The organism is Asticcacaulis sp. (assembly GCF_051956075.1).
Taxonomy (GTDB): Bacteria; Pseudomonadota; Alphaproteobacteria; order Caulobacterales; family Caulobacteraceae; genus Asticcacaulis.
In genome coordinates, this window is sequence record NZ_JBQCGA010000060.1 from 111287 (window position 1) to 168957 (window position 57671).

Annotated in this window: 46 protein-coding genes and 1 pseudogene (2 of these 47 running past the window's edge); 31 read left to right on the top strand and 16 right to left on the bottom strand. The window is 63.7% G+C overall.

Going from position 1 to position 57671, the window contains the following annotated elements:
- The 6 genes from ACTHLA_RS15870 to ACTHLA_RS15895 form a co-directional block, all read left to right on the top strand.
- Positions 1 to 666, top strand: the 3' portion of a protein-coding gene (locus ACTHLA_RS15870) for an intermembrane phospholipid transport protein YdbH family protein (protein WP_440191575.1). 2889 nt of this gene lie to the left of the window's left edge; only the last 666 of its 3555 coding nucleotides appear in the window; its start codon lies off the left edge, out of view; the stop codon is at positions 664 to 666.
- A 78-nt stretch (positions 667 to 744) separates the two neighbouring features.
- Positions 745 to 942 (top strand): YnbE family lipoprotein, encoded by a 198-nt coding sequence (locus tag ACTHLA_RS15875; RefSeq protein ID WP_440191578.1) that lies wholly within the window; start codon positions 745 to 747, stop codon positions 940 to 942.
- 16 nt (positions 943 to 958) lie between these two features.
- Positions 959 to 1342: a YdbL family protein gene (locus tag ACTHLA_RS15880; RefSeq protein ID WP_440191581.1), complete on the top strand. Its 384-nt coding sequence runs from the start codon at positions 959 to 961 to the stop codon at positions 1340 to 1342.
- Between the two features lie 136 nt (positions 1343 to 1478).
- Positions 1479 to 2651, top strand: a complete 1173-nt coding sequence (locus ACTHLA_RS15885; RefSeq protein ID WP_440191583.1) for an acyltransferase family protein — start codon at positions 1479 to 1481, stop codon at positions 2649 to 2651.
- Positions 2652 to 2821: 170 nt separating this feature from the next.
- Positions 2822 to 3559 carry a CHAP domain-containing protein gene (locus ACTHLA_RS15890; RefSeq protein WP_440192009.1) on the top strand — a complete coding sequence of 246 codons (738 nt, stop codon included), beginning with the start codon at positions 2822 to 2824 and terminating at the stop codon, positions 3557 to 3559.
- A 26-nt stretch (positions 3560 to 3585) separates the two neighbouring features.
- Positions 3586 to 4539, top strand: a complete 954-nt coding sequence (locus ACTHLA_RS15895; protein WP_440191586.1) for a magnesium transporter CorA family protein — start codon at positions 3586 to 3588, stop codon at positions 4537 to 4539.
- Between the two features lie 306 nt (positions 4540 to 4845).
- Here the strand turns inward: ACTHLA_RS15895 and ACTHLA_RS15900 are convergent, their stop codons facing one another.
- Positions 4846 to 5328, bottom strand: coding sequence for a Fur family transcriptional regulator (locus tag ACTHLA_RS15900; protein WP_440191589.1), 483 nt, complete (start codon positions 5326 to 5328; stop codon positions 4846 to 4848).
- Positions 5329 to 5499: 171 nt separating this feature from the next.
- Between ACTHLA_RS15900 and ACTHLA_RS15905 the strand changes: the two genes are divergently transcribed.
- Both ACTHLA_RS15905 and ACTHLA_RS15910 read left to right on the top strand, forming a co-directional pair.
- Positions 5500 to 7614 (top strand): TonB-dependent receptor, encoded by a 2115-nt coding sequence (locus ACTHLA_RS15905; protein WP_440191592.1) that lies wholly within the window; start codon positions 5500 to 5502, stop codon positions 7612 to 7614.
- 112 nt (positions 7615 to 7726) lie between these two features.
- Positions 7727 to 8515, top strand: a complete 789-nt coding sequence (locus ACTHLA_RS15910; protein ID WP_440191595.1) for a SapC family protein — start codon at positions 7727 to 7729, stop codon at positions 8513 to 8515.
- Between the two features lie 72 nt (positions 8516 to 8587).
- Here ACTHLA_RS15910 and ACTHLA_RS15915 read toward each other — a convergent pair whose 3' ends face one another.
- On the bottom strand, positions 8588 to 9010 hold the full coding sequence (locus ACTHLA_RS15915) for an acyl dehydratase (RefSeq protein WP_440191598.1): 423 nt from the start codon (positions 9008 to 9010) through the stop codon (positions 8588 to 8590).
- A 162-nt stretch (positions 9011 to 9172) separates the two neighbouring features.
- On the opposite strand from ACTHLA_RS15915, the gene ACTHLA_RS15920 reads away from it, so the two are divergent.
- Together ACTHLA_RS15920 and ispG are read left to right on the top strand one after the other, a co-directional pair.
- Positions 9173 to 10456 (top strand): helix-turn-helix domain-containing protein, encoded by a 1284-nt coding sequence (locus ACTHLA_RS15920; RefSeq protein ID WP_440191601.1) that lies wholly within the window; start codon positions 9173 to 9175, stop codon positions 10454 to 10456.
- Positions 10457 to 10545: 89 nt separating this feature from the next.
- Positions 10546 to 11664 (top strand): flavodoxin-dependent (E)-4-hydroxy-3-methylbut-2-enyl-diphosphate synthase, encoded by a 1119-nt coding sequence (ispG, locus tag ACTHLA_RS15925; protein ID WP_440191604.1) that lies wholly within the window; start codon positions 10546 to 10548, stop codon positions 11662 to 11664.
- Positions 11665 to 11672: 8 nt separating this feature from the next.
- On the opposite strand, the gene ACTHLA_RS15930 is transcribed toward ispG, so the two are convergent.
- On the bottom strand, positions 11673 to 13931 hold the full coding sequence (locus tag ACTHLA_RS15930) for a putative bifunctional diguanylate cyclase/phosphodiesterase (RefSeq protein ID WP_440191607.1): 2259 nt from the start codon (positions 13929 to 13931) through the stop codon (positions 11673 to 11675).
- A 198-nt stretch (positions 13932 to 14129) separates the two neighbouring features.
- Between ACTHLA_RS15930 and ACTHLA_RS15935 the strand changes: the two genes are divergently transcribed.
- From ACTHLA_RS15935 to ACTHLA_RS15965, 7 genes and pseudogenes are all read left to right on the top strand, one after another.
- The gene (locus ACTHLA_RS15935) at positions 14130 to 14732 is read left to right on the top strand and encodes a glutathione S-transferase N-terminal domain-containing protein (protein ID WP_440191610.1); all 603 of its coding nucleotides are present in this window, start codon (positions 14130 to 14132) and stop codon (positions 14730 to 14732) included.
- A gap of 160 nt (positions 14733 to 14892) precedes the next feature.
- On the top strand, positions 14893 to 15966 hold the full coding sequence (gene prfA, locus ACTHLA_RS15940; RefSeq protein WP_440192012.1) for a peptide chain release factor 1: 1074 nt from the start codon (positions 14893 to 14895) through the stop codon (positions 15964 to 15966).
- On the top strand, positions 15963 to 16772 hold the full coding sequence (locus ACTHLA_RS15945; protein ID WP_440191613.1) for an MOSC domain-containing protein: 810 nt from the start codon (positions 15963 to 15965) through the stop codon (positions 16770 to 16772). Before prfA ends, ACTHLA_RS15945 begins: the two co-directional genes overlap by 4 nt.
- Before the next feature lie 39 nt (positions 16773 to 16811).
- Positions 16812 to 17528 carry a 2,3-diphosphoglycerate-dependent phosphoglycerate mutase gene (gene gpmA / locus ACTHLA_RS15950; RefSeq protein WP_440191616.1) on the top strand — a complete coding sequence of 239 codons (717 nt, stop codon included), beginning with the start codon at positions 16812 to 16814 and terminating at the stop codon, positions 17526 to 17528.
- 112 nt (positions 17529 to 17640) lie between these two features.
- The gene (locus ACTHLA_RS15955) at positions 17641 to 18702 is read left to right on the top strand and encodes a DUF559 domain-containing protein (protein WP_440191619.1); all 1062 of its coding nucleotides are present in this window, start codon (positions 17641 to 17643) and stop codon (positions 18700 to 18702) included.
- 51 nt (positions 18703 to 18753) lie between these two features.
- Positions 18754 to 20007: pseudogene (locus tag ACTHLA_RS15960) on the top strand (pentapeptide repeat-containing protein).
- A gap of 52 nt (positions 20008 to 20059) precedes the next feature.
- Positions 20060 to 20479 (top strand): EVE domain-containing protein, encoded by a 420-nt coding sequence (locus ACTHLA_RS15965; RefSeq protein ID WP_440191622.1) that lies wholly within the window; start codon positions 20060 to 20062, stop codon positions 20477 to 20479.
- Positions 20480 to 20595: 116 nt separating this feature from the next.
- Here ACTHLA_RS15965 and ACTHLA_RS15970 read toward each other — a convergent pair whose 3' ends face one another.
- Together ACTHLA_RS15970 and ACTHLA_RS15975 are read right to left on the bottom strand one after the other, a co-directional pair.
- A complete protein-coding gene (locus tag ACTHLA_RS15970; RefSeq protein ID WP_440191625.1) occupies positions 20596 to 21078 on the bottom strand; it encodes an Hsp20 family protein in 483 nt (160 codons plus the stop codon).
- Positions 21079 to 21272: 194 nt separating this feature from the next.
- A complete protein-coding gene (locus ACTHLA_RS15975) occupies positions 21273 to 22106 on the bottom strand; it encodes a DUF2306 domain-containing protein (protein WP_440191628.1) in 834 nt (277 codons plus the stop codon).
- 122 nt (positions 22107 to 22228) lie between these two features.
- On the opposite strand from ACTHLA_RS15975, the gene ACTHLA_RS15980 reads away from it, so the two are divergent.
- The gene (locus ACTHLA_RS15980) at positions 22229 to 23194 is read left to right on the top strand and encodes a helix-turn-helix domain-containing protein (RefSeq protein WP_440191631.1); all 966 of its coding nucleotides are present in this window, start codon (positions 22229 to 22231) and stop codon (positions 23192 to 23194) included.
- On the opposite strand, the gene trxB is transcribed toward ACTHLA_RS15980, so the two are convergent.
- From trxB to carB, 5 genes are all read right to left on the bottom strand, one after another.
- Positions 23185 to 24225: a thioredoxin-disulfide reductase gene (gene trxB / locus ACTHLA_RS15985; protein ID WP_440191634.1), complete on the bottom strand. Its 1041-nt coding sequence runs from the start codon at positions 24223 to 24225 to the stop codon at positions 23185 to 23187. The genes ACTHLA_RS15980 and trxB overlap by 10 nt on opposite strands.
- Positions 24226 to 24287: 62 nt before the next feature.
- Entirely contained in the window at positions 24288 to 25277 is a 990-nt protein-coding gene (locus ACTHLA_RS15990; protein WP_440191637.1) for a mitochondrial fission ELM1 family protein, read from the bottom strand.
- A gap of 17 nt (positions 25278 to 25294) precedes the next feature.
- Positions 25295 to 25768 (bottom strand): transcription elongation factor GreA, encoded by a 474-nt coding sequence (gene greA, locus ACTHLA_RS15995; protein WP_440191640.1) that lies wholly within the window; start codon positions 25766 to 25768, stop codon positions 25295 to 25297.
- A 210-nt stretch (positions 25769 to 25978) separates the two neighbouring features.
- Entirely contained in the window at positions 25979 to 28321 is a 2343-nt protein-coding gene (locus ACTHLA_RS16000) for a DUF6311 domain-containing protein (protein ID WP_440191643.1), read from the bottom strand.
- A 205-nt stretch (positions 28322 to 28526) separates the two neighbouring features.
- Positions 28527 to 31835, bottom strand: coding sequence for a carbamoyl-phosphate synthase large subunit (gene carB / locus ACTHLA_RS16005; protein ID WP_440191645.1), 3309 nt, complete (start codon positions 31833 to 31835; stop codon positions 28527 to 28529).
- 339 nt (positions 31836 to 32174) lie between these two features.
- Here carB and ACTHLA_RS16010 point away from each other — a divergent pair, with 339 nt between their 5' ends.
- Entirely contained in the window at positions 32175 to 32756 is a 582-nt protein-coding gene (locus ACTHLA_RS16010; protein WP_440191648.1) for an NAD(P)H-dependent oxidoreductase, read from the top strand.
- A 13-nt stretch (positions 32757 to 32769) separates the two neighbouring features.
- Here the strand turns inward: ACTHLA_RS16010 and carA are convergent, their stop codons facing one another.
- Positions 32770 to 33945 (bottom strand): glutamine-hydrolyzing carbamoyl-phosphate synthase small subunit, encoded by a 1176-nt coding sequence (gene carA, locus ACTHLA_RS16015; protein WP_440191650.1) that lies wholly within the window; start codon positions 33943 to 33945, stop codon positions 32770 to 32772.
- 197 nt (positions 33946 to 34142) lie between these two features.
- Here carA and ACTHLA_RS16020 point away from each other — a divergent pair, with 197 nt between their 5' ends.
- On the top strand, positions 34143 to 36161 hold the full coding sequence (locus ACTHLA_RS16020) for a M3 family metallopeptidase (protein ID WP_440191653.1): 2019 nt from the start codon (positions 34143 to 34145) through the stop codon (positions 36159 to 36161).
- Between the two features lie 196 nt (positions 36162 to 36357).
- The gene (locus tag ACTHLA_RS16025; protein ID WP_440191656.1) at positions 36358 to 37074 is read left to right on the top strand and encodes an SURF1 family protein; all 717 of its coding nucleotides are present in this window, start codon (positions 36358 to 36360) and stop codon (positions 37072 to 37074) included.
- A gap of 100 nt (positions 37075 to 37174) precedes the next feature.
- Here the strand turns inward: ACTHLA_RS16025 and ACTHLA_RS16030 are convergent, their stop codons facing one another.
- A complete protein-coding gene (locus ACTHLA_RS16030; RefSeq protein ID WP_440191659.1) occupies positions 37175 to 38203 on the bottom strand; it encodes a cellulase family glycosylhydrolase in 1029 nt (342 codons plus the stop codon).
- 81 nt (positions 38204 to 38284) lie between these two features.
- Here ACTHLA_RS16030 and dnaG point away from each other — a divergent pair, with 81 nt between their 5' ends.
- The 5 genes from dnaG to ACTHLA_RS16055 all read left to right on the top strand — a co-directional run bounded on the left by dnaG (position 38285) and on the right by ACTHLA_RS16055 (position 47745).
- Complete coding sequence (gene dnaG, locus ACTHLA_RS16035; RefSeq protein WP_440191662.1) at positions 38285 to 40168, top strand: DNA primase; 1884 nt, start codon at positions 38285 to 38287, stop codon at positions 40166 to 40168.
- Between the two features lie 130 nt (positions 40169 to 40298).
- Positions 40299 to 42395, top strand: coding sequence for an RNA polymerase sigma factor RpoD (gene rpoD / locus ACTHLA_RS16040; protein WP_440191665.1), 2097 nt, complete (start codon positions 40299 to 40301; stop codon positions 42393 to 42395).
- A 122-nt stretch (positions 42396 to 42517) separates the two neighbouring features.
- Positions 42518 to 45634 carry a PAS domain S-box protein gene (locus ACTHLA_RS16045; RefSeq protein ID WP_440191668.1) on the top strand — a complete coding sequence of 1039 codons (3117 nt, stop codon included), beginning with the start codon at positions 42518 to 42520 and terminating at the stop codon, positions 45632 to 45634.
- Positions 45635 to 45689: 55 nt separating this feature from the next.
- Positions 45690 to 46808 carry an N-acetyltransferase gene (locus ACTHLA_RS16050; RefSeq protein ID WP_440191671.1) on the top strand — a complete coding sequence of 373 codons (1119 nt, stop codon included), beginning with the start codon at positions 45690 to 45692 and terminating at the stop codon, positions 46806 to 46808.
- Positions 46809 to 46893: 85 nt separating this feature from the next.
- Positions 46894 to 47745 (top strand): sulfite exporter TauE/SafE family protein, encoded by an 852-nt coding sequence (locus ACTHLA_RS16055; protein WP_440191673.1) that lies wholly within the window; start codon positions 46894 to 46896, stop codon positions 47743 to 47745.
- Here the strand turns inward: ACTHLA_RS16055 and ACTHLA_RS16060 are convergent, their stop codons facing one another.
- The 4 genes from ACTHLA_RS16060 to ACTHLA_RS16075 all read right to left on the bottom strand — a co-directional run bounded on the left by ACTHLA_RS16060 (position 47746) and on the right by ACTHLA_RS16075 (position 51884).
- Positions 47746 to 48231, bottom strand: a complete 486-nt coding sequence (locus tag ACTHLA_RS16060) for a hypothetical protein (RefSeq protein ID WP_440191676.1) — start codon at positions 48229 to 48231, stop codon at positions 47746 to 47748.
- A 93-nt stretch (positions 48232 to 48324) separates the two neighbouring features.
- The gene (locus ACTHLA_RS16065) at positions 48325 to 48831 is read right to left on the bottom strand and encodes a hypothetical protein (protein WP_440191679.1); all 507 of its coding nucleotides are present in this window, start codon (positions 48829 to 48831) and stop codon (positions 48325 to 48327) included.
- Positions 48832 to 48843: 12 nt separating this feature from the next.
- Positions 48844 to 50472, bottom strand: a complete 1629-nt coding sequence (locus tag ACTHLA_RS16070; RefSeq protein WP_440191682.1) for an alpha-L-fucosidase — start codon at positions 50470 to 50472, stop codon at positions 48844 to 48846.
- A complete protein-coding gene (locus tag ACTHLA_RS16075; RefSeq protein ID WP_440191685.1) occupies positions 50469 to 51884 on the bottom strand; it encodes a sialate O-acetylesterase in 1416 nt (471 codons plus the stop codon). The genes ACTHLA_RS16070 and ACTHLA_RS16075 overlap by 4 nt, the downstream gene beginning before the upstream one ends.
- 353 nt (positions 51885 to 52237) lie before the next feature.
- Between ACTHLA_RS16075 and ACTHLA_RS16080 the strand changes: the two genes are divergently transcribed.
- From ACTHLA_RS16080 to ACTHLA_RS16100, 5 genes are all read left to right on the top strand, one after another.
- Positions 52238 to 53293 carry a LacI family DNA-binding transcriptional regulator gene (locus ACTHLA_RS16080; RefSeq protein WP_440191688.1) on the top strand — a complete coding sequence of 352 codons (1056 nt, stop codon included), beginning with the start codon at positions 52238 to 52240 and terminating at the stop codon, positions 53291 to 53293.
- Positions 53294 to 53468: 175 nt separating this feature from the next.
- Complete coding sequence (locus tag ACTHLA_RS16085) at positions 53469 to 54650, top strand: fumarylacetoacetate hydrolase family protein (protein ID WP_440191691.1); 1182 nt, start codon at positions 53469 to 53471, stop codon at positions 54648 to 54650.
- Positions 54651 to 54688: 38 nt separating this feature from the next.
- Entirely contained in the window at positions 54689 to 55426 is a 738-nt protein-coding gene (locus ACTHLA_RS16090) for an SDR family NAD(P)-dependent oxidoreductase (protein ID WP_440191694.1), read from the top strand.
- A gap of 60 nt (positions 55427 to 55486) precedes the next feature.
- A complete protein-coding gene (locus ACTHLA_RS16095) occupies positions 55487 to 56431 on the top strand; it encodes an SMP-30/gluconolactonase/LRE family protein (protein ID WP_440191697.1) in 945 nt (314 codons plus the stop codon).
- A protein-coding gene (locus tag ACTHLA_RS16100) for an IlvD/Edd family dehydratase (protein ID WP_440191700.1) crosses the window boundary here: on the top strand, positions 56424 to 57671 show its 5' portion. Its footprint extends 543 nt past the window's final position; only the first 1248 of its 1791 coding nucleotides appear in the window; its start codon is at positions 56424 to 56426; the stop codon falls past the right edge of the window. The genes ACTHLA_RS16095 and ACTHLA_RS16100 overlap by 8 nt, the downstream gene beginning before the upstream one ends.

Below are 57671 nucleotides of genomic sequence, written 5' to 3' on the forward strand. Positions count from 1 at the left end.
CCGATGGACGCCAAAACCGCAATCAGCGGCGTCGTCAGCTTCGACGGGCTTGATTTCGGCAAGATCATCGCCGCCACCAGTCTGGCGGACAGTATGAGCTTTGACGGGACTCTGACCGGCAAATTGCCCTTCACCATCAAGGATGGCCATATCCGCGTCGCCAATGGCTATATGACGTCGGACCGGCCCGGCCGCATTTCGGTCAAGCGCTCCGCCGTCACCGGTGTTGACGCCACCGGCAATGTCACCAGCGAGCATGTCGACAAGGCGACGGCGGCGGTCGCCGAGGCCAATGCGCGCGCCGCCGCCGCCGCCGATCCCAACTTCAATCCGTTCCAGGATCTGGCTTATCAGGCGATGGAGCATATCGCCTACGACCAGATCGACGCGAAGGTGAATTCGCAGGACGGCGTGCTGGACAACAGCTTCCATATCAAGGGCCGTTTCGACCCGCCGCAGAAGCAGAAGGCGACGATCAGCCTGTTCGACTACCTGCGCGGCACATGGATGCAGAAGCCGATCACCCTGCCGTCGGGCACGCCGGTCGAACTGTACCTCGAAGTGCCGGTCAATCTCGACGAACTGCTCGGCGATCTGGCGCAGTTCGGCGCGCCCGCGCAGGAGCTGGCGCCGCAACCGGCGAGCCAATCTGCGGAAAAGCCGTAGCGCGCAAATTATGCCGTTCCGTTCAGCTTCGGTTCAGCCTATATCTGCTGATATGCCATGACCGATCAGGAGTTGCGCATGACCAAGAAATTCGCCCACATCTCTTTCGCCGGGGCGGCGGCTGTACTGGGCGCCTTTGCGCTGAGCGCCTGTACGCCGTCCGTTAATGTCAACGTCAATCTGGCGCCGATCTACGCCAAGCTCGACGTCAATGTGAAGGTTCAGCTCGACAAGGACGTTCAGGCCCTGGCGCAGCAGAATCCCAATCTGTTCTAGATTTGTGAGGTTTGTGATGAAGATTGTTTCTCTGAAAGCCGCCGCCGCCGCGCTTATGCTGGCGGGCGCCGTCGCGGGCGGCGCCGCTCTGACCGTCGCTCCGGCCTATGCCGACATCGCCGCCTCCAAGGCCATGGTGGACGCCGCCAAGGCGGCGGGCAAGGTCGGTGAGATGAACACCGGCTATCTCGGCTTTGTCGGCGCGCCTGACACCGGCGCGCTCAAGGCCGCCGTGGACGACATCAATAATGGCCGCAAGCAGGTCTATGCGCAGGCCGCCGCCAAGAACGGCGTCTCGCCCGAAGCCGCCGGCATTTCGGCCTTCAATACGGTGATCTTGCCGAAACTCAATCCCGGCGACTATTATCAGGACGCCACGGGTAAGTGGACGCGCAAATAGGCGCGGGACGGATCAAGGATATGGCCCCGCAGGTCGCCCTGCGGGGCTTTTTCATGTCCAATCTGTAACACGACGCGGCACGGTTCATGCAGAGTCAGGCTCAGTCGCCTTTCCGGCGCCGTTTTGGAACACGCCCATGCCCCAGAATCCCGTCCAGGACCATCTGAAGCCCCTGACCAGTCTGCGTTTCTTCGCCGCCGCCTGGGTCGTGCTATACACCTATATTCACGAGCTGAAAGGCGCGTTGAGCATCGGTCTGTTGAACAAGGGTTATCTCGGCGTCGATCTGTTCTTCGTACTGTCGGGCTTTATCCTGTCCTATGTCTATTTTGAAGGCTTCAAGGCGGGACGCTTCACCTACGGCAAGTTCATCACCATGCGGCTGGCGCGCATCTATCCGCTGCATATCGCCATGCTGGTCTTTACGCTGCTGCTGATCGCGGCGGCGGCGATTGCGGGACAGCATCTCGATGCGAACGCCAGCAACTGGGCGGCCCTGCCTGCGCACCTGAGCCTGACCCAGGCCTGGGGGCTGGCGCCGACCGCGTCGTTCAACCATCCGTCCTGGTCGATCTCGGCGGAATGGTTCGCCTATCTGACCTTCCCCTTGACCGCTTTCGTCGCGGTGAAGCTGCACAATCGCCCCATGCTGGCGGTCGGTCTGGCCATGGGGCTGATGACGATCATGTACGCGGCGTTTCAGGGCGTGATGGGCTTTCACCTGACCAACGCCACCTTCCAGTGGGGCGCGCTGCGCATCGTTCCGGCCTTCCTTTACGGCGCGGCCCTGTTTCTGGCCTGGCGCGCGGGCGCGGTGCAGCGCTCCGGCGTCGCTTTGGCGGGCGCGATCATCGCCAGCCTGACCATGATCTTCGCCGCCAGCTTCGTGCCGGGCGATCTGGTCGCCTGCGATCTGCTCATCGTGCTGGCGGCGGGCCTGCTGGTCCTGTCCATGGCGGGCCTGGCGCCCAAGACGGGCGAGGGCGGGATTCTGTCCGGCAAGGCCCTGGTCTATCTCGGCGAAATCAGCTTCGCGACCTATATGATCTATGTGCCGTGGAAGTGGGTATATCTGAAGGGCGTCGATCGCCTGCTGGGCCTGCAGGGCCACGGGTTGCCGTTTGTCTGGTGGCTGGCCGGGCTGCTGGCGCTGATCCCCCTGTCGATGCTGGCGCACCACCTGATCGAGCGCCCGTGCCGCGAGATCGTGCGGTACTATGGTGAAAAGTGGCTGAAATCAGGCATTTGGAAAAAATTCAGTAAAGTTAATTTTACACGCCCCGCAGGCGAAAAAGGGGTTGAAAATTAATATTTCTGTTGTACCCATGACACGGTAGTAACAGTTTACGGAGTGGAAGCGTGAAGAAAACCGTGTCGGCGATCGTCTGCGCCATCCTGACCCTCAGCGTCGCCACGCCGCTTTACGCGAAAACGGTTCATCACGCCAAAGCCTCGCACAAGTCATCCTCCTCGCCCTATCTGCAATGCGTGACCTTTGCGCGCCAGTTGACCGGCATGCAGATTTTCGGCGACGCCTGGACCTGGTGGGAAAAGGCGACCGGCAAATATGACGAAGGCCATGCGCCCAAGCCCGGCGCCGTGCTGGTCTTCCGTCCGCAGGGCAAGATGCGCCTCGGCCACGTCGCCGTCGTCTCGCAGATCATCACCGACCGCTATATTCAGGTGACCCACGCCAACTGGTCGCCGATCAATGGCCGCCGCGGTCAGGTCGAGGACCATGTCAATGTGCTCGACGTCTCCGACAAGGGCGACTGGAGCAAGGTCAAGGTGTGGTACGGCCCGCTCAACGATCTGGGCACGACCGTCTATACGACCTATGGCTTCATCTATAATGACAAGCCGCAGCAGATCGCCGCGCCGGAAACCGCGCCCCAGATGTCGCCTAAGGCCTCGCCGATGCAGGCCGCCGCCGCCGCGACACAGGTGGCGATGACCGACGCCGACGCCGCGCCTGCGGACCTGCCCGCCGATCTCAAGGCCGCCCTGTCGCCCGACAACACGAAGGGCTTTGGCGCCGTCAAGCCGGTCACCGTGGCCGCCAAGGTCAAGGGCAAGGCCGCCGCCGACCTCACCGCCAAGCTGGATGGCGATCAGGACAAGCCCAGTGTTAAACCTGTCGTCGCCAAGGCCTCTGAAAAGGCCGCCGTCACCGTCCATACCCGCGCGCCGACCCGTAAGACTCACCACAAGCGTTAAATCATTCAGCGCCTGCCGGGGGGATTATGCTCAGCCTGCACGCCGCCGGTCACGAGGTTGCCGATAACCAGGCCTCTGACGCCGCCTGGATCGACCTTTATAATCCGACCCGCGAAGAAGAACTGGCCATGGAGGCCCGGCTCGGCGTGCTGTTGCCGACGCGCGAGGACATGGCCGAGATCGAGGCGTCGAGTCGGCTCTATCTGGAAAACGGCGTCGCCTTCATGACCGCGCAGGTCGCCTTTTACGGCGGTCAGGCGCATTTGCAGAGCGGGCCGGTGACCTTTGTGCTGGCCGGTCAGCGTCTGGTGACCATCCGCTATATCGACCCGGCCTCTTTCGGTATTTTCGCCAGCCATATCGACAGGTCGCCGGTGCTGTGTCAGGACGGGACGACGGCGTTTTTAAACCTGCTCGACGTCATTATCGACCGCACCGCCGATCTGATCGAGAAGACTCAGGGCCAGATCGACGAATTGTCGCGCTCGATCTTCACGCGCCAGCGTAAGGGGCGGCTGGAGGACGTGCTGCTGCTGCTCGGCAACGCTCAGAACGACATCGTCAAGATCCGTGACTCGCTCGTCACCTTCGCGCGTCTGACCGCCTTCGCCGCCGGGCTGGACCCGGCGCTGACGTGCGGCGCGCATCCCGACAACAAGGAGTTTCAGGACCGCCTGCACACCATGAGCCAGGATGTGACCTCATTGAGCGACCACGCCACCTATGTGTCGGGCAATATCGCCTTCCTGCTCGACGCTGCCCTGGGTCTGATCAATGTCGAGCAGAATGCAGTGATGAAGGTGATTTCGGTGACCTCGGTGGTCTTCCTGCCGCTGACCCTGATCGCCTCGATCTACGGCATGAATTTCGAGCACATGCCGTTCCTGCATAACCCGGACGCCTTCTGGGCGTCGATCGTGATGATGGCCGCGATCGCGGTCGCCCTGATCTGGTGGTTCCGCATGAAGCGGTGGGTGTAGGCCGGATCGACCTTCAGAATGCCTGTCCTGAGCGAATGGCGCGGATGGCTCAGATTTAGAAGGGATTTAACCACGGATGACGGCCTATGGCCGTCTGCACGGACCGCCGCTTACGCGGCGTACACGGATGAAGTTGAGAGCGCGGTAAGCGCAGCGCCTTCCCTTATCCGTGAAGATGGCCAAAGGCCATCATCCGTGTTTTCTGTGGTTAAATCTAAATCTGCGATATCTGCGTCATCCGTGACTCCCCTTTTCGCCAATGAGAGATGAGGCAGGAAACCGAATGTCGATTCGCCCCAGGCGGGTTTAAGCCGCCTGACAGGCCTGACACAGGCCATGCGCCTCTAAAGTCACATGCTTGACCTGAAAGCCGGTGCGCGCCGCGGTCGCCTCGATCTCCGGCATGCTGGGTATGGCGATTTCCTCGCTGGAGCCGCAGCAGTCGCACAGCAGGAAGGCCGCCGTATGCGCATGGTCCCGGGTGTCACAGGCGACGAAGGCGTTGAGGCTTTCGATGCGGTGAATCAGCCCCATCTGCTCCAGAAAGCTGAGGGCGCGATAGACGGTTGGCGGCTTGGCCGCGCCGTCGGGATGGAAGCGGTCGATCACGTCATAGGCCTTGATCGGCCCGCCCGCCTCTAAGATCAGCTCATAGGTGCGCAGGCGCGACGTGGTCATGCGCTCGCCCGCTTCGACGCACAGAGCCTGCGCCTCATCAAGCCGCGTCGCCTTGGCGGCGTCGGACAGGGCGTGGTCATGGTCGTGGGCGTGGTCGCAGGTGGTGCTCATACTGCTTAAAGTAGGATGAGTTGCGGGTTTTAGCAATGTCTGGAGACGTAGCGGAGCGCGGCCTGACGCCGCAATCTGAAAAATATGTAATAATATAACAAATGCGCTTGACGTTCGTTACACTATTACATAACAAATGCGGCAACGCAACATCGTCGCCGGAGCAACCGCATGACCCCGTCTCTTCGTCTTTTCATCGTCTCCGGCGTCTCGCTGCTGGCGCTCGGCGCAGGGCTGGCGCAGGCGCAGGACAGCAAGCCGAAAAAGGACGAGCAGCCCGTCGAGGTCGTGGTCAAGGCGCGTCGTCTCGATGCGGCGCGCGACTCGATCCAGCCGGACATCGGCGCCTCCAGCTTCGCCCTGTCCAAGGCCGCCATCCAGGCCCTGCCGGGCGGCGACAACCAGCCGCTCAATCAGGTGGTGTTGCAGGCGCCAGGCGTGGTGCAGGACTCCTACGGCCAGTTGCATGTGCGCGGCGATCATAATGGCGTGCAATATCGTCTGAACGGCGTCATCCTGCCCGAAGGTCTGAGCAATTTCGGCAATGTCCTCAGCCCGCGCTTCGCCGCCGGGGTGCAGCTCATCACCGGCGCCCTGCCCGCGCAGTACGGCCTGCGCACGGCGGGGGTGATCAATATCACCACCCAGTCGGGCATCAGGAATGGCGGCGAGATGTCGATCTATGGCGGCAGCCATGGCGATTATGAGCCCAGCGTCTCCTATGGCGGTTCGCGCGGCAATGACACCTTCTTCGGTTCGCTCAGCTATAAGCAGAACCAGCTCGGCATCGAAGCGCCGTATAACGCTGCAACGCCGCTGCACGATCGCACCTCGCAGATCATGGGTTTTGGCTATTACGATCACATGATCGACGACAACAGCCGCGTCTCGCTGGTCGCGGGCGTGTCGGATCAGTCCTTCCAGATTCCCAATACGCCGGGCCTCAACTCGGTCAATGACGGCGCGGGTTATGCTGTGAACGGAACAAAAAGCTTCAGCAGCGATACGCTCGATGGTCGTCAGCGCGAAACCACCGACTATGTCATCGCCTCCTATCTGAAGACCACCGGCGATTTCACCGGTCAGGTCTCTTTGTTCGCGCGCGCCTCGCGCCTGACCTACCAGCCGGACTGGAACGGCGAACTGGCGTTTAACGGCATCAGTCAGTATGCGGACAAACGCGACACGGCGGTCGGCATTCAGGCCGAGGGCGCCTGGACGCTGAACGCGCGCCACACCCTGCGCGCCGGCGTCATCGTGTCGGGCGACCGCAGCGTGTCGGATACCTTGAGCCACGTCTTCTATGTCGATAACAGCGGCGCCCAGACCTCGGACGTCCCGGTCGTCATCACGGATAACGCGGCCAGGTCGAATGTGACCCAGAGCCTTTACATTCAGGACGAATGGAACCCGTTCCAGAACTTCACCCTGAATTACGGCCTGCGTTATGACAAGCTCGATTCCTACCGCACCGAGGACCAGCTCAGCCCGCGCATCAACTTCGTCTGGACCCCGCTTCAGGGCATGACCGTGCATGGCGGCTATGCGCGCTATTTCACGCCGCCGCCCTATGAGCTGATCGCGTCGCAGACTCAAAGCCTGTTCGCGGGCACCTCCTTCGACCTTTCGGGTCAGAACGACCTGCCTTACGCCGAGCGCGACAACTATTACGATCTCGGCGTCCAGCAGCGCTTTGGCGCGCATCTGACGCTCGGCGTGGACGCCTATAACCGCGTCGCGCGCTATCTGATCGACGAAGGCCAGTTCGGCGCGCCGATCATCCTGACGCCGTTCAATTACAAATGCGGTCGTAACAAGGGCGTGGAGCTGACCGCCAATTATCAGAACGGCCCGTTCACCTTCTACGCCAACTACGCCGTCGGCTCCGCGCAGGGCCGTCAGATCGTCTCGTCGCAGTTCAATTTCGCGCCCGACGATCAGGCCTATGTCGCCGACCACTTTATCTATGTCGATCATAACCAGACGACCACGGCTTCGGCGGGCGGCAGCTATCTGATCGGCAGGACGCGCCTGTCGCTCGACGCGCTCTTCGGCTCCGGCCTGCGCACCGACGGCGCTATTCCCAACGGCCTGCATCTGCCGTCCTATACGCAGGTCAATGTGTCGGCGTCGCATGATTTCGCGCACGGAATCAGCGCGCGTCTCGACGTCATCAACCTGTTCGACGCCGCCTATGAGATCCGCGACGGCGGCGGCATCGGGGTCGGCGCGCCGCAATGGGGACCGCGCCGCGGCGTCTTTGTCGGTCTGAGCAAAAGCTTCTGACGGCGCGAACGCGCGCAGACCAATTCGCCTGAGCGGTCACAGAGCTTGCCGCACCGGGAGCCATGCGCTAGAAGCATGGCTCCTTTATTGTTCAATCAAGTCTAGAAAATTCATGGCCCAAGAACCCACCAACGACGCCACGCTGACCGGAAACGTCCTGTTCTACAAGAACCCCGAACCGCTGAACCCTGAAATCCATGGCGGCATGGGCATCAAGGCGACGCCGAACCCGCACGCCTTTGTGGCCGAAACCAATGTCGTGCCGCTGACCGTGTCGGAATTTCCGGCGGCCTCGCTCAGCTATCCGATCGTCTTCATCGGCGACAACTATATGCCGGTCGCGGCCATGGGTCTGTCGTCGGGCCAGAACGTGTTTGTCTCGCCCGAAGGCGCCTTCAAGGGCGATTCCTACCTGCCGGCCTTTGCGCGCCGCTATCCGTTCGTCTTCGCCAATGACGAGCAGCAGCAGCGCCTGATCCTGTGCGTCGATATCGAAGGCCCCATGGTGGTCAAGAGCAATCCCGACGTCGCCTTCTTCGAGAACGGCCAGGCCACGCCCTATCTCGAAAACGCCATGCAGTTCTGTCAGGACTTCGAAAACGAACGCCGCCGCACCGAATCCTTCGTGCAGTTGCTGCGCGACCTCGACCTTCTGGCGCCGCGCGAAACCGTCTATCGTCCGCAAAACCCGGACGGTTCGGCGGGCGAGCCGCAGAAGATCGCCGAATATTTCGCGGTCGACGACAAGAAGCTGGGCGAACTGTCCGGCGACAAGCTGGTCGAGCTGCGCGACAACGGCGCCCTGACCCACATCTATGCGCACCTGAACTCGCTGCTGGCCTGGGACCGCCTGATCGCCCTGACCATCGAGCGCAACAACGCGCAGGCGCCTGCGAACTAAGCCTTCCCGTCACGGGATAGGGAAAAGGCTCCGCCGCGGCGGAGCCTTTTTTCATGACGCTTTGCGGATGTTTCAGGCTTCGTCCGGTTTCGGCGCCTTGGGATTGCGCTGAAACACCGAGCGGGTCAGGCAGGAGAAGACCAGACGCCCGGCCTCGTCGAGCAGATCGTTCTGCGCGATCACCACGCCCTTGGTGTCGCCAACCGCGTCCTTGCCCATGACCGTCAGGCGTCCGCGCAGCAATTCGCCCGGCGGCGGGTTGCGCGACCAGCGCAATGCATCGACCGCCAGACGCTTGGTCTGCGGCCAGTTCAGCGAGGCTTCGGCCTCCAGCTTCGACCACAGGGCGAAGATCAGCGCGTCGGGCAGGCCGTCCGTGACATCCCAGTGCGGCGCATAGGTTTTGCAGAAGGCCGCCAGTTCGGTCTCCGACACCACGCCGGCGCCGAGGGAGGCCACCTGACCGATCCACAAATCGTCGAAAGCTGCGGGCATGGGGGTCGCTCCTGCATCCGGTTACATGACGGGGAGTCTTAACCCGACTCCCGCGGACGGGCAATTGTCATTTGGGCGCGATTCCGATCCGTCTTCGTAAGCGTAGCGTGTTGATTCTGCACCAACGCTGTGGTTCTGTCGGGCGCAGTTCAAAGAGGATTCATGAGCGCCGCCGAACCGCCTCCTTCCGACTTTCAGCCCGATGCGCCCGGCGCGATCGAGGATGAGCCCTATCATGGCCTGTTTCATGGCCGTAAGGCGCCGCTGCTGGCGGATGAGGGCCATCAGCCCGACCGCTTCGATCTGGCCAAACTCCTCAAAGAACGGCGTGAGGCGCTCGGCTGGACGCTGGACGATGTCGAGGACATCACCCGTGTCAAGCGCAGCTATCTGGAGGCGCTGGAGCAGGCCGCTTATGACGTCCTGCCGCCGCGCGCCTTCGCGCTCGGCTTCGTCAAGGCCTACGCCAAGGCGCTGGGGCTGGACGAGGAAAGCCTGGCCGATATGTTCCGCCGCGAAGTCTCGCCGCAGAACACCCGCCTGCACGCGCCGTCCGGCGCCTCGCTGGAGGACGCCAGGCCCAGCTATCGCCGCTATCTGATCGTCGCCGGGTGCCTGGTCGGCGCCATCGTCGCCTGGAATATCTGGCAGCGGGCGCCCGCCAGCCACAACCGTCATCATGGCCTGACCGAGGTTGACGCCTCGTCCTGGGCGGCGGGCGTCCCGTTGATCCATGACGGACTTGTCTATGTCACGCGCCCGGCGCCGCCGCCGCCCGATCAGGACGTGCCGGCGCCCTATGTCACGCCGGGACTGGAGGCGCAGTTCGCCTCGCTCGACGCGGCGCAGGACGCCAGCTCGACGACGCCCGCCGGTGACGCCGGGGCGGCGCTGATGCGCAAGGCCTTTAATCCGCGCGGCGCGATCTACGGCGCCGAGCCGGAGGATTCGAGCGTGACCCTGCAGGCGACCAAGAGCGTCAATCTGGTGCTGCGCGGCGTGAACGGCGCCATCTATTTCGTCCACCAGTTTGCGCCCGGCGAGGCCTATCGCCTGCCGCAGGCCGATCAGCAGGACGTGCTGCTCGACGCCTCGGATCCGTCGGCCTTCGATCTTTATTACAACGGCGAATATGCGGGAACCATGGACGCCAAGGTGACGGCGGTTGGCAAGCTGAACGCGCGCGCCGTGCAGTTGTCGAATGCGCTCGACGCGCACCAATCCGCCGCCGGTCAGACCCCGCGCGCCGCCGCGCCGCCGCCGCTCGTCGTGCCGCAGGCGGCGCCGAAATCGGACGCGCCGATCCCGTACCTGCCCGCGGTGCGCAAACCTGAGCAAGGGGCGTCGTCCGCCGCGCCGCCGCCTGCGCCAGAAGCTGCGCTAGAAGCTAAGCACGAAGCTGCGCCTGTGGCTGCGCCCGCCGCCGCCAAAGACGCGGGCGCGTAATATTATGTGACTTCGGGCCGCGTCAGGCTTGTGACGCGGGGGCGGGCTTCTGATATAAGCCCTGCGAAGACAGTCAGACCGGGTTCCTTATGGACAGCCACCATCCTCACGATTCCCATACCCATGTGCGCCCCTGGCGCATGATCGAGCGCCGCAAGAGCCGTCAGATCAGGGTCGGCAAGGTCGCCGTCGGCGGCGATGCGCCGATCTCGGTGCAGTCGATGACCAACACCCTGACCGCCGACGCCGAGGCGACTCTGGCGCAGATTCGGGCGCTGGAAGAGGCGGGCGCCGACATTGTGCGCGTTTCCTGCCCGGACGTGGAATCGACGCAGGCGCTGAAAGCCATCGTCAGGGGCGCCGAGGTTCCGATCGTCGCCGACATCCATTTCCACTATAAGCGCGCCATCGAGGCCGCCGAGGCGGGCGCGGCCTGCCTGCGCATCAATCCGGGCAATATCGGCTCGAAGGACCGCGTCAAAGAGGTCGTGCAGGCGGCCAAGGACTACGGCTGTTCGATGCGCATCGGGGTCAATGCCGGGTCGCTGGAAAAAGACCTGATGGAAAAGTATGGCGAGCCGTGCCCGGAAGCCATGGTAGAAAGCGCGCTCTACCACGCCAACATCCTGCGCGAGCACGATTTTCACGAATTCAAGATTTCGGTCAAGGCGTCGGACGTCTTCCTGACCGTCGCCGCCTATCAGCAACTGGCCGAGGCCATCGACTGCCCGCTGCATATTGGCGTGACCGAGGCCGGGCCTTTGCGCACCGGCACGATCAAGTCGGCCATCGGGCTGGGCAATCTGTTATGGGCCGGGATTGGCGATACGCTGCGCGTCTCGCTGGCCGCCGATCCGGTCGAGGAGATCAAGGTCGGCTTCGATTTGCTGAAATCGCTGGGCCTGCGTCATCGCGGCGTCAATATCATCGCCTGTCCGTCGTGCGCGCGTCAGGGCTTCAACGTCATCGACACGGTGGCGAAGCTGGAGGAGCGGCTGGCCCATATCGCCAAGCCGATGTCCTTGTCGATCATCGGCTGCGTGGTCAACGGTCCGGGCGAAGCTCTGTACACGGACATCGGCTTCACCGGCGGCGGCGCCGGGGCGGGCATGGTCTATATGGGCGGCAAGCCGGACCACAAGCTGTCGAACGACCAGATGATCGACCACATTGTCGAACTGGTCGAGGCCCACGCCGAAAAGCTGTAATATCCGACTTAGTTCGGCATTCTGGGCGACAGCTTGACCTTCGGTTTGGGCGCGGCTTCGGCTTCCCCGGCGATGCTCAGCCGGCGTTCGTTGCGCATCATGCCGTCGATATCTGCGCTGGCGACCGGGCGCGAAAACAGGAAGCCCTGAATGATGCCGCAACCGGCCTGACGCAGGATGGTCTTCTGCGCGCGCGTCTCCACGCCCTCGGCGACCGTTGCCAGGTTCAGCGCCTTGGACAGTTTGACGATGGCGCGGATCACCGCTTCGGCTTCCGGATCGACGCCGAGATTGGCGACGAAGGAGCGGTCGATCTTGATCTTATCGACCGGATAGCGGCTCAAGTAACTGAGCGACGAATAACCGGTGCCGAAATCGTCGAGCGCAATCGTAAAGCCCATATGACGCAGATCGCGCAGCATCATCTGCGTCGTCGCATCGTCGTTGAGCAGCACGCCCTCGGTGATCTCCAGCTCGATCTGATGCGCCGACGCGCCCGTTTCCGCCAGCAGGTCGCGCACCGCGCCGATAAAGCCCTTGCAGCGCATCTGCGAGGCCGAGACATTGACCGCGACCTTGAGGCCCGGCCAGCGCTGCGCGTCCTGCATGGCGCGGCGCATGACCAGATGGCCCAGTTCGACCATCAGGCCGCATTCCTCGGCCAGGGGAATGAAATAGCCGGGCGAGACCGGGCCGCGCGTCGGATGCGTCCAGCGGCACAGGGCTTCGACGCCGACCATATGGCCGTAATGATCGACCTGCGGCTGATAGACGACATCAAGGTCGCCGGTGTGGATCGCCTCGCGCAGGCCGGTCTCCATCGTCTTGCGCAGCTTGATGGTGGCGTCCATCTCGATCTCGAAGAAGGCGTACTGGCCGCGGCCCATATCCTTGGCGCGGTAAAGCGCAAGATCGGCCTGACGCAGCGCCTCGGCGGGCTCGACATCGCCGTCGTGCAGCAGGGTGACGCCGATCGAGCATGAGGAGAAGACCTGGCCGCTTTCCAGACTGACCGTGCCGGTCAGAGCCTCCAGCACACGCTTGGCCAGGGCGGCGGCGGCGCGCGGGTCGGAATCGGACTGGATGATGACGAATTCGTCGCCGCCCAGCCGCGCCAGCGTATCGCACGAGCGCAGAACGCCGGCGATCTTGCGCGCATGATGGCGGATCAGTTCGTCGCCGGCCAGATGGCCGAGCGTGTCGTTGACGTCCTTGAAGCGGTCGAGGCCGATGCACATGACCGCGACATGGCCTTCCTGCCGTTTCAGGCGTTCGCAGGCCTGCACCAGACGATCCGAAAACAGGGTGCGGTTGGGCAGGCCGGTCAGGGCGTCATGCAGGGCCATGTGTTTGGCCTTGGCCTCGGAGGCGATCAGCCCCTGCGCCGCCTTCTGGCTCTGGTGCAACAGGACGATGGCGATCAGGCCGAGCCCCATCGAGATCATCAGGACCGGGCCGAGGGCGCGAATAAACAGGGTGTGGCCCGGCGAATCCGGCGTCCAGATCATTTGCGCCGCCAGCTTGCCGTTCTGTTCGCCCGTCGCCGTATTCTCGCGGAAGGCGATGGCGGCGACATTGCCTGGCCGCGCCTGTCCGGCGCGCAGCAGGCGCACATTCGACAGCATGTAACGCTTCGACAGAGTCACCAGTTCGTCGTCGGACAGTTCATGCATGCCCACCGCCGCGAACGGACGATAGCTCAACAGCTTGTCGTCATGCGTATCCGGCAGCAGCAGGGACGCGCCGACAATATAGACATGACCCTTATACGCCATCAACTGACCGATATGGTCGCTGTCGGTATTATAGGGCAGGCCCTTGCTGCGGCGTTGCTCATAGGTCTGGCGCAGATGTTTCACCAGCGCGTCCGTCTGGGCCTTCAGCGCCGATTGGGCGGCGAGATCGACAGGCTGACCCTTATGGAAGGCGGCGCGCAACTGGTCGTCGCCGTCAAGCAGCAGGCTGGTGTCAAAGTTCAGGAAGTCGCGGAAATAGCCGCCGATATTGCTCGCCACCCATTTCGGATCGTATTTGACCGCCGTGCTGGTCACCGCCGTGTTCCAGATGGTGATCGGCGTCATCAGTTGCGCGTGGCTGTCGGCGATCTGCTCAAGCCCGATGCGCACCAGCGCTTCTTCGCGCGTACGCGACATCCTGTCGGCCTGTTCGGCCCACACCCAAAGACTGCCCACAAGAGCGCAGACGGCGACGATAACAATCATCGCCATTGGCGCCAGCAATTTCAGTTCGCCCGAAGCTTTTTTCACCAGAGTCTCGTTCTGAGGCTTGTTGATTGAAACCTTACCCTAGTGGATAAGTCTTAAATTACAGCAAATGGCTGATTTTATGTTATTAATCGCTTGTTAATTCCATTTTCGACTTTAAACCTGCGCATCCGCCGCCTTGACCTGAACCGGCGTCCGGTTCACTAAGCCGTCGTCTTTATTTCTAGCGTGAGGCCCGCCATGAAGCTGTTTATCAATTCCGGCTCTCCCTTTGCCCGCAAGGCGCGCATCGTGGTTCGCGAACGCGGCTGGCTGGCGAAGACAGAGGAGGTGTTCACCGCGCCGGTCGAAAGCCAGCCCGATCTGGTGGAGGCCAATCCGGTGGCGCAGATTCCGGCGCTGATCGACGATGACGGCGTATGCTGGCAGGACTCGACCCTGATCTGCGCCTGGCTGGACGCGAACGGCGAGGGCGGTCCGCACCTGCTGCCTGCGCCGGACAGCGCGGCGCATTGGGCCGTGCGCCGTCTGGAAGCCGCCGCCGTCGGCCTGATCGAGATGAATGTGCGCATGGTGCTGGAAAACCGCCGCCCGGAAACCGAGCGCTCGCCCTTCTGGCTGAAGCGCTGGGAGGACAATCTCAAGCGCGGTTTTGAGCGCATCGACGCCCTGTGTCCGGCGCCGGACGTGTTCGACATGGGGACGCTGACCGTCGCGGTGGCCGGAACCTATACCAGCTTCCGTTATCCGCATATCGGCTGGCGCGGCATCGCCCCGAAGGCCGCCGCCCTGACCGACGCCTTGGAAGAGCGCCAGAGCTTCGTTGAAACCTTCCCAAAATAAGCACAAGGCCTTTCAGCGGTCTGCAAAGTCTCATCCGCCTGCGATGCGGTGCTCACGTGCTCAAGCACGCTGCGCTCCGCGTCTCGGCGGCTAAAACTTTTCGACTCGCTGTAAGGCCTTGTGTATAGAGCGCGAGACAGTTTCCGAGAGACACGCCTTGATACATCTGCCGCAAGCCAAGCTCGATCAGGTCATGGACCGCTTCCGCATGATCGAGGCGCGCATGGAATCCGCCACCGACGGCGCCGAGATCGTGCGCCTGTCCAAGGAGCATGCCGAACTCAAGCCGGTGTGCGAGGCGGTGGAAAAGCTGATCCGCGCCCGCGCGCAGGCGCCTGAGCTTGAGGAGTTGATCGCGCTGAATGATCCCGAACTGTCGCCCCTGGCCGAAGAGGAACTGTCCGAACTGAAGGAGAGCCTGCCCGATCTGGAGCGCGGCGTCGCGCTTTTGCTGGCGCCCAAGGACAAGGATGAGAACGCCTCGGCCATCCTCGAAATCCGCGCCGGCACCGGCGGCGACGAGGCGGCCCTGTTCGCGGGCGACCTGTTCCGCATGTATTCCCGCTACGCCGCGGCGCAGGGTTGGCGCGTCGAGGTGGACAGCGTCTCCGAAGGCGATGCGGGCGGCTATAAGGAAATCATCGCCTCGGTCACCGGCGACGGCGTGTTCGGCAAGCTGAAATTCGAGTCCGGCGTGCATCGCGTGCAGCGCGTCCCGGCCACCGAGGCGGGCGGGCGCATCCACACCTCGGCGGCGACCGTGGCCGTGCTGCCCGAAGCCGAGGATGTCGAGATCGAGATTCTCGACAAGGATATCCGCATCGACACCTACCGCGCCTCCGGTTCCGGCGGCCAGCACGTCAACAAGACCGATTCCGCTGTGCGCATCACCCACCTGCCGACCGGCGTTGTCGCGACCTCATCGGAAAAGTCGCAGCACATGAACCGCCAGATCGCCATGCGTAATCTGAAGGCGCGGCTTTACGACATGCAGCGCACCGCGCTCGACGAGGCCCGCTCCAGCGCGCGCAAGAGCCAGGTTGGCTCCGGCGACCGCTCCGAGCGCATCCGCACCTACAACTATCCGCAAGGCCGCGTCTCCGACCACCGCATCAACCTGACCCTCTATAACCTGCCGCAATTCATGGAAGGCGAGATGGATCAGATGATCAATGCCCTGATCGCCGAGGATCAGGCCGAACGTCTGGCCATGCTGGAAGAAGAATTCGGATGAGCGTAACGGGCGTCGTCTCCTCTTTGTGGCGGCACCCGATCAAGGGGTTCACGCCGGAAAACGTGCCGGAGGCGCTGCTGTCGCCCGGCGATTTCTTTCCGTTTGACCGAATGTTCGCGCTGGAGGTCGGGCGCAGCGGCTTCGATCCCGACAACCCTAAAACCATCTCCAAGATGCGCTTCGCCGTGCTGGCGCGCTTTTCCGCCGTGGCGCGCCTGCGCACGCGCTATGACGAGTACGACGACGCGCTGGAGCTAAGCGATGAGGACGGCAAGCCGTGGCGCTTTGACATGAGCGATCCGGCGGGGCGTCACGCCCTGGCGCGCCATGTCGAGACGGTGCTGGCGCGGCATGAGGATTATGATCCGGTCGCCATGCCGCTCAATCTTCTGACCGCGCCGGATGTCGAGCCTGTGCAGACCCATTTCCGCTTCACCGATTCCGGCAAGGGCTTTGTCTCGTTTCTCAATCTCAATTCTTTACGTGATCTGGGTCAGCGGATCGGCGTCGATCTCGATCCCTTGCGCTTACGCGGCAATATCTGGGTCGAGGACTGGGCGGCCTTCGAGGACCATACGTGGGTCGGCCGGACGATCCGCGTCGGCGAGGAAGGCCCGGAATTCGAGGCGCTGAAACCGATTGAACGCTGCGTCGCGACGCATGTGAACCCGGACACCGCCGAGCGTGACGTCGATCTCTGTCGGGGCCTGTTTGAAAACTACGGCCACCGTGACTGCGGCCTCTATGCCCGTATCCTTAAGGGCGGCGTGATCCGTCCCGGCGACCGCTTGCATGTGCATGGCTGAAACCTTATAGCCAAGGCGGAAAACACTCAGGAGCCGCCCATGCCTACCCTCGTTCTTCTCCGCCACGGCCAGAGCCAGTGGAACCTCGAAAACCGCTTCACCGGCTGGGTGGACGTCAATCTGACCGCCGAGGGCGAGGCGCAGGCGCGGCGCGGCGGCGAGCTGATCAAGGCCGAGGGCATCGAGATCGACCAGGCCTTCACCTCCGTCCTGACCCGCGCCATCCGCACCTGCAATCTGGCTTTGGTCGCCGCCGGTCAGAGCTATGTGCCGGTGATCAAGGACTGGCGTTTGAACGAGCGTCATTACGGCGGCCTGACCGGCCTCGACAAGGCCGAAACCGCCGCCAAGCATGGCGATGAACAGGTGAAGATCTGGCGTCGCTCCTATGACGTGCCGCCCCCGCCGCTGGGCGCGGACAGCCCTTATGATTTCAAGGGCGACCGCCGCTATGCGGGCGCGAACCTGCCGGACACCGAAAGCCTGAAGACCACGCTCGACCGCGTGCTGCCGATGTGGGAAGGCGAGATCGCGCCGGAGCTGAAGGCGGGCAAGACCGTGCTGGTCGCCGCGCACGGCAATTCGATCCGCGCCATCATCAAGTCGTTATTCCATCTGTCCGAACAGGCGATCCTCGACGTCGAGGTGCCGACCGGCAACCCGCTGGTCATCCAGCTTGACGCCGACCTGAAGCCGGTGTCAGCCAAATATCTCGACACCGACCGCGCCAATCCCGTGCCGGTTTATGGGGCGTAAGCGGAGAAGAACCCCTCACCCTAACCCTCTCCCCTCAAGTGGGGAGAGGGGACTCAAGCGTTTAACCCCCTCTCCCCACTTGAGGGGAGAGGGCTGGGGTGAGGGGTAAGCCATGAGCCGCCGCCGCTCACGTCTGACGCCTTTGGCGCGCATTTTGCGGCGGAGCGATAACGTCGCTGAGGCGCGTCTGTGGCTGGCCTTGCGCGACCGCCAGCAGGGCGGCCTGAAATTCCGCCGCCAGTTTCCTATCGGTCCCTATATCGCCGATTTCGCCTGCCCGGAACGACGTCTGGTCGTCGAACTGGATGGCGGCCAGCATATCGGCAACCCCCGCGATGTTGTGCGCGATCGTTATCTTAATGAACACGGTTGGTCGGTGGCCCGGTTTGGCGCGGGCGATGTTCTGAGCGATAAGGGCGTTGTGCTCGACACCATCCTCGCCATATGCGAGGGACGAATATCCGAACCGGTCGAGTCGTATGAGTTCCGGTTTTATCCGACGAGGTTGGAGATGACGGAGGCGCCCCCTCACACCGCCCCCCTCCCTTTGCAAGAGCAGGAGGGGCGGGATGTCTTGTTCATGCGCCGCGCCATCGACCTGGCGCGGGCGCAACTGGGTCGGACCTGGCCCAATCCGCCGGTCGGGTGCGTGCTGGTCAGGGATGGCGTCGTTATCGCTGAGGCGGCGACCGGCGACGGCGGGCGACCGCATGCCGAGGAGGCCGCGCTGGCCGCAGCAGGCGCGGGCGCGCGCGGCGCGACCGCCTATGTGACGCTTGAGCCGTGCGGCGAACGCTCGAACGGGACGGCCTCGTGCTCGCAACGCCTGATCGAGGCGGGGGTGGCGCAGGTTATTTACGCCTGCGCCGATCCATCCCCCTTCGCCGCGCACAAGGGCGTGCGGCGGATGCAGGCCGCCGGACTTCATCCCGATGCAGGCCTGCTGGCCGACGCGGCGGGGTTTCTGATCGCGGGTTTCGTCCACTGGCTGAAAACAGGCCAGCCGCTTGTCGTGGCGCGCGCCGACCATATCGACGCCCCGTTTACGCCGAGCAGCGACGATCTGACCACGGAATTGAAGGCATGGGGCGCGCGCGGCTATCGGCTGCTCGGCGTCGCCCCGGACAGCGAACTGGCGCAGCGCCTGCGCGCTCAGGGACTTCTTTCGGAATAAGTTAAACTTTCCGTGCCAAAACAGGACGGGGATATTTGTGAAAGCCGCCTGATGACCGCCACGACCGGCGAACAACGCTACACCAAGCTGACCCAGGCGCAGGTGGACGCCATCTGCGTCAAACACGAACGCCTGCTGGCCATGAAGCCGGGCGGCTCGCGCGCCGTGTTCGCGTGGTGCGACCTGTCGGGCCTGACCTTACGCTGCAATCTGACCGACGCCGACTTCACCGCCGCCGTGCTGACCGACTGCGATATGCGCGGCGCCATTCTCGACCGCTGCAATCTCTACTGCGCCGATCTGCAACTGGTCAATCTTATGAACGCCAGCCTGAAACGCGCCGATCTGCGCGGCGCCTGCCTGCGCGGCGCCAATCTGTCGGGCGCCGATCTGATGGATGCGGACCTGCGCTAAGGCGCTTTGGCTCTGCCGGACAAGCAGGCGGGTTTATCCTACGTCGAAATCTCGATGCGCACCTCGGAAGCGACCTACGCAAACTTACGCGGCGCCAATCTGGAGCGCTCGCGTCTGTCGGGCATTCAGGCGATGAAGGCCGACTTCACCGACGCCACCATGCGCGCCTGCAAGCTGGTGCGGGCGAACCTGAAACAGGCGATCATGGACAATGTCGATCTGGGCGGGGCCGACCTGTCGGGCGCCGACCTCAGCGGCGCCTCGCTGAAGGACGCGGTGCTGATCGGCGCCAAGACCGATTCATGGCGCACCTCGCAGACCGATCTGACCGGCGTTCTGACCGACAAGGTGGTCGGCACGGACGTCAGCAGCCTGCCCTATGGCGAGATGCTGCACGATCACGCCAGATGGGTGGACAGTCTGGGCCGTGAAGGCAAGCCGTCGGTCTTCGATAAGGCCGACCTGCGCGCCCTGGGGCAGATTCGCGGCCTCAACCTGGCGGCCCTGTCGGCCAAGGGGGCGGTGTTTTACGGCCTCGACATGCAGGGCGTGCAGTTGCAGGGCGCGCACCTCGAAGACGCCGACCTGCGCAACTGCCATCTCAAGGGCGCGGACCTGCGCGGCGCGCGCCTGGTCCGGGCGCGGCTGGACGGTTCGGACCTGACAGGGGCTAAGCTGGGGGCGTTGAAAATCGACTCCACCCGGTTGCTGCCCGCGGACCTGCGCGAGGCGCGCCTGCGCGGCGCCAATCTCAGCAAGGCCGACCTGCATATGGCGAAGCTGGACGGCGCCGATCTGTCGCGCGCCATTCTCGAAGGCGCTGTGATGAAGCTGGAGGCGCTGGAAAACGCCACCTGCGTCGGTTTGCGCGGCCAGTTGGCCGTTTCCTGACAAAAACTGACACGAAACGGCGCCAGACTCTCCGCAGCAAAGGAGAGAGGCGATGACGCGATACTGGTTGGGCGTGGCCTGCGCGGAGCATGTGCGCCGGGGTCGGGCGGGCGGCTTCATGCAGGTCAATCACGGCAAGCTGGCGCCTTTGCGCCGCTTATCGCCGGGCGACGGGATCGTCTATTATTCGCCGTCGCAGCATATGGGCGCGAAGGACGGCTTTCAGAGCTTCACCGCCATTGGTTTCGTGGCCCCGTCTGCGCCGCATGTCGGCGAAGGCGGCATGTTCCGGCGCGAGGTGGACTGGCTGGCGGCGGCGGAGCATCCGATCCGTCCGCTGCTCGACTGGCTGGATTTTACGCAAACGGCGAACTGGGGTTACAGCCTGCGCTTCGGCCTGATCGAAATCCCGGCGGTCGATTTCGACTTTCTGCGTCATGTCATGACCCAGCCCGCGCTCCTGATCGCCTAAATTATGGGCGCCTAAACAAAATCGCCCCGGCGGGGGAGAGCCGGGGCGTAAGGTTCGGGAGAAACAGAAACTCGGGAAAACTGCGGCCATCCCGCCAAGGACGGCCGCAGGACGGCTTACTCGGCGGCTTGCAGGACCGGCGCGTCAGACGCGGCGGCGGTCTTGATCGCAATCGTCTTCGGCTTCTTGGCTTCCGGCACTTCCAGCGTCAGGGTGATGGACAGAAGGCCATTGGCCAGTTCGGCGTCGGTCACCTTGATATGGTCGGCGAGCTGGAAGCGGCGCTCAAAGCTGCGCTCGGCCAGGCCGCGATGCAGGAAGGTGCGGCCCGCCTCATCGGCGTCCTTCTTGCCGGAGACGGTCAGCACGTTTTCCTTGACTTCGATATTGAGCTGGTCGGGCTTGAAGCCGGCGACGGCGATTTCGATGCGGTAGGAATCGCCCTGATCTTCGGTTTCCTTAGCCAGGCGCTCGATATTGTAGGGCGGCCAGCCCGGCGCCGAGGCGCTGGTGGCGGTCGCGCTGTCGAGCAGGCTGACCAGACGGTCAAAGCCAACGGCGGAACGGTACAGGGGCGAGAAATCAATAGCGGTGCGCATAGGGGCTCTCCTTAAAATAAGCGAGGCCTTGCAGGGTCCGTCAGCGACGGGGCGTGCCTGCAAAGGTTTGATTTTGAACGGCGTCTACATCCCCAAATGGGCAATGTCGTCGTTCAAGAAGGCCCGCTCAGCGGCGCCTTCGCATCTGATTTGGGAACCCTGCGGGCGCGTTCAAGACGCCGCCGCTATTTTTTTCACAGCATGTATGGTCCCCACATGATGGCGATGGCCCCGGCTATCCCCAACGCCATAAAGGCGGTCATGACGAGAACGACAGCCCCGGCGGCGCCGTTCAGCGCGCGGCTCTGGCGGCTGCGGGCCAGAAACCACAGCTCCAGCACGCCGAGCGGAATCAGATAGGCGCCGAAGACAAGCACGGCGTCGGCGGGACCGGACAGGCTGTCAGTCATGCCGAGGCCGCCGCTCAACAGCGCCCAGCCCATTATGCCGACGCGCAGGAACCACACGCCGTTGACGGCCAGAAAGGCGCGCATCGCCCATTTTTGATGGCGGGCGATGTCGCGCCGGACGGCGAAGCGCCAGGTCAGGGCCACGAACAGCAGGATTAGCGCGCCATTGAGCGACACCGCCGTCGCCGAGATCAGCGACAGCCAGGTATGACGCGCCCAGGTCAGCCACAAACCGCTGCACGCCATCGCGCAGGCGATAAGCATGAACAAGCGGCCATTCCAGCGATGCAGGGCGGGCCAGCGGCGCCGCGCGGCTGGGATAAGCTGCCACAGCCCGCCCAGGGTGATGACGGCGGCCAGCAGCACATGCAGGGCGAACAGAAGATTGCCTGCGTCATCGCCCGCGACATAGCCCTTGATCAACGGCTTGTCGTTCCAGCCCGCATAGTCGCCAGCCAGCGTCCTGCGGCCATAATGGGCCAGAATCATCCAGACGAAGGCGGCCTGTCCGGCGGCGGCGGTCAGATACCAGATCCGGCCCACATAGGTTAAGAAAGGGCTGGAGGGGGTTAAGAAAGGGCTGGCGGGCGAATTTTGCAGCGGATGCGAAGATGTCATGTGCGATTCCCGAAAACAGAAGGCTAACGGGATGCGGCCGTAATCGCGCTTCGTCTCGCCGATTTGGAAATCGGCCATGTTTTTGGTGTAGGGTCTCATTCAGGATTGGCAGGGAGACGGCTGTGAGCATAGCGCAACCGGATGTGATCAAGGCGCCGCCTAGGGACGGCCTGTCGGATGCGAGCCTGTTCGCCGTCATCTTCGCCATTTCGGCTTTCGCCTATTGTCTGAGCCTATGGATGGGCGAGCGGCAGGGGCTGGCGTCCGGCCTTTTCGCGTTTGTCGGGGATGCGACCTGCGGATGGTCGTGGCTGCTGACGCGGACCCTGTTCCGGCGCGACGATCCGCGCCCTATCTGGCCGTTGAGCGTCGTCCTGCTGCTGGTCGCGACGGGCGGCGTTCTGCAGATGATTCCGGCGCAGACGCAGGGCTGGGCGTTGATGGCGGCGCGGACCGAGACCCTGCTCAGTTCCTGTCTGCTGCTGCTGGCCCTGATCGAGCCCCTGCGCGGACTGCGCGCCGACACGCCGCGCGGCGAGCGCTTTTTCCGTCTGACCTTTACCGCAGGCTACGGCGCCTTATTGATCGTCGCCGTCATCTGGGCCAGCGGCGCGGCGGCGCAGTGGATCAAGGCGGCCTGCGCCCTGCTGGCGGTCGCAGGCATGGCGGCGGCGACCCTCTATCGTCATCGCCATCCCTTGTCGTTGACGACACGGTCGCGCCGCGCCGCCAGCGCGCGCGACGTCGCATTGGGGGCGCGCCTGCTTGAGCTTGTGACGCAGGAGAAGCTGTTTACCGACAGCGAACTGAAACTGGCCGATCTGGCGCGGCGTCTGGGCGAGCCCGACTATCGCGTGACCCAGAGCCTGACGCGGGCGCTGGGCTTTCGCAATATCAATCATATGCTCAACCATTTCCGCCTCGCGGCGGCCAAATCCCAGTTGGCCGACCCGGACTGCGATCTGCCGGTGCTGACCATAGCGCTCGATTGCGGTTTCGGCTCGATCGGGCCGTTCAACCGCGCCTTCAAGGCTGAGATGGGCGTGACGCCGACGCAATACCGCGAAGCGCGCCGCGCTCAGGCCTGACTGGCGGCCTTTTGCTGCGCCGGGGTCAGGTGCGAAAATTCTTCCGCCACCTCGCCCGCCGTCAGTTGCGACCGGTGGTGGTCTTCTTCGGCCAGCAGGCGCACGGCTTCCAGCGCCGCCTGACAGCCCATGCCCGCCGCCGTCACGGCCTGACGATAGACATCGTCGGTGACGTCGCCCGCCGCATAGACGCCCGTGATGGCCGTCTTGGGCGTACCGGGTTCGACGACCAGATAACCGCCCTGCTTGGTTTCCAGTTGGCCCTCGAACAGTTTGGACGCCGGGGCGTGGCCGATGGCGATGAACACGCCGTCGAGGTCGATGACGCGATGCTGCTGCGTATGCACGTCCTGTAAGCGCACGCCGGTGACCGCTGCGCCGCCGAATGCATTGGTTTCACCGAGAATTTCGTCGATGGCGACGTTCCAGATCGGCTCGATCTTCGGTTCGGCCAGCATGCGCTCGACCAGAATCTTCTCGGCGCGCAGCGTGTCGCGGCGATGGATCAGATAGACTTTCGAGGCGAACTTGGTCAGAAACAAAGCCTCCTCGACCGCCGTATTGCCGCCGCCGACCACGGCCACGACCTTGTTGCGGTAGAAGAAGCCGTCGCAGGTCGCGCAGGCCGAGACGCCGAAGCCCTGATAGGTCTTTTCCGACTCGATCCCCAGCCACTTGGCCTGAGCGCCGGTGGCGATGATCACCGTTTCGGCCAGGAATTTGGCGCCGCTTTCGGTTTGCAGCAGGAAGGGGCGCTGGCTGAGATCGGCGACGGTGACGATCTCGCTGATCACCTCGGCGCCCATGTGCAGCGCCTGATCGCGCATCTGGTCCATCAGCCACGGCCCCTGCACGACCTCGGCGAAGCCCGGATAGTTTTCGACATCGGTGGTGATGGTGAGCTGGCCGCCGTCCTGCGGGCCAGTGAAGACGACCGGCGCCAGCAGGCCGCGCGCGGCGTAGATGGCGGCGGTCCAGCCGGCGGGGCCGGTGCCGATAATGGCGCAGCGAACGGGGCGGGGAGCGGACATGGGGACACCTGGAATCGGTAAAACTGTTAACGGGCCTTATGTAGGAACACCGCGCGGTAATGTCACCCGTATTTTTGCCGGTAGCGATCCAGCAGGACTTGCGCCGCGCGCGCCGTCTCGTTGAGGGGCGGATAGGGATCGCCGCTCAAATGATCCTCGAACGGATGCGACACGCCGCACGCGCGTAAAGATTCGTGGAAGTCCTCGAACTTGGCGCCGCCGCCAAGCGTGCGCCGGGGCAGGGAGACGATCTGCACCGGCTTGCCGGTCGCGGCGGCCTCGGTGGCCATATTGACCGAATCCTCGGTGACCAGAAAGCGGTCGGCGGCGTGCAGAAAGGCGAAATAGGGATTGTCGCCGCCGCCATCATAAATCACGCCCGGCAGGCCCCGCAATCCGTCGCTTATCACAGCGCGCGCGGCGGGCGGGGTGCGGCGCGATACGGTCAAAAGCACACTGCCGCCCGCCTTTTCGATCGCCGCGCGGATATCGCGCGCCATCAGTACGGCATGGTCAGCGTCGAGATCGAACGCCTTCGAGCGCCCGCCGACCAGCACGGCGACGCGCGGACGCGGCAGGGCGTCGATGCGGTCGCGCCACATCTCATAGGCCGCCGCCAGCCGCTCCGGCGTGACGCGGTGGGTCGAGCCGAGCAGGGACAGCACATTGGCGCCATCCACATGGTCGTGTTCCGGCGCGATGACCAGATCATAGGGCTTCAGATCGGTCTTGGGGTCTTGAAGCTGCACGACAAAGCTCTTGCCGCCGGAACGCTCGCGCATACGCAGGGCGTGCGGCAGGCTGGCGCGGCCGCAGCCGATCCAGATGTCAGGATAAGGCGGTTCTATCCGGTCCGAACCGCCGCGCAACATGGCATCCGGCCACAGTTTCAACGCCGTGGGCAGACGATCCCACAGCGGCTGATAGCGCAGACGTTTGACGGTGATCTCAGCCGGGGTCAGGCGCGCGACGGCCTCGGCCAGCCCCAGCGCCTGATTTTCGATGCCGGCGCGCCCGTCGGAAACCGCCCAGAGACTTAGCTGTTCCGGCATGGCGCGCCCTTATCGGCTTATAACCACTCGACTTTCAGGATTTCATAGGCTTTCACGCCGCCGGGGGTCTGGACCTCGACCACGTCGCCGACCTCCTTGCCGATCATGGCGCGCGACAAGGGCGAGGACAGCGAGATCTTGCCCGACTTCACATCGGCCTCATGCTCGCCGACCACCTGATAGCGGCCTTCTTCTTCGGTGTCCTCGTCCACGACGGTGACGGTGGCGCCGAACTTGATCTGGTTGCCGGACAGCTTTGAGACGTCAATCACCTGGGCGCGGCTGATCTTGTCCTCGATCTCGGCGATCTGGCCCTCGATCCAGCCCTGGCGCTCCTTGGCGGCGTGGTATTCGGCGTTTTCGGACAGGTCGCCGTGCGAGCGCGCTTCCGCGATGGCGGCGATGACGCTCGGACGCTCAACCGACTTCAGACGCTTCAGTTCATCGTCGAGAACCTGATAGCCCGCGACGGTCATCGGCACTTTTTCCATGTGCGATTAAGACTTTATCTCACCCAGAGGAATGACAAAAACCCAAGCGACGGTTGAGGGTGACTGCAACCGCTTGGGTCAGGTTTTTAGATATGGCGAACCCGCGCGGCGGCAGCCAGAGGCTGCGCCTGACGCGGGCGAACGCCTCTTATAGAGCGAAATCGCTCATTTTGAAACACAATTCTCAAATCAGGGCGCGCGGCGCGGCGATCAGCCGCTGAGCTTGCCCGCCTGAACCGCCTGTTCGGCGGCGCCGATCAGGCGCAGATCCATCAGCTTGATGCCGAGGCTGGGCGGCGTGACCGGCTGAGTTTTGCTCTTGGGCGCGGAACGTCCGGCAACGCTCGGCGCCGACGGCAGGGTCACTGTGGCCAGCGCCTTCTTGTCGGTCTTTTCGTCCGCCTTCAGAACGAAGCGAATCTTCAGCATGTCGGCGCGCAGGGCGGATTTGGGCAGGCGCAGCGTGTAGCGCGCGGTCTTACGCCCGATCTCCAGTTCGCCCGCCTTGATCCCGTTGACCAGCACGCTGACCGTGGTCGGGGCGCGGCTGCGCGCCTTGAGGTCGAGATCGAGCCTCTTGGGCGGAGTGGCGGTGTCGAACTGAACGTGCTGGATCGGGATGACCACACCGGCCTGATCGCTTTGCGTCCACACCCCGTCATATTCCGGGCGCGACCAGTCGCCTTCCAGCAGGCACGTCCCCTGATCCAGCCAGCCGAAGCGCACCTCGGAGCGGATCGGCGACCATTGCGGCTTGGGCAGGTTCAGATCGTCGGCGTCGGCGGGCGGGATGATCCACACCCCGTCCAGCATGCGCAGGCGCGGCTGCAGATTGGCGGGCGCGTCGCACTGTTTGAGGAAGACCAGCAGATGGTTCGGATTGACCTGACCGTCGCGGAAGGCGTCCTCGCTCTTGTACTCATAGGCGAGCTGAATCAGGTTCTCGCGCGCCGGATACATGGTGTTGACCGGCTTGGCGTCGGTGGTGGCGCGATAGGTCAGCTCGTAGAACAGCTTGTCGTTGAGGTGGACATTGACCGGGTAAAAGTCCACGCCGGTGGAGCGCTTGACCAGTTCGTCCCACATCGGGCTGGGGGTCAGGTAATAGGTCTGGCTGTACTCGGCCAGCCCGGTCGCCTTGCGCATGGCGGCGGCCAGACCGTTGATGTCGTAGGCCTGGATCAGCAGGATCGACGGCAGCACGACCGCGATGACGCGCGGGCGGCTCTTGAACAGCACGACGAGCGCGGCGGCGACCATCAGATACGAGATCGGCCAGAAGAAGCGCCCCGAGGCGCGCAGAATGCCAAGCGTGCCGCGCAACTCTTTCGGAATGTCGAACCGCCACACCGTATAGCCGTAGAACTGGGCGTGATTGGTCACCGCGATCAGAAACAGGGCCAGAAACGGCAGGGCCAGCGGGGTCAGCCCGCGCAGGAACGGGCGCGCGGCCTTGGCTTCGGGCGTCAGCGCATAGAGGGCGACGGCGACGGCCAGCAGGCACAGTATGCCGAAGCCGAGATACTGATAGCCTTCAAAGGACTGCCCGGCGTCGAGCGGCCAGGCTTTCAGAATCGCCGAAAAATCGCTGCGCACCGGATTGAACAGGGCGTCCAGCCCCATCGAATAGTAGGACCAGCCGCCCGCCGCCGGACTTTGGCCGCGCTCATAGGCGCCCGCTATCCCCAGCGTGACCAGCGGGCAGGCCAGCACAGCGACGGCGCGCCAGGCGACGCTGGCCAGCAGCTTCGGCCACACGGTCTTGTCGCGCAAGGCTTGGACCACCGGCCATAGGCCGCGCAGCACCTCGCCCGACCAGATGGCGGCGACCATGAACAGCATATAGGGATGGATCATGCCGGTGACGCCCAGCAGCGCCATATAGCCGCGCGTCTTGGCGTCCCAGATGCGGAAAATCTTCTGGCGCAGCGTCTCCGGGCCATCGGGCGCGGCCTGCGCGGCGCGGACATTGATGAACAGGTGCAGGCCCCACAGCAAAAGCCATTGCGACATCAGCGTGTCGTGACGTTCGCGGTAATAGAGGCAGGGCAGGGCCGACAGGGCCAGGGCGCCGCCCAGAGCCGCCCATCTGTTCGGCGCATGCGGGCGGATCAGCTTGAACGCGAAGATGACGTGCATCGCGATGCAGAAGGCGAACCACGGGCCGATATACTGGAAGGGCTGCGGCAGCAGGGCGCGGAATGGCTTGAAAATAAAGGCGAATAACGGATTGGAATCTGTGTAGATGACGCTCAGACCGGTCGGGTGATACAGCAGGCCTTCATGGTTGAACGACGACCACGACACATGGCGAAAGGCGTTCCAGCCGAGGAAGTGCTGCCCCCAGTCGGCCTCCATCAGCCAGCCGATGCGCGTCGGGTCCAGCACCCACGGATTGAAGAAGGCGAGGAACAGCAACACCGGCGCGGCGATGAACAGGCCGACAAAGACGCCGTTCGTCAGGCCGCGTGTCACCGGGGCCGGAACGGCGCTTAAACGCGCGCTAAGCTGGGTGTGAATCCGGCGCAACAGGCGCCAGTCCGGAAGGCGCATAGGGGTCAACTCGAAACGGTGCGAAGTCTCTCACGGCGCGGGCGTGCAAGCCTTGTGCCTTGGCTCGCCATGCGGCGAAAGGGAGGGTTTATTGCAGGGGCGCATCATATCGCAATTTGTGGCGATCACAAGGCTGTGATCGCCACAAGCGGGCCCCTGTCGGGACACATCTTATTGCAGAGTTTCAGCGCGCGGTTTTCGCCCGTCAGGCATATTCCTGAATCGGACGCACATCCAGCGCTTCCTTCGAGCCCGAAGCGATGGCGCGCGCCGCCGCGACGGCGCCGGAGGCCGTGGTGTAATAGGGAATCTTCATCATCAGCGTGGTGCGGCGGATCGAGAACGAGTCGGCCAGGGACTGCTTGCCCTCGGTGGTGTTGAACACCAAGGCAACCTCGCCGTTCTTGATGGCGTCGAGAATGTTCGGACGGCCTTCCAGCACCTTCTTGACCCGCTCGACGCTCAAACCGTGTTCGGCCAGATAGTCGCAGGTGCCGCCGGTGGCGACGACCTTGAAGCCGAGATCGAGCAGGGTCTTGACCGGCTCGATGATGACCGGCTTGTCCTGATCTTTGACCGAGACGAACACCGTGCCGGAGGTCGGCAGCTTGACGCCGGAACCCAACTGGCTCTTGGCGAAGGCGCGCGAAAAGGCGTCGATCATGTCTTCGCCGTCGCGCGCCCAGTCCAGCCCCATGACCTCGCCGGTCGAGCGCATTTCCGGCCCCAGCACCGTATCGACATTGGCGAAGCGCGCGAACGGGAACACCGCTTCCTTGACCGCGACGTGGCGATAGTCGCGCGGCTTGAGGTCAAAGCCGGACAGGGGCTGGTTCGCCATCACCTTGGCGGCGATCCCGGCCAGCGGCTTGCCCAGCGTCTTGGCGACGAAGGGCACGGTGCGCGAGGCGCGCGGATTGACTTCCAGCACAAAGATCTGCGGGTCCGTGTACGGATTCAGGATCGCGTACTGCACGTTCATCAGGCCCTTGACCTTGAGCGCGCGCGCCAGTTCGACCGTCTGGCGTTCCAGCTCCTTGACCGTCTCAGGCTTGAGCGAGAACGGCGGCAGCGAACAGGCCGAGTCGCCCGAATGGACGCCCGCCTCCTCGATATGCTCCATGATGCCGGCGACGAAGACGCCGGTTTCGTCGGCCAGCGCGTCGGCGTCCACCTCAATGGCGGCGGACAGGTACTGGTCGATCAACACCGGCGAATCGCCCGACACCTGAACGGCTTCGCGGACATAGCGCGCCAGTTGTTCGTCGTCGCGGATGATCTCCATCGCGCGCCCGCCCAGCACATAGGACGGACGGATGACGATCGGATAGCCGACGCTGTGCGCGGCTTCAAAGGCTTCTTCCGGGGTGCGCGCAATCGCGTTGACCGGCTGGGTCAGGCCGATCTGCTTCAGCAATTGCTGGAAGCGTTCGCGGTCCTCGGCCAGGTCGATGGCGTCGGGCGAGGTGCCGAGGATCGGAATGCCCTCATCCTCCAGCGCCTGGGCCAGCTTCAGCGGCGTCTGACCGCCGAACTGCACGACGACGCCCTGCAACTCGCCTTTGGACATTTCGACGTGGATCAGTTCCAGCACATCCTCGGCGGTCAGCGGCTCGAAATAGAGGCGGTCGGAGGTGTCGTAATCGGTCGAGACGGTTTCGGGATTGCAGTTCACCATGATCGCCTCAAGGCCCATATCCTTGAAGGCGAAGGCGGCGTGGCAGCAGCAATAGTCGAACTCGATGCCCTGGCCGATCCGGTTCGGACCGCCGCCGAGAATGATCGCCTTCTTGCGATCCGAAGGCGCGGCTTCGCATTCGGGAACCTGACCCAGAGCGCCCGATTCGTAGGTCGAATACATGTAGGCGGTCGAGGAGGCGAATTCGGCGGCGCAGGTGTCAATGCGCTTGAACACCGGACGCACATTTTGTTTGTGTCGATAATTGCGGACTTCGGTCTCAGTAAGACCGCTTAATTGCGCGAGACGTTTGTCCGAAAAGCCCATAGCCTTAAGCTTGCGGAGGCCCGTACTTCCAAATGCTTCAATAAATTGAAGATAGCCACGATCCTTGATTTTCTCTTCTTCCGACACAATGGCTTCAATTTGCCGCAGGAACCACGGCTCGTAATGGCAGGCCGCATTGATCTCCTCGACGTTCAGGCCGTGGCGGAAGGCCTGGGCGATGACGCGCAGGCGGTCGGGCGTCGGACGGCCTAGCTCGCGGATCACGGCTTCGCGCACCGCATGGGCGTCTTCGGCCTCAACGCCCGGAATGACGATCTCATCAAAGCCCGACAGGCCGGTCTCCAGCCCGCGCAGGGCCTTCTGCACCGACTCGGCGAAGGTGCGGCCAATCGCCATGACCTCGCCGACCGACTTCATCGAGGTGCCGAGCAGTGGCTCCGAACCCGGATACTTCTCAAAGGCGAAGCGCGGAATCTTGGTGACCACATAGTCGATGCTCGGCTCGAACGAGGCGGGCGTCGTCTTGGTGATGTCGTTGGACAGCTCATCCAGCGTATAGCCGACGGCCAGCTTGGCGGCGATCTTGGCGATGGGGAAGCCCGTGGCCTTCGACGCCAGCGCCGAGCTGCGCGACACGCGCGGATTCATCTCGATCACGATCATGCGGCCATCGGCGGGATTGAGCGCGAACTGCACGTTCGAGCCGCCGGTTTCGACGCCGATCTCGCGCAGGACCGCCAGCGAGGCCGAGCGCATGATCTGATATTCCTTGTCGGTCAGGGTCAGGGCCGGAGCGACGGTGATCGAATCGCCGGTATGCACGCCCATCGGATCGACGTTTTCGATCGAGCAGACGATGATGCAGTTGTCCGCCTTGTCGCGCACCACCTCCATCTCGTACTCCTTCCAGCCGAGGATGGATTCTTCAATCAGCACCTCGGTGGTCGGCGACAGGTCGAGGCCGCGCTCGACGATCTCCTTGAATTCTTCCTGATTGAAGGCGATGCCGCCGCCGGTCCCGGCCAGTGTGAAGGACGGACGGATGACGGCGGGCAGGCCGCCAATGGTTTTCAGCGCCTTATAGGCTTCGTCCATCGAATGGGCGACGGCGGACTTGGCCGATTCCAGCCCCAGCTTGTCCATAGCGTCGCGGAACTTCTGCCGGTCCTCGGCCTTGTCGATGACCTCGGCCTTGGCGCCGATCATCTCGACGCCGTACTTTTCCAGCACGCCCATATTTTCCAGCGCCAGCGCCGTATTGAGCGCCGTCTGGCCGCCCATGGTCGGCAACAGCGCGTCGGGACGTTCTTTCGCGATGATCTTTTCGACGAATTCCGGCGTGATCGGCTCGATATAGGTGGCGTCGGCCACCTCCGGGTCGGTCATGATGGTGGCCGGATTGGAATTGACCAGAATGATGCGATAGCCTTCCTGACGCAGCGCCTTGCAGGCCTGAACGCCGGAATAATCGAACTCGCAGGCCTGTCCGATCACGATGGGGCCGGCGCCGATGATCAGGATGGATTTCAGGTCTGTGCGTTTGGGCATCTTTTTCTTCCGGTCTTTCGTTACACAAATGCGCCCCGAAACCGCATAACGGCAGGGCAGAAAAAAAGGCTCAGGCCATGTCGAGGACGTGGTCGAGTTTGCAGCGAGCCGTGCGGCTCTTTAAGTTTTCAGGCTAAGCGGTGGCTATAGGGGGTTAGGGAGGGGGATGCAAGGCGTTATTTCGGCAAATGCGCAGCAAGCGATCACAGAGTCGCGGGCTTTGTAACATATGGCGACGGGATCAAAACCGCGCCGCGCGGTAAGCGGATTTGATTGCGATCATGGTCGATGGCGTCACGGTTTGCTGTGCTGGCGCCAAGGCACAGACAGGCGATCGACATGGCGCAGCGCATACTGATCATCAACGGCAATCCGGCGCGCGAGCGCGTCAGCTTCAGCGAAGCCCTGGTCGACAGCTATCGCGAGGGCGCCGAATCGAAAGGGCGCAATGTCGAGATCCTGCATCTGGCCCGGCTGAGCTTCGATCCGATCCTGCACGAAGGCTATCATGGCGAACAGGCGAGCGAACCCGACATCGTCGCCGCGCGCGACCTGATTGCCTGGGCGGAGCATATCGTCTTCATCTATCCGATGTGGCAGTTCAACATACCGGCGCTGCTGAAGGGGTTTTGCGAGCGCGTGCTGACGCCTGGTTTCGCCTACAGTCTGGACGCCAAGAACCCCCTCGACGCCGCTCTGCTCAAGGGGCGTTCGGCGCGCATCATCCAGACTATGGGCATGCCGGGCGTGCTTTACGACACCCTGTTCGGCGCCCATGGCGGCAAGGCGTTTCAATCCCTGTTGAAATTCACCGGACTGGCGCCGGTGCGCGCCAGCTATCTCGGTCTGGTCGAGGGCGGAGACGAGGGGCGGCGGCGGCATCTGGCCCGCGTCCATGCGCTCGGCCGGACCGCCAGATGACGCCGCCGGATCGTTACGCCGTCACCTTCGCCTGACGCATGTTCTCGGCGAAGCGCGCGAACAGATAGAGCGAATCGACCGGGCCGGGCGAGGCTTCCGGGTGGTGCTGGACGCTGAACACCGGCTTACCCGCCAGCGCGATGCCGCAGTTGGAGCCGTCGAACAGGGACACATGCGTCTCGACCACGCCTTCGGGCAGGGAATCGCGATCGACCGCGAAGCCGTGATTCATCGACACGATCTCGACCTTGCCGGTGGTGACGTCCTTGACCGGATGGTTGGCGCCGTGATGGCCCTGTTCCATCTTGATCGTCTTGGCGCCGAGCGCAATGGCCAGCATCTGGTGGCCGAGGCAGATGCCGAACACCGGCACGCCAGCCGCGACCAGCTTTTTGATCTCCGGCACCGCGTAGGCGCCGGTCGCCGCCGGGTCGCCGGGGCCGTTGGACAGCAGCACGCCGTCGGGTTTCAGCGCCAGCACCTCGTCCGCCGTGGTCTTGGCCGGGACGATGCGCACCTCGGCGCCGACATCGACGAGCGCGCGCAAGATGTTCTGCTTGACGCCATAGTCGATGACCACGACCTTGAATTTACCGTCGTTGCGATGCGTGAAGCCTTCGCCCCAGCGCCACAGATCGGTGTCATAGGTCTGCGACTGGGCGGTCGTGGCCTCCACGGCCAGATCGAGGCCGTTCAGCCCCTTCCACGCCTTCGCCTTTGCGATCAGGGCCGGAAGGTCGAACTTGCCATCGGGAACGTGCGCAATAACGCCGTGCGGCATGCCGTGTTCGCGAATCTTCTTGGTCAGGCTGCGCGTGTCGATGCCGGAAATGGCGACCACGCCGCGCGACTTCATCCAGTCATCAAAGCTCATATCCGAGCGCCAGTTGGCGGGAGCGGTCGGAGCGTCGCGGAAGATCGCGCCTTTCGCCGCCCGCTTCGGGTCATTACCCAACTGCTCGACATCTTCAGAGTTGACGCCGACATTGCCGACATGCGGGAAGGTGAAGGCGACGATCTGCTCCATATAGGACGGATCGGTCAGAATCTCCTGATAGCCGGTCATGGCGGTGTTGAAGCAGACCTCGCCCAGCGCATCGCCGACCACGCCGCAGCCGAGGCCCTGATAGACCGTGCCGTCTGACAGGACCAGAACCCCTGTGCAGCCTTCGAGCAAATCAGTGGTCATGCGGGTTCATCTCCTTAAAAGGGCGTCGGGGCAGGCTTGCGGGTAAACGGCCGCACGCATAGGGACTGCGCCCTCTCAAGTCAATTGTTAATCGCGCGCCGTCGGGCGTTTACCCATCACGTCCTGTAAGCAACCACATTGCGCGATGGTTACAAATGTGACACCACTTCGTCACACCAACCAATGAGGGGCTTTTCATGACACGGTTTCAGCGTTTGCTCACCACCTCGGCGCTGGCCGCTGCGGCCTTTTCCGCCTCGCACGTCTTCGCCGCCACGGCCATCGACGCCGAGGCCGACGCCTTTCTGAAACAGTCGGTGCTGACCGCCACGGACAAGGCCGTCATCGACGCGCGCTGCCAGGCGGCGCTCGACCTTGGCGGCAAGGCCAAGACCGAGCTGGAGAGCCACACCGGCCCGGCCACGGTGGCGGGCGATTTTCAGGCCTTCGACACGCTGAGCCTGATCGTCGGCGACGCCTCGAACGAGCTTTATCTGGTCTCGGAGACCAACACATCAAAGGATGTGCGCGACGCCGCCGAGGCCTGCCTGCCGAAACTGTCCGACCTCGGCACGGCGATCTCCCTGTCGCGCCCGATCTATGATCGTCTGGCCGCGATCCCAAGCAAGGGGCTGGATACGAAGACCGCCTATATTATCGGCAAGACCCTGACCCAGTACAAACTGGCCGGGGTCGATAAGGACGACGCCACGCGCGCCAAGGTCACCGAATTGCAAAAGGCGATCACCACCACTGGCCTGCAATTCGACGCCAATATCCGCGACGATACCGGCGACATCGCGCTCAAACCTGAGGATTTGAAAGGTTTGCCGCAGGACTATATCGACGCGCACAAGCCGGGCGCCGACGGTCTGGTGCATATCACCTTCGCCTATCCCGACATCTTCCCGGTTCTCGACTTCGCCGACAGCCGCGACGTGCGCAAGAAGGTGTCGAGCGCCTTCCGCAATCGCGGCTATCCGGCCAATGAGACGACGCTGAAAACCCTGCTTCAGGAGCGCTACGATCTGGCGAAGACGCTCGGCTATAACGACTACGCCGCCCTGATCACCGCCGATAAGATGATCGGTTCCGAACAGCACGCCGCGCAGTTTCTCGACGATATGAACGCCGCCGCCGCACCGGGCGCCAAGGCCGACTACGATGAACTGCTGACTTTCGGCAAGACGGTCGATCCGTCGATCACGACCTTGCAAAGCTATGACGTCTCCTATCTGGAAAACAAGCTGCGCAAGGCGAAATACGATGTCGATGCGGCGCAGGTGCGTCAATATTTCACCCTCGCCAAATCGCGCGCGGGCATCTTCCAGCTTGTCCACGACCTGTTCGGCGCCGACATCAAACCGTGGGACGCCCCGGTCTGGGCGCCGGATGTCACCGCCTGGTCGATCTATGACGGCGACAGATTAGTCGGCCACTTCTATCTCGATCTCAGCCCGCGCGACGGCAAGTACAATCACGCCGCCCAGTTCCCGATCCGCACCGGCGTCGAGGGGCGGCAAATCCCGGTCGGCGCGCTCGTCACCAACTTCCCGGCGACGGGGCCGATGGATCATGACGACGTGACCACCTTCCTGCACGAATTCGGCCACCTGATCCACGACATGTATTCGGGCCATACCCAATATGCGTCGCAGTCGATGAACAGCCTGCAATGGGACTTCATCGAGGCGCCGTCGCAATTGCTGGAGGAATGGACCTGGGACTACGACACGCTCAAACAGTTCGCCTCCGATCCTGAGGGGCATCCGATCCCGGAAGACCTGGTCAAGCGCATGAATCAGGGCCGTCATTTCGGCGAGGCGATCCAGTGGAAGGGGCAACTGGCCTATTCGGCGGTGTCGCTCAACTTCTACAACCGCGCGCCCGATTTCGATCTGACGACCATGTATAATGACCAGATCAGCCGCTATTCGCTGTTCCCGCCCGTGCCGGACACGCACCCTTACGCCAGCTTCGGCCATCTGAACGGCTATTCGGCGATCTACTACACCTATGTCTGGTCCAAGGCGATCGCGCTCGACCTGTTCACCCAGTTCCAGAAGGACGGCATGAGAAATCCGGCGACCGCCGTGCGTTATCGCAAGCTGGTGCTGGAGCCGGGCGGCTCCGAAGACGCCAATGAACTGATCCAGAACTTCCTCGGCCGCCCGATGAGTCTGGAAGCCTTCAAGGACGAACTTCAAAAGAAATAGCCAAAAAGCGGGGCGGGCTGGTCTGCAAAGCGCCGTTTTCTGCGCTTCCGGTGCTCACGTACTCAAGTACGCTCCGCTCCGGTTCTCGAAACCGACCCTTTTCGACTCAGCCTGCCCCGCTTTTGATTGTTTTCAATTGGAACGCGTTGCGCGGCCTTTCCGGAAGGTCCATATGACCTTCCGGAAAGGAAGCCTCATGCGCCGTATCGTCCTCGGATTTTTCGTTGTCCTGTTTGTCGGCGCCTTCACGGCGCTCGGCGTCTGGCAGGTGCAGAGGCTGGCCTGGAAGACCGATCTGATCGCGCGCGTCGATGCGCGCGTCCACGCGCCCGCGGTTCCCGCACCGACGAACTGGGACGCGGTGACGCGCCAGACCGACGAATACCGCCATGTCCGCGTCAGCGGTCATTTCCTCAATGCCGACGAATCTCAGGTCTATACCTTAAGCGAACTGGGCGCCGGTTACTGGGTGATGACGCCGCTGAAGACCGATGACGGGCGCATTGTCTATATCAATCGCGGTTTCGTCACCGAGGACAAGAAGGCCCCGAAAACCCGCCCGCAGGGCCAGCTTGATGGCGAGGTCACGGTGACGGGCCTTCTGCGCATGCCGGAGGTCAAGGGCTGGCTGTTCCAGCAGCCGAACGATCCGGCGCAGGATATGTGGTATCGCCGCGACGTGCAGCAGATGGCCAATGCGCATCATCTCGGCCCGGTCGCGCCCTATTTCATCGACGCCGACGCGGGCGCGGTTCCCGGCGGCTGGCCCAAGGGCGGCCTGACCGTGATCCGCTTCCCCAACAGCCACCTGCAATATGCGATCACCTGGTTCTCTCTGGCCCTGCTGCTGGCCGGCGCGTCGATCTGGATGACCTGGTTCCGCAAACCGGAAGACGGGGAAGACAGTATTTAACCACGGAAAACACGGAAAACACGGATGGAGCAAACGCGGCGATCTGTGCCCGTTTACGGGCCAGTATCCGTGCTTTCCGTGTTTTCCGTGGTTAAATGCCTTAAAACGCAGCCTTCGCCGTCGCCCTGATCCCGTCCGGCCCGTTGATCACGTCCTGACCATGTTGTGTCAGCTCGGCCCGGCCATAGCGCTTTGACATATCCAGCACCTGCGACGGCCCGCCATTGCCTTTCCAGCTCCAGGCGATCCAGCCGATTCCCATCGCCTGCGCGCGTTGCATCATATAGAGGTGATCGACAGCCGCCCCATCCTCAACCAGTTGGCGCGAACCGAATTCGCCGAGCAGGAAGGGCAGGCCGGTGGCCTGCAAAGCCGCCAGATTGGCGTCGATCTTAACATGATCCGCCCACGGACGATTATAGGCGTGGACGCTGAAGAGCGTATTATGCAAAGGATCTGCGGCCTCCAGCGTCGCGCCGCGCCCGTCGGTGAAGCTGGCCGGGTTCTGACCGCAATCGGCCGCGTCGATCACCAGCGGCATGCGATAACCGCGCGCCCGCAAGGCAAGGATCAGTTCGCGATAGGTCGCCAGATAGTCGCGGAAACCGTTATTGGAGCTTCCCCACTCATTGGCGATGTTGAGCATCAGATAGGGCTGGTATTTGCGGTCCAGCAGCACCTGGCTCCAGCGCCCCCGCCACAGATCCTGCGCATAATGACGCAAAACGTCGCTGTCATGGCCGCAGGTCACATCCTTCTCCCACAGCATCACCATGACCGGCATTTTCAGCCGCACGGCCCGGTTCAGGGCGCGGCGCAGATCGTGCGCCGACGCATCGGCGCGCAGCTCCAGCCGGATGATATTGGCGCCCTGATCATGGATTGCGGCGAGGGCCGGATAGGCCGCTTTGGGCCGGTCGCCATATTGCAGATTGATCCCGCGCGCGATGAAGGGCTGACCGTCAGGCGTCAGCAGGGTGCCGCCCTCGACATGAAACACCGGCGAAGGCGCCTGGTCCGCGAACAGGCCGAACCGATCCCGCCACAGGCTCGCGCAGCCCGCCAGTCCCAGCAGCAGGAGATTGGCGGTCAGCAGGATAACGCTCAGGCGTGTTATGCGCAGCTTCATGCCGCGCAGACTGCCAAAAAAGCCTGAAGGAGGCTTAAACGAATCTTCGCAAACCCGCCGCGTTTCGCCTATAGTCGCGGCGTGCGTTTCGACGATCATTTCCTGGACGAACTCAAATCTCGCCTGAAGCCCTCGGAGGTGATCGGCAAGAGCGTCAAGCTGCGCCGTCAGGGGCGCGAATATGTCGGCCTGTCGCCCTTCACCAAGGAAAAGACGCCCTCCTTCTACGTCAACGACCAGAAGGGCCAGTTTTTCGATTTTTCGTCCGGCAAGAATGGCGACATCATCTCCTTCGTGCAGGAGACCGAGCGCTTAGGCTTCAATGAAGCGGTCGAAAAGCTGGCGGGCATGGCGGGCATGGCCCTGCCGGCCGTCACGCCACAGGCCATCGCCGCCGACATGAAGCGTCAGGGCTTGGGCGACTGGATGGAGCTGGCGCACGCCTGGTTCATGGCGCGGCTGCGCGACCGGACGCCCGCCGCTCAGAACGCCCGCGACTATCTGGTCAAGCGCGGCCTCAGCGACGCCGATGTGTCCGCCTTCGGGCTTGGCTATGCGCCGCGCGACCATACGGCGCTCAAGGACGCCCTGGTGCAGAAGGGCGCGAAAGTCTCCGAACTGGTCGAATGCGGCCTCCTGATTGAGGTCGAGGGTAAGGCGCCCTATGACCGCTTCCGCGACCGGCTGATCTTTCCCATCGCCGATCAGCGCGGGCGCATCGTCTCCTTCGGCGGGCGCGCGCACAGCCCGGACGAAACGGCGAAAGATCTCCCCGGCCCGGAAACGCCCCGGTTCCATAAGGGGCATATGCTGTTCGGCCTGCCCGGCGCGGTGAAACTGCTCGGCGCGGAAGAAACCGGCGCCGATCTCGTCGTGGTCGAAGGCTATATGGACGTGCTGGCCTGTCAGAGGGCGAAGGTCGCCGCCGTCGCGCCGATGGGCACCGCCCTGACCGAGGAGCAGATCGAGCTTCTGTGGCGACGCCATCACGAGCCGGTGCTGTGCTTCGACGGCGACGCGGCGGGCCAGAGGGCCGCCTATCGCGCCCTCGACCGGGCGCTGCCGAAACTGAGGCCGGGGCGCTCCTTCCGCGTCTGCCTGCTGACCGGCGTCAAAGACCCCGACGAAATCCTGCGCGAAAAGGGCGCCCTGGCCTTACGCGAAGCGTTGAAAGACACCAAGCCGTTCGTCGAGGTGCTGTTCCAGCGCGAGCTGGAGCTGGAGCCGCTCGACACCCCCGAACGCAAGGCGGGCTTCAAAAAGCGCCTGCGGCAACTGGCGGCGCAGATCGAGGACAAGGATCTGGCCGAAGCCTATCGCGAAGACCTGCTGGGCCGTTATACACAAACCGTGGCGCCGCAACGCACGGCGCCCGCCTTCACTGACGGCCCGGCGCCGCGCCGCGAATGGCGCCCCGCCTTCCGCAAGGGCGAGCCGTTTATCCCGCCGGTCCTGCCGGAATCGAAACTGGCCGCGCATAATCTTGCGACCGCGCTCGATCCGACCGCCGCCGCCCTGGCGCAGGGCCTGCTGGATCATCCCGACTGGATGGACGATCAGGTCGAGGGGCTGGAGGCCTACGGCTTCGGCGATCCGGCGCTCGACCCGCTGGCGCGCGCGCTGGTGGGCCTGAGTTTCGCGCATTCAGGGCTTGACAGAGAAACCTTGAGTCGCCATCTGCACAGGCAAGGACTTGGAGCATTACTCGGCGAGATCCAAAAGGCGGCCTTAAAATCCGGCGCGCCCTTCCTGACGGAGCCATCTCAAGCCGATGCCCACGCCCGCTGGCTACAGGCGTTCAACGCGGTTTCGCGTTTGACGGCCTTGGACCGCGCCTTGAATTCCGCCCGCGATCAGGTGGGTACGGAATTTTTTTCGCGGCTCAAGCTCGAACGCGACGGGCTGCGGCGATCCTTGCGAAGCGGACATATCTGGCAGGATTTGGATACGAAGGCATCAGGCTGATGCGTTAAGACTTTGGTAAAGTTAAGACTTCGTTGAAGAAAATCCTGAATATACACATATGCGACCTGGCGCTGTTCAAGCGGGGCGCGGAGATGACGATGAATTTGACAGCCTTTTCGAGTGTGGCAGAATGAGCACAGCGACGGAAAAACCTGAAGCCGAGACCTCGTCCGACGGGCCGTTGCTCGACCTGACCGACTCCGCCGTCAAGAAGTTCATCAAGGCCGCCAAGGCGCGCGGCTATGTGACGATGGACGAGCTGAACAAGGTTCTGCCCTCGGAAGAATTCACCTCGGAGCAGATCGAGGACACTCTGGCCATGCTCACCGAAATGGGCGTGAATGTCATCGAGTCCGAAGAAGAAGCGACCGAAGGCGGCGAGGTTGCGGTGCGTGAGGAAGCCGGGGCGGTCGCCACGACCGAAAAGACCTCGTCCTACGACCGCACCGACGATCCCGTGCGCATGTACTTACGCGAAATGGGCTCGGTCGAGCTTTTGTCGCGCGAAGGCGAAATCGCCATCGCCAAGCGCATCGAGGCCGGTCGCGACACCATGATCCGCGGCCTGTGCGAATCGGCCCTGACCTTCGAAGCCATTATGGTGTGGCGCGAGGAACTGGCCTCAGGCCGCATCCTGCTGCGCGAAATCATCGACCTGGAAGGCACCTATGGCGGCGGCCCGAACGACGGCCCGCCCTCTGGCGGCGAGGATGAAGACGAGGACGGCGCTTCCGACAGCGACGTGATCGCCGCGCCCGCGCCCCGAACCGAAAACAGGGTCGAAGTCAAGCCGGAACCCAAGCCTGAGCCCAAACCCGAACCGGTCAAGGCCGAGAAGGCCGCAGCGCCCAAGGTCAAGTCCTCCGACGACGAGGATGACGACGACTACGTCCCGATGGACGAAGAAGAGAAGAAGCCCGAACCCGAAGAAGAGGATGAGGACGACTTCGACGACGGCGCCGGACCTTCGGTGTCGGCGATGGAATCGGAGCTGCGCGAAGGCGTGATGGCGACGCTCGACGCCATTGCGGGCGAGTTCGAGACCTATCGCCGCACGCAGGAAAAGATGCTGACCGCCAAGCTGGAGGGCGCGCCTCTGGCCGCCGAAGACCGGCAGGCCTATGACGACGTCACCTCGGCGATCACCCGTCACCTCAAGACGCTCAAGCTTAACAACCAGCGCATCGAAGCCCTGGTCGAGCAGCTCTATGCGATCAACAAGCGCCTGATCGGCCTCGAAGGCCGTCTGTTGCGTCTGGCCGATTCCTACGGCATTTCGCGCACCGAATTCCTGACCGCCTATTATTCGCGCGAGCTGGACCCGGCCTGGTGCGACAAGGTGCGCGACATGGGCGTGCGCTGGCAGAAGTTCGTTGATAACGAATCCCCGGCCATCAACCGCATCCGCGGCGAGGTCACGCAACTGGCCACCGATATGGGCGTGGCGGTCGATGACTTCCGCCGCATCGTCGGCACGGTGCAGAAGGGCGAGCGCGAAGCGCGTCAGGCCAAGACCGAAATGGTCGAGGCCAACCTGCGCCTCGTCATCTCCATCGCCAAGAAATACACCAATCGCGGCCTGCAATTCCTTGATCTTATTCAGGAAGGCAATATCGGCCTGATGAAGGCGGTCGATAAGTTCGAATACCGCCGCGGCTATAAGTTCAGCACGTACGCGACCTGGTGGATCCGTCAGGCGATCACCCGCAGCATCGCCGATCAGGCAAGAACCATCCGCATCCCGGTGCATATGATCGAGACGATCAACAAGATCGTCCGCACAAGCCGCCAGATGCTGCACGAAATCGGTCGCGAGCCGACGCCGGAGGAACTGGCCGAAAAACTGGCCATGCCGCTGGAAAAGGTGCGCAAGGTTCTGAAGATCGCCAAGGAGCCGATCTCGCTCGAAACGCCGATCGGCGACGAAGAAGATTCGCACCTCGGCGACTTCATCGAGGACAAGAACGCGGTCCTGCCCATCGACGCGGCGATCCAGTCCAACCTGCGCGAAACCACCACGCGCGTGCTGGCCTCGCTGACCCCGCGCGAAGAACGCGTCCTACGTATGCGCTTCGGCATCGGCATGAACACCGATCACACGCTCGAAGAGGTCGGCCAGCAGTTCTCGGTCACGCGCGAACGCATCCGCCAGATCGAGGCCAAGGCCCTGCGCAAGCTCAAACACCCGTCGCGCAGCCGCAAGCTCAGAAGCTTCCTCGATAGTTGACCCATTAAAACCCGCCGGAACGCTCCGGCGGGTTTTTCATTATTGATCCTTTATTCCCCCGCGCCTTAGCTGAACCGTTCGTCCGCGCGACAGCGTTTCGTCGGCGGCGTAAAGGTGGGGCCATGCCGCTGGATAAGACCATAACCGCGTCGCCGGTTGATCTTTATCGTTCCGTACTCGATTCCGCTCTGGAAGGGCTGTTCGCCATTGATCGCGACGGGGTGGTGATCCTGTGCAATGCGCCGGGCGCCGTCCTGCTGGGCTTCGAGGCGGCGGACGATGTGACGGGCCAGCATATGCGCCGCCTGATGGCGCGCGAAGACTGGCGCGCCGACGACTGCGACATCCTCAAGGCCGCCGAGGGCCACGCCTGTCATCAACGGGTCGGTCGCTTCCGCCGCCGCGACGGTTCCGATCTGCTGGTCGAATACCGCGCCGCGCCGCTACGTCAGGACGGGCGCCTGATCGGCGCGACCTGCAGCTTCATCGACGTCAGCGAACGCGAGGCCAGCCGCGCTCAGGGCGAAGACGCGCGCCGCCGCGTCGATCTGGCCCTGTCGTCGGGCGCGCTGGCCGGGGTGTGGGAATGGGACTGCGAACGCCAGCTTGTGTTTGGCGATGCGCGCTATCTGCAAACGCTTGGCCTCAGCGACGCGCCCGATGCGGCGAAAGGGTTGAGCATGGAGCAGGTCATGGCGGCGATCCATCCAGACGATCGCGACCGCATCGCTCAGGCCGTCGCGCGCGATCTGCACGGGGACGGGCCATGCCGCACCGAATATCGCATCCTTCGCCCGGATGGCGGCTGGCGCTGGGTCGAGTCCAGCGGCGTCATCAGCCGTGATCATGAGGGTCAGCCGCAGCGCTTTTCCGGCATATTGATCGACACCCATGAGCGCCGTCAGGCCGAACAGGCGCTCAGCGAAGCGCATAATCAACTCCGTCTGGCGCAGCGCGCGGGCGGCGTGGTCGGCATGTGGGTCTGGGACTTGCCGCGTCAGTTGGTGACCGGCGATGACGGCTTCGCCCATGCCTTCGGGATTGCGCCGGAGGCGGCGAAAGCGGGCGTGCCTTTCGCCGATATGGCCCCGGCCGTCCATCCTGACGATCTGCCGCGTCTCGAAACGGCGGTGCAGAAGGCGCTTCAGGGCGAGCTGTGCCAGATCGCCTACCGGGTGCGCGACGGCGACGACTGGCGCTGGATCGACTGCACCGGCAAGGCCGGGATGGACGAAAACGGCGCGCCGGTCAGCCTGAGCGGCGTCATGGTCGATATCGACGCGCGCCGCCGCATCGAACGCGCGCTCAATGAAAGCCACCAGCATCTGCGCATGGCGCAGGCGGCGGGCGGCATCGGCATTTTCGTCGTCGCCACCGGCGGCGAGGACATGCAGGTGTCGGACGAATTCTGCCGCCTGTTCGGCCTGCCGCCGACCGACCGCCTACCAGTCGATACGGTCAAGGCGCTGGTCCTGCCAGAGGACGGAACAGCCCGCTCGACGCGCGCGAACCGCGCCGACGGCACAACGCCCCTGGAGACCGAATACCGCATCCGTCGCGCCGATACGGGCGAGGTGCGCTGGATTTACCGGCGCGGCGAATTCGTGCGCGACGAAAACGGCGCGCCCCTGCATATGCTCGGCATCGTGCAGGACATTACCGAGCGCAAGCTGGCGGCGCTGCGGCTCAAGGAGAGCCAGGACTATTTTACCCTGATGCTGGACAGCGTGCAGGACCACGCCATCATCACGCTCGACGAGGGCGGACGCATCGTCCTGTGGAACCCCGGCGCGCAGGCGATTTTCGGTTATAAGGCCGCCGAGGCGGTCGGGCAGGGGATCGAGCTGATCTTCACCGACGAGGACCGCGCCGCCGACGCGCCGCGCACGGAGCTGGCCGCCGCCGCCGTGCATGGCCGCACCCATGACGAGCGCTGGCACCAACGCCGCAATGGCGAGCGCTTTTACACCTCCGGCTCGATGACGGCGATGCGCGACGGCGAAGGCCGCGTCTGCGGCTTTATCAAGATCGCCCGCGACATGACCGAGCAGCAGAGGGCGCAGCAGGCCCTGATGGAGGCGCGCAACGCCGCCGAGGCGGCCAGTCTGGCCAAGAGCGAGTTCCTCGCCAATATGAGCCACGAAATCCGCACGCCGATGAACGCCATTATCGGCCTGTCGGCGCTGCTGGCCAAGAGCCAGCCCCTGACCCAGCGGCAGGACGCTTTTATCCACACGCTTCAAACCAGCGCCGATACGCTGCTGGCCCTGATCAACGATCTGCTCGACATCGCCCGCATCGAGGCGCGCTCCATAGAACTGGAGCATATCCCCTTCACCTTCAGCCGTCTGGGGCAGGAGATCGGCGACATGCTGGGCGTGCTGGCGCGCGACAAGGGGCTTGCCTTGCGCATCGACGACAGCGCCGTGGCGGGCCGCGCCTATCTCGGCGATCCGACGCGCCTGCGCCAGATCGTGATGAATCTCGGCGCCAATGCGGTCAAATTCACCGAAAGCGGCGAGGTCGAGATCGTCTTCTTGCGCGAAGCGCTGGCGGAGGACCGCGACCTTGTGCGTATCCGGGTGCGCGACACCGGCGTCGGCATTGCGCCGGACAAGATCGAGACGATTTTCCAGAAGTTCGCCCAGGCCGATTCCTCCATCAACCGCAAATATGGCGGCGCCGGTCTGGGCTTAGCCATCACCCGCACCCTGTGCGACATCATGGGCGGCGACATCAGCGTCACGAGCCGCGTCGGCGAAGGCTCGGTGTTCGAGGCGACCGCGCCGTTCGACCTCGCCGAAGCGAAAACCGTCGCCGCCGCCGATCTGTCGCTGGCGGCGCGCGCCGAGCAGCGCGTCGCGGTCAGCGTTCAGCCCTGCGTCCTGCTGGTCGAGGATCACGAGCCGAATGTGGTGGTCGCCTCGGCCTTTCTCGAAGAGTTCGGTTACGCCGTCGATCTGGCCGCCAGCGGCCGCGAAGCCTATGAACGGCTGGCGGACAAGGTTTACGCCGCCGTGCTGATGGATGTGCAGATGCACGACGTCAACGGTCTGGACGCCACGCGCATGATCCGCGAACGCGAGGCGCGCGAAGGGCGTCCGCGCGCGCGCATTATCGGCATGACCGCCCATGCTCTGGCTGGCGACCGCGAGCGCTGTCTGGAGGCGGGCATGGACGATTACATCTCCAAGCCCTTCCGGCCTGAAATGCTGAAAATAAAGCTGATGGACGCCTAATGCAATTTTAAGTTGTGGCGCATAAATTGCACGCTGACGCAGCAGCGGAGGCGGTATGCAATTACGGGACATCAGGCGGGATGATTATGCGGGCGTCAACGCTCTGTGGGAGTCCGTCTGGTGGCCGACGCGCAGCCGCGCCGGTTGGGACTGGCTGGCGCAAAATCCGGCGACGCAGGCGACGAAAGCGCCGCTTGGCTGGGTGATCGAGGAGGATGACGGCGCGCTGGCCGCGGTTCTGGGCGCCCTGCCGACGCGGTTCTGGCGCGGCGAGGACAGCGTCTATGGCCTTTCCGGTCATTCGCTGGTCGTCACGCCGCGTCGGCGCGGCGCCAGCCGTCATCTGATCGAACGCATCATCGCCCAGCCGGGTTTCGCGCTGTGCTACACGTTGAACGCCAATGTGCTGTCGCACCGTCTTTACGGGCGCTTCGGCTTCGTGACGCCGCCCGGCGCGGTGGCGGACCGTAAGCTGAGCTGGGTGCTCGACCCCTTGGCCTGTCTGGCGGCGCGCGGTCTGCGCAGCGCGCTGGAATCGCGTCCTGGACTGGCGCGGCGCTTGGGCGAGCCTTTGCAGCCGGGACGGCGTTTCTGGCGCGCCTCGTCGCTACGCCTGCCCGAGGAGATCGTCGAAATCCGCCCCGATGCGCTTACCGATACGGTGGCCGCCGCGCTCTACGCCGACTTCTGGTCGCGCCTGCGCGGCGAAGGCGACTGGCTGGCGGACCGCAGCCCGCAGACGCTTGGCTGGCGCTGCGCCGACCCGGACCTGACCGCGCCGCCGCTGCTGCTGGCCTATGTGCGGGACGGCGAGATGCTGGCCATGGCCAGCGCCATGTTCGCCAAGGAAAATCCGATCGAACCGCTGGTGCTGGAAGTGATCGACCTGCAGGCGCTGGCCTGCGCGCCGCAGGCGATCGAACGGCTGATGGACGCCCTGCTGGCGGCGGCGCGTCAGCGCGGCGCCGCCAAGCTGCGCCTGTCCATGTACGGCCCGGACCTGTTCGCGCGCCTTGGCCGCCATGCGGCGACCGCGCGCGTCGAGGGCGGCTGGCCGCACGCGCACGTGCGCGCCCTGGGCGCGACGCCGCAGGGCTGGTCGCCGACCCCGTTCGACGGCGATCTGTTTATGAGCCTGCGATCGCCGCCGCTTGCGCTGCGTCAATCCGCCTAACCGGTTTCGTGAATTAAATTCATTTGTCTTACCGGCGCGCCGCCGTAAAGTAAGCTTCCAAAAGCAACGGGATATACGCGGCCATATGACGCATATCGATCTGTCGGCCAATTTCGCCTTTCTGGCGGGGCTGCATATCCATCCGCTCTACGCTCTGTCGGGTCTGTTGGTCGGCGCTCTGGTCGGCCTGACCGGCGTGGGCGGCGGATCGCTGATGACGCCGATTCTGGTGCTGCTGTTCGGCGTGCATCCAGCCACGGCGGTCGGCACGGACCTTCTGTACGCGGCCATCACCAAGGGCGTCGGCACGGCCATTCACGGCACGCGCCGCACCGTGGACTGGCGGCTGGTCGGCCTGCTGGCGATCGGCTCGATCCCGGCCACGCTCCTGACCCTGTTCGGCATTGAGCATTGCGGCAAGAGCGCCGCCATGTCGTCCCTGATCACCCACGTCCTCGGCTACGCCCTGTTCCTGACGGCGATTATGCTGCTGCTGCGCGGTCGCATCCGCCGCTACGCCGAGCGCCAGCAGGCCGAAGCCCTGGCGGCGGGCGCCGATGAGACCAAGCTGCACATGCGTCGCATCGCCCTGACCATCGTGGTCGGTCTGGTGCTGGGTTTTCTGGTGTCGCTGTCCTCAGTCGGCGCGGGCGCCCTGGGCGTGACGGCGTTGATCCTGCTCTATCCGCAACTGCCGACCGTGCGCATTGTCGGCTCCGACATCGCTCACGCCGTACCGCTGACCTTTCTGGCCGGGGCCGGTTATTTCTTCCTCGGCAAGGTCGATGTTTCGATGTTGCTCTCGCTGCTGATCGGCTCGATTCCCGGCATTATCGCGGCCAGCCTGCTGGCGCCGCGCCTGCCGGAAAAGGCGCTGCGCGTCATGCTGGCGGCGGTTCTGGCCCTGGTCGGGTTTAAGCTGGTGACGGCGAGCTGATTACTTCGCTACGTCGCAGGCGATGGCGACCGGCTTGGCCTTGGCCGCGCTGACCGGTCCGTTGAAAATGCTGCAATCCAGCACATTGGCGACCCCGGCGGTCGGATCGAGATAGGCGCGCACCGTCACGGCGGTCGAGTCGGCCTTGATCTTGTCCATCATAGCCGGGTCGATAACGTCGCCCTTGATCGTCACCGTCTGGTCAGAGCCGTCGATGCTGGCGAAGGCTTCGCCGAGATTGATATGGCCGTCTTCGTCGGCCTTGCCCGCCGTCGCTTCGGTCGGCAGACCATAAAAGTAAGCGTCCACCACGGCCTTCTTGCCCAGCTCTTTCAGCTTGGCGCTGGCGGCGGGCGTGAAGCTGACCGCGACGTCGAAGCCGTTGGCCGACGCCTTGGGCTGGCCGCACTGCGTCAGCAGCAGGCCGGTCGCAATGGCGGCGCCAGCGGCGATGGCGGCTTTGACGAGGGTGGCGGCGCGGGGCATGATGGCGTTCATGGTGTCGAAAAATCTCAGGTTTTCAGCAAAGCGCTGTCATAAATCATTCGCATGGCGAAAACCAGCCCCGTCGCATGACGATTATTTCACGTCGCAGACCAGCGTGATCTGACGGCTCTGCGCCGTGGCGACATAGTCCTGAAAACCGGTGCAATCCAGATCGTCACGCGGCGCCGCCACCTTGAGCTGCGCCAGAACCTTGCCCCCGGCGACGCCGCTGAGCGCATCGGCGGGCGCGTCGGCCAGATCGAGCGCAAGCTGGGCTGAGGCCGGATAGGTGACGCCATTGAGCGTCACCGGCGCAGGCGCCACTACCGGCGATGCGTGCGCAACGCCCAGCGCAATCACGCCGTTGCGGTCGGCCTGCGCTTGCGTCGCCGCCGTCGGCAGGCCGTAATAGCGCGCGTTCACCGTCAGGGTCTCTGGCCGCGCCTTCAGTCGCGCCGCCGCCTTTTCCGTCAGAACAAGCCGCGCCGTGAATCTGTAGGGCGGCGGCGGCGCGGATGGCGATGGCGTCTGAGTCGGCGACTTCTGGCAGGCCGCCAGCGCCAGAACGGCCAAAATCCCGCAAACCCGCCGCGTCTTCATACCAAACCCCCTTTAAACCAGTCCCTGCCCCATAATCTTCAGCGCTGGCGTAAAGGCCGGACGCGCACCGGGCAGTTTAACCGTTAATCCGCCCAAACCTAACTCGAAATCGAGCGGCTGGCCATGCCCCAGCAGTTCGACGCGCTCGACCTTGCCCTTGCGCTGCGCAGATCCGGCCTGCATCGACGTGATGACGACAAAGCCGCTATCCGGCCAATCCTGCGCAATGGCGTACAGCGCGCCGTCCTTGGTCGTAAAACGTATGTCTTCATAGCTGAACGGCTTGGCCTCGCCCTCATTCATCGCCCCTGTCGGCGCCTTGAACGGGCCTTCGCCATAGATGTCCCAGGGGCGGGTGGCGAAGATCGCCTCGCCATTGACCGCCATCCAGTCGGCGATCTCCTCGACGATCTTTTCTTCCTTCTCGTCGATCGAACCATTGCCGCGCACCGGGATCGACAAAAGCAGGTTGCCGTTCTTCGACACCACGTCGCACAGCCTCTGGATCACGTCCTTGGCGCTCTTGTAGCCGTTGCGCTCATAGAGCGGGCGGTCGTAATGCCAGTTGCCGATGCAGGTGTCGGTCTGCCACGGGATCGGGCGCAAGCTGTCGGAATAGCCGCGTTCGACATCCTCGGTGATGGCGCGCCTTTGCAGATCGCTGAGCTTCTTGCCCGTCGCGACGACGTCCAGCTTGCCATGCCATTTGAGGCTCTGATTGTAATAATAGGCGGTGGCGTCGAGGCCCGCCTGCTCCAGCGGCAGGGCGGTGTCGTCATAATAGACGAGATCGGGCTGATACTTGTCGATCAGGTCGTTCGAGCGCGCCAGCCACTTCTTGACGTAATAGGGATCGTTCGGCGGAACCGTCTCCAGCCATTGCCCGGAATGCGCGTCCGTATAGGCGTTCATCGCCTTGATCGCATCAATGCCGTCGGGCGCAACCATATCGCCATGCGGGCCGGTATAGAGTTCCTGCGGATCGTAGCCGTCCCACCACTGGCCCTTGCCGTCCTCTTTTTTCAGCCGATATGCGTCATAGCGCAGGCCGCGCACCGGACCTTCGGGGTCATAGCCATAGGCGGTCTGCCACCAGTGCCAGGCGTGCGCCATATGGTTGGAGACGCCGAAACGCAGCCCCTGATCGCGCGCGGCCTTCGCCCAGCCCGCCATGGTGTCCGTCTTCGGCCCCAGCTTCGTGACGTTCCAGGCCTGATATTTGGAATCGAACATGTCGAAATTGTCGTGATGCCCGGCCAGGGCGACGAAATATTTGGCGCCCGCCTTCTTATACAGGCTGACCAGACGCTCCGGCTCCCACTGGTCGATTTTCCAGTCCTTGAGGAACTGCATGAAGCCGACCTGCGCCGGATGGCCATAGGTCTTGACATGGTGGTCGTAAACCCGGTTGCCCTGCTGGTACATCTGCCGCCCGTACCAGTCGCCCCATTCGGGAATGCACTGCGGCCCCCAATGCGCCCAGATTCCGAACTTGGCGTCGCGGAACCAGTCCGGCGTCTGATAACCGTCAGCCAGTGAGTCCCATGTCCCGGTAAAGCGCGTTCCCCTGGCCTGGACGGCGCCCGCCATCAGGCCTCCGGCCGCCGTTGCGCCGATCAGTCCCCGCCGCGTCAGTCTCATTGTGAAATCTCCATCTCGAACGGAACAGCGGGTAAATCGTCGCCGCCGTAAAGGTTGACCAGCGGCGCGTCGGCCCAGGCGTAGCGCACCTTGGCGGCGTCGGGCGTATTGGCGCCGCTCAGAACGACATCGTCGCCGCGCGGCGTCGCCGTGACATAATGGCAGGCGTCCGCAGCGTCGCACGCCTCAAAGCCCAAAGCCGTCGCGCCGCTATAGGCGACCAGCCCGCCCTGCGCGTTCTTGAAATGCACGATCAGGTCCGCGCCCGCGCGCGTCACCGAGACGGGCTCCGGTCCGCCGGACGAGACATCGGCGCCATAGACCCGACTCTGCGCCGCCCGCGCCAGCCTTTGCCCGATCACCTTCTTTTCGGTCGGATGGATGTCGGTGCGATCGCCGAAATCGAGGCTGACGACCAGGGCGGCGTGCGGATCGGCCTCGGCGGCGCGGCGCTGCGCCTCGCGTATCTCGGCCCAGTTTGAGGCGCCGGGCTTGATCTGCGGCGCGCCGAAGGCCGACAATTGCACGATCATAAAGGGCAGGTCCGGCTGTTTGAACGCGCCGCGCCAGTCCGCGATCAGGGTCGGCAGCAATTGCGCATAGTCGCCGGGCTTATCTGTATTCGACTCGCCCTGATACCAGGCGACGGCGCGGATCGTATAGGGCGTCAGCGGCGCGATCATGGCGTTATAGAGCGAGGACAGGTCGTGCGGCGCCCACTGGGTCGGCTCGATATGGCCCTGATAGTCGATGCGTTTCAGCGCCTCGGCGCTGATCCAGGCCTGAGCCGTGGTGCCGCCCCAGTAGGAATCGATAAAGCCGACCGCGACGCCCTGTTCCTTCTGGATCGCCTGACTCATATAATAACAGACCGCCGAAGCGTCGCCGGACGTCTCCGGTCCGGCGACCTTCCAGCTTGCGGGCTTCATCAACCGGGCCTGCGGCGTCAGGGCGCTCGCCGTGTCGATATTCATGAAACGCAGATTCGCATTGGTCGGGACATAGATCTCGCCCCAGGCATTGGTCGCGTCCTTGACCGGAAACTGCATGTTCGACTGGCCGCCGCACAGATAGACATCGCCGAGCATGACATCGTTCAGCGTCGTCGTTCCGTCGGCGTCGCTGGCGGTCAGGCTGTAGGGGCCGCCGGCGGGCTGCGCGGGCAGGTCCGCCGCCCAATCGCCTTGCGCATCGGCTCTGGCCGTCGCGCTGGCGCCGCCCAGGGTCAGTTTGATCTCGGCGTCCGGCGCCGCCTGACCCCAGACATGCGCGGGGCGGTCGCGCTGCAACACGGCGTGGTCGCCAAAGGGCGCGGCGAAGACGGGAGGGGCGGGGCTTTGCGCCAGGGCCCAGTCGGGCGCGAAACCCAGCCCGATCAGGGCGGATGCGAAAAGTACGGAACGCGGCGTCATGGTCTGTCTGTCTCCTTCCCGGCGGTTTACGGCCCGACGGCTTCCGGCCCGGCGGCTTCCGGCGAATCGCTGAAATGGCGCCAAAACGCCCTGTTCGGCGTCCTTCTTATATTTGTTTTCTTTAATACGCCGCGCATATAGCCCGGCGGCGCGGCCCTCATAACTGCCCAGTCTGCGAGGATTATCAAGTGTTTTCTGTAGCTGGCCGCGTTGGCGGGTTTTTACAAAGGAATCTATTTTTATGAATAAAAGCACCATTGCGCGTCAGGAATTGCCAAGCGCAATGCGCCGTCCTATACAGGCGGATCAAGCAATAAACGGCCGGGCAAAGCCGTGTGGCAAAGGGTCAGGGCGTGGCGCGTAAGCTGGGTCGTCGAAGCGGAAATATCGTCACCATTCATGATGTCGCGCGCCATGTCGGTGTCTCGCCGATGACGGTGTCGCGGGTCATCAACGGCGAGAAAAATGTGCGCGAGGAGACGCGCGCCAAGGTGATGGCCGCCGTCGAGGCGCTCAACTATTCGCCCAATCTGGCGGCGCGTTCGCTGGCGACGCAGGATTCGGCGCGCATCGGGCTGTTGTACTCCAACCCCTCCTTGGCCTTTCTGAGCGAGTTCCTGCTCGGCATCCTGTCGGAAAGCTCGCAAAGCGGCGTGCAATTGCTGATCGAATCCTGCGAAGGCCCCGAAGGCGCCACCGCGGCGCTGGAAAAGATGAAGGCGTCGGGCTGCGACGGCGTCATCCTGTCGCCGCCTCTGTCGGATTCGACGCGCGTCGCCGCGACGCTGAACCAGATGAAGCTGCCCTTTGTCGGCGTCGCGATGGCGCGTCCGGCGGATGACGTCAACGCCGTCACTATCGACGATTTCAAGGCCGCCAAGGCGATGACCCGCCGCCTGATCGAACTGGGCCACAAACGGATCGCCTTCATCAAGGGCCATCCGACCGCCTATGCCAGCCAGACGCGCTATGAAGGCTTCGAGGCGGCGATGGACAAGGCGGAGTTGGGCGTCGATCCGGCCTTTGTGGCGCAGGGCTTCTTCACCTATCGCTCCGGCTTCGACGCCGCTGAACGTCTGTTGAGCCAGAAAGAGCGCCCCACCGCGATCTTCGCCTCCAATGACGACATGGCCGCCGGCGCCGTCGCCGCCGCGCACCGGCTGGGTTTGGATGTGCCGCGCGACGTCACCATTGTCGGCTTCGACGACACGGCCATGGCCTCGTCGGTGTGGCCGGAGCTGACCACGGTGCGCCAGCCGATCGCCGACATGGCGGGCATGGCCGTGCGCCTGCTGACCGACGCCATCCGCGCGCACCGCTCCGGCAAGCCGTTCGAGCCGGTGCGCGAAATCCGCGACTTTTCCCTGATTGAGCGTCAATCCTCAGCGGAGGCCGCCTCCGGGACGTGAAACCAGAGCCTGTTTGTAAGATTATTTGCTTGACTTACGCGGCCATCTGCAAGATTGGTAGCGCTAACAAAAGAGGCCCGTCCTCGCGCCGGGTCAAATCAGGTTGAGACGAAACCACCGCGCTTTTCGGCGCACGATATAAAGCCGCCCTTACGAGTTGAGGAATAAGATCGCTATGTCCGCAAACGACGCCCTGGCCTTCCTGCCGAACGACTGGCGCGAGGCCACCCTGATCGGCCGCATCGAGCTGCCGGAAGGCCCGACCCCGATCATGGTGACGGGCGGCGAGGTTTATGACATGACGCCGGTGGCGCCGACCGTGTCGCAACTGCTGGCCGCGTGGCCGGACACAGGCCTTCCGTCCGGCGGGCGCCGTCTGGGCAGGCTGGAGGATTTCCACTTCGGCAAGCTGTGGTCGGGTGAACGCGCGGGCGCGCAACTCCTGTCGCCGATCGACCTGCAATGCGTGAAGGCGGCGGGCGTCACCTTCGCCGTCTCGGCGGTCGAGCGCGTGATCGAGGAGCGCGCGCGCGGCGACGCCGATAAGGCGCAGGCGATTCGCAACGCTTTGGCCGAGCGCGTCGGCTCCGATATCCGTTCGGTCAAGCCGGGCTCGCCCGAAGCGATGAAGCTGAAGGACGCGCTGATACACGACGGCCTGTGGTCGCAATATCTCGAAGTCGCCATCGGCCCGGACGCCGAGGTCTTCACCAAGTCGCCGGTCCTGTCCAGCGTCGGTTGGGGCGAGGAGGTCGGGGTGCGCTCCGATTCGACCTGGAACAATCCAGAGCCGGAAGTGGTCATGGTGGTGACGCCGGAGGGCCGCGCCGTCGGCGCCACGCTCGGCAACGACGTCAACCTGCGCTGCTTCGAAGGCCGCTCGGCCCTGCTGCTGGGCAAGGCCAAGGACAATAACGCCTCGTGCGCGCTGGGACCGTTCATCCGCATGTTCGACGACGGCTTTACCATCGACGATGTGCGCGCCGCCGTGCTTGACCTCAAGATCGACGGGCCGGAAGGTTACGAACTGGTCGGGCGCTCGACCATGAGCGAGATCAGCCGCGATCCGCTGGAGCTGGTGCGTCAGGCGATGAGCGAACATCACTATCCGGACGGCTTCGTGCTGATGCTCGGCACGTTGTTTGCACCGACGCAGGATCGCGATGTTCCGGGCCGCGGCTTCACGCACAAGGTCGGCGACGTGGTCAAGGTCGCGACGCCGAAACTCGGCTGTCTGGAAAACCGCGTCACGACCTCGAAGGAGGCGCGTCACTGGACCTTCGGTATCACGGCGCTGATGCAGAATCTGGCTGCGCGTGGGTTGCTGGGTGGAACTCAGGCGCGCAAATTCGGCTAAAAAACAGATAAAGTTGAGAAGAAAAGCGAGTTTTTTTGATGTCTTCAGCCATTTATCCCAGCCTTAAAGGCCGCAAGGTGCTGGTCACCGGCGGCGGTTCGGGCATTGGCGCCGGTCTGGTTGCGGGCTTCGCGCAGCAGGGCGCCAAGGTGCATTTTATCGATCTGGTCGATGAGATTTCCGCGACCCTGCCGGACAATCGCCCGGTGTTTTACAAGTGCGACCTGACCGACACGTCAGCGCTGGAAAAGACGCTGGCCGATATTCTGGCCGACGGTCCGGTCCATGTGCTGATCAACAATGCCGCGCGCGACGATCGCCATTCTCTGGAAGAGATAACCTCCGAATTTTTCGACAAAAATATCGGCGTCAACCTCAAGCACCTCGTCATGTGTACGCGCGTCGTGGCCCCGGCCATGAAGGCGGCTGGCGGCGGCGTCATCCTGAATTTCGGCTCGATCTCCTGGCATCTGGGCCTGCCGGATCTGGCGCTCTATGAGACCGCCAAGGCGGGCATCGAAGGCTTCACGCGCGCCATGGCGCGGGAGCTTGGCCGTGACAACATCCGTTGTAACGCCATCATTCCCGGCAATGTGAAGACCCCGCGCCAGATGAAGTGGTACACGCCGGAAGGCGAGAAGCAGATCGTTGACGCGCAATGCCTTGACGGGCGTCTGTTGCCGGAAAACGTCGCCTCTCTGGCCCTGTTCCTGGCCTCCGACGACGCCAGCCTGCTGACCGCGCACAGCTACTGGATCGACGCGGGCTGGCGGTAGGTTTATCCTGATGCTTCCCGTCTGTGACGGGAAGCAGGGCTGACTTTGACAGAGGCGTCGATGACTGATCTTTTCCAACCTGTCTGCGTCTGGGATCTCAAGGCCACGCTGGGCGAAGGCCCGGTCTGGAGCGCGCGCGACAAGGCCGTCTGGTTCGTCGACATCAAACAGAGCCAAGTGCATCGTTACGACGCCGAAATCGGTTCTTACCAAAGTTATACCGCCCCGTCGCCCTGCGGTTTTCTGGTCCCGAAACGCAGCGGCGGCTTCATTGTCGGCTGCAAGACCGGGCTTTACGATTTCGATCCGCAGACCGGCGATTTCACGCTTCGCAGCCATGTCGAGCCGGGCCTTCCCGACAACCGCCTGAACGACGGCTATGTCGATCATCAGGGCCGCCTGTGGTTCGGCTCGATGCACGACCCTGAGGAACATTCCACAGGCAAGCTCTACCGCCTCGATGCGCGCGGCCTCAAGGTCATGGACGACGACTATGTCATCACCAACGGTCCGGCGGTCAGCCCCGACGGCAGGACGCTCTATCACAACGACACGCTGAAAAAGATCATCTACGCCTTTGATCTGAGCGGCGATGGCGAGATCACGAACAAGCGCGTGTTTGCTCGCCTCGACGCCGACCAACCCGCCGATGTCGCCAGCGCGCCGTGCTACGCGCATGAGCTGGAGACGCGCAAAGCGCACGGCGACGGCTATATGGATGGCCCGATCGTCGATTCGGCGGGCAATGTCTGGAACGCCCTGTTCTTCGGCTGGGGCGTCAATTGCTACGCGCCGGACGGACGCCTGTTACGCAAGGTGCGCTTTCCCGTCTCCAATGTCACCAAGATCGCCTTTGGCGGTCCCGATCTGAAAACCGTCTATGCCACGACCGCCGCCAAGGGCCTGTCGGCGGACGACCTGAAAGCCCAGCCCCTGGCCGGGGGCCTGTTCCGCTTCGATGTCGATATTCCCGGCCAGAAACAAAACGAGATTGCAGATGTCTGATACGCGCAAACCCCATACGCCGAACGGGCGCTTCCGCTCGCAGGAATGGTTCGACGCTCCCGGCCATATCGACATGGCGGCGCTCTATCTGGAGCGCTTCATGAACTACGGCATCACGCCGCAGGAGCTGCGTTCGGGCCGTCCGATCATTGGTTTCGCGCAGTCGGGCAGCGATATCGCCCCGTGCAACCGCATCCATCTCGAACTGGCCAAGCGTACGCGCGAAGGTATCCGCGACGCGGGCGGCGTGTGCATGGAGTTCCCGACGCATCCGATCTTCGAAAACTGCCGCCGACCGACCGCCGCCATCGACCGCAACCTGTCGATGATGACCCTGATCGAGATCCTGCACGCCTATCCGCTTGACGCGGTGGTGCTGACCACGGGCTGCGACAAGACGACTCCGGCGGGCATCATGGCCGCAACGGCGGTCGATATTCCGGCCATCGTCCTGTCGGGCGGGCCGATGCTGGACGGGTATCATAATGGCGAGCTTGTCGGCTCCGGCACGGTCATCTGGCGCTCGCGCCGCGCCCTGGCGGCGGGCAAGATCACCGAAGAAGAGTTTTTCGACGCCGCCTGTTCCTCGGCGCCGTCGGCGGGTCATTGCAACACCATGGGCACGGCCTCGACCATGAACGCCGTCGCAGAAACGCTTGGCCTGTCTTTACCCGGCTGTTCGGCGATTCCGGCCCCCTATCGCGAACGCGCCCAAATGGCCTATGAAACAGGCCGCCGCATCGTCGAAATGGCCTATGAAGACCTCAAGCCGTCGAAGATTCTCAGCAAGGCCTCCTTCCTGAACGCCATCGCCGCGGTCGCCGCCATGGGCGGTTCGACCAACGCCCAGCCGCATATCATCGCCATGGCGCGCCATGCCGGGGTCGAGCTGACTGAGGCCGACTGGATGGCCGCGCACGATATTCCGCTGATCCTCAACATGCAGCCTTCTGGCAAGTACTTAGGCGAGCGCTTCCACCGCGCGGGCGGCGTTCCGGCCATCCTGCACGAACTGCTGGTCGCCAACCGCCTCGACGGAACCGCGCGCACGGTGACCGGCCAGACCATCGCGGAAAATATCGAAGGCCGCGAAACGCAGGATCGCGAAATGATCACCACGGTGGCCGAACCGCTGATGGAGCGCGCCGGGTTCCTGCTCTTGAAGGGTAATCTGTTCGACGTCGCCATCATGAAGACCAGCGTGATCTCGGACGAGTTCCGCCAGCGCTACCTGTCGAAG

Coding starts and splice junctions, on each gene's coding strand:
- ACTHLA_RS16065 (WP_440191679.1), bottom strand. CDS start 48,831: ATGAAGACGCGGCGGGTTTGCGGGATTTTGGCCGTTCTGGCGCTGGCG.
- ACTHLA_RS15970 (WP_440191625.1), bottom strand. CDS start 21,078: ATGCGCACCGCTATTGATTTCTCGCCCCTGTACCGTTCCGCCGTTGGC.
- ACTHLA_RS16090 (WP_440191694.1), top strand. CDS start 54,689: ATGTCTTCAGCCATTTATCCCAGCCTTAAAGGCCGCAAGGTGCTGGTC.
- gpmA (WP_440191616.1), top strand. CDS start 16,812: ATGCCTACCCTCGTTCTTCTCCGCCACGGCCAGAGCCAGTGGAACCTC.
- carB (WP_440191645.1), bottom strand. CDS start 31,835: ATGCCCAAACGCACAGACCTGAAATCCATCCTGATCATCGGCGCCGGC.
- ACTHLA_RS16055 (WP_440191673.1), top strand. CDS start 46,894: ATGACGCATATCGATCTGTCGGCCAATTTCGCCTTTCTGGCGGGGCTG.
- rpoD (WP_440191665.1), top strand. CDS start 40,299: ATGAGCACAGCGACGGAAAAACCTGAAGCCGAGACCTCGTCCGACGGG.
- ACTHLA_RS15920 (WP_440191601.1), top strand. CDS start 9,173: ATGAGCGCCGCCGAACCGCCTCCTTCCGACTTTCAGCCCGATGCGCCC.
- ACTHLA_RS16075 (WP_440191685.1), bottom strand. CDS start 51,884: ATGACGCCGCGTTCCGTACTTTTCGCATCCGCCCTGATCGGGCTGGGT.
- ACTHLA_RS15900 (WP_440191589.1), bottom strand. CDS start 5,328: ATGAGCACCACCTGCGACCACGCCCACGACCATGACCACGCCCTGTCC.
- ACTHLA_RS15965 (WP_440191622.1), top strand. CDS start 20,060: ATGACGCGATACTGGTTGGGCGTGGCCTGCGCGGAGCATGTGCGCCGG.
- ACTHLA_RS15945 (WP_440191613.1), top strand. CDS start 15,963: ATGAGCGTAACGGGCGTCGTCTCCTCTTTGTGGCGGCACCCGATCAAG.
- greA (WP_440191640.1), bottom strand. CDS start 25,768: ATGGAAAAAGTGCCGATGACCGTCGCGGGCTATCAGGTTCTCGACGAT.
- ispG (WP_440191604.1), top strand. CDS start 10,546: ATGGACAGCCACCATCCTCACGATTCCCATACCCATGTGCGCCCCTGG.
- ACTHLA_RS15975 (WP_440191628.1), bottom strand. CDS start 22,106: ATGACATCTTCGCATCCGCTGCAAAATTCGCCCGCCAGCCCTTTCTTA.
- ACTHLA_RS16020 (WP_440191653.1), top strand. CDS start 34,143: ATGACACGGTTTCAGCGTTTGCTCACCACCTCGGCGCTGGCCGCTGCG.
- ACTHLA_RS16030 (WP_440191659.1), bottom strand. CDS start 38,203: ATGAAGCTGCGCATAACACGCCTGAGCGTTATCCTGCTGACCGCCAAT.
- ACTHLA_RS16070 (WP_440191682.1), bottom strand. CDS start 50,472: ATGAGACTGACGCGGCGGGGACTGATCGGCGCAACGGCGGCCGGAGGC.
- ACTHLA_RS16000 (WP_440191643.1), bottom strand. CDS start 28,321: ATGCGCCTTCCGGACTGGCGCCTGTTGCGCCGGATTCACACCCAGCTT.
- ACTHLA_RS16085 (WP_440191691.1), top strand. CDS start 53,469: ATGTCCGCAAACGACGCCCTGGCCTTCCTGCCGAACGACTGGCGCGAG.
- ACTHLA_RS15990 (WP_440191637.1), bottom strand. CDS start 25,277: ATGCCGGAACAGCTAAGTCTCTGGGCGGTTTCCGACGGGCGCGCCGGC.
- ACTHLA_RS15895 (WP_440191586.1), top strand. CDS start 3,586: ATGCTCAGCCTGCACGCCGCCGGTCACGAGGTTGCCGATAACCAGGCC.
- ACTHLA_RS15955 (WP_440191619.1), top strand. CDS start 17,641: ATGAGCCGCCGCCGCTCACGTCTGACGCCTTTGGCGCGCATTTTGCGG.
- ACTHLA_RS15935 (WP_440191610.1), top strand. CDS start 14,130: ATGAAGCTGTTTATCAATTCCGGCTCTCCCTTTGCCCGCAAGGCGCGC.
- ACTHLA_RS16050 (WP_440191671.1), top strand. CDS start 45,690: ATGCAATTACGGGACATCAGGCGGGATGATTATGCGGGCGTCAACGCT.
- ACTHLA_RS15905 (WP_440191592.1), top strand. CDS start 5,500: ATGACCCCGTCTCTTCGTCTTTTCATCGTCTCCGGCGTCTCGCTGCTG.
- ACTHLA_RS16045 (WP_440191668.1), top strand. CDS start 42,518: ATGCCGCTGGATAAGACCATAACCGCGTCGCCGGTTGATCTTTATCGT.
- ACTHLA_RS15880 (WP_440191581.1), top strand. CDS start 959: ATGAAGATTGTTTCTCTGAAAGCCGCCGCCGCCGCGCTTATGCTGGCG.
- trxB (WP_440191634.1), bottom strand. CDS start 24,225: ATGTCCGCTCCCCGCCCCGTTCGCTGCGCCATTATCGGCACCGGCCCC.
- ACTHLA_RS16025 (WP_440191656.1), top strand. CDS start 36,358: ATGCGCCGTATCGTCCTCGGATTTTTCGTTGTCCTGTTTGTCGGCGCC.
- ACTHLA_RS16060 (WP_440191676.1), bottom strand. CDS start 48,231: ATGCCCCGCGCCGCCACCCTCGTCAAAGCCGCCATCGCCGCTGGCGCC.
- carA (WP_440191650.1), bottom strand. CDS start 33,945: ATGACCACTGATTTGCTCGAAGGCTGCACAGGGGTTCTGGTCCTGTCA.
- ACTHLA_RS15885 (WP_440191583.1), top strand. CDS start 1,479: ATGCCCCAGAATCCCGTCCAGGACCATCTGAAGCCCCTGACCAGTCTG.
- ACTHLA_RS16095 (WP_440191697.1), top strand. CDS start 55,487: ATGACTGATCTTTTCCAACCTGTCTGCGTCTGGGATCTCAAGGCCACG.
- ACTHLA_RS15915 (WP_440191598.1), bottom strand. CDS start 9,010: ATGCCCGCAGCTTTCGACGATTTGTGGATCGGTCAGGTGGCCTCCCTC.
- ACTHLA_RS15910 (WP_440191595.1), top strand. CDS start 7,727: ATGGCCCAAGAACCCACCAACGACGCCACGCTGACCGGAAACGTCCTG.
- ACTHLA_RS16010 (WP_440191648.1), top strand. CDS start 32,175: ATGGCGCAGCGCATACTGATCATCAACGGCAATCCGGCGCGCGAGCGC.
- ACTHLA_RS15875 (WP_440191578.1), top strand. CDS start 745: ATGACCAAGAAATTCGCCCACATCTCTTTCGCCGGGGCGGCGGCTGTA.